This window comes from Streptomyces sp. NBC_00670 (assembly GCF_036226765.1).
Lineage (GTDB): Bacteria > Actinomycetota > Actinomycetes > Streptomycetales > Streptomycetaceae > Streptomyces.
This window is the reverse complement of the sequence record NZ_CP109017.1, coordinates 5,456,459-5,514,129: the sequence shown is the minus strand read 5'-3', so window position 1 is coordinate 5,514,129 and position 57,671 is coordinate 5,456,459. Positions and strand designations below refer to the sequence as shown.

At 71.0% G+C, this 57,671-nt stretch carries 43 protein-coding genes and 1 pseudogene (2 of these 44 running past the window's edge); 18 read left to right on the top strand and 26 right to left on the bottom strand.

Annotation, left to right across the window (positions count from 1 at the left end):
• The 4 genes from OIE12_RS24555 to eccD form a co-directional block, all read right to left on the bottom strand.
• On the bottom strand, positions 1 to 338 hold the start of the coding sequence (locus OIE12_RS24555; RefSeq protein ID WP_329138793.1) for a M16 family metallopeptidase. Its footprint begins 1,042 nt before the window's first position; 338 of the gene's 1,380 nt are visible here — the first part of the coding sequence; its start codon is at positions 336 to 338; its stop codon lies off the left edge, out of view.
• Positions 335 to 2,551, bottom strand: a complete 2,217-nt coding sequence (locus OIE12_RS24550; RefSeq protein ID WP_030381289.1) for a polyribonucleotide nucleotidyltransferase — start codon at positions 2,549 to 2,551, stop codon at positions 335 to 337. Before OIE12_RS24550 ends, OIE12_RS24555 begins: the two co-directional genes overlap by 4 nt.
• Before the next feature lie 393 nt (positions 2,552 to 2,944).
• The gene (rpsO, locus tag OIE12_RS24545) at positions 2,945 to 3,232 is read right to left on the bottom strand and encodes a 30S ribosomal protein S15 (protein WP_030381290.1); all 288 of its coding nucleotides are present in this window, start codon (positions 3,230 to 3,232) and stop codon (positions 2,945 to 2,947) included.
• A 219-nt stretch (positions 3,233 to 3,451) separates the two neighbouring features.
• Positions 3,452 to 4,921 (bottom strand): type VII secretion integral membrane protein EccD, encoded by a 1,470-nt coding sequence (gene eccD / locus OIE12_RS24540; protein ID WP_329138789.1) that lies wholly within the window; start codon positions 4,919 to 4,921, stop codon positions 3,452 to 3,454.
• A 162-nt stretch (positions 4,922 to 5,083) separates the two neighbouring features.
• On the opposite strand from eccD, the gene eccCa reads away from it, so the two are divergent.
• The 9 genes from eccCa to OIE12_RS24495 all read left to right on the top strand — a co-directional run bounded on the left by eccCa (position 5,084) and on the right by OIE12_RS24495 (position 18,036).
• Positions 5,084 to 9,040: a type VII secretion protein EccCa gene (gene eccCa, locus OIE12_RS24535; RefSeq protein ID WP_329138787.1), complete on the top strand. Its 3,957-nt coding sequence runs from the start codon at positions 5,084 to 5,086 to the stop codon at positions 9,038 to 9,040.
• Positions 9,041 to 9,109: 69 nt separating this feature from the next.
• Complete coding sequence (locus tag OIE12_RS24530; RefSeq protein ID WP_329138786.1) at positions 9,110 to 9,613, top strand: hypothetical protein; 504 nt, start codon at positions 9,110 to 9,112, stop codon at positions 9,611 to 9,613.
• Positions 9,613 to 11,157 (top strand): WXG100 family type VII secretion target, encoded by a 1,545-nt coding sequence (locus OIE12_RS24525; RefSeq protein WP_329138784.1) that lies wholly within the window; start codon positions 9,613 to 9,615, stop codon positions 11,155 to 11,157. The genes OIE12_RS24530 and OIE12_RS24525 overlap by 1 nt, the downstream gene beginning before the upstream one ends.
• A 32-nt stretch (positions 11,158 to 11,189) precedes the next feature.
• Positions 11,190 to 12,611: a type VII secretion-associated serine protease mycosin gene (gene mycP / locus OIE12_RS24520; protein ID WP_329138782.1), complete on the top strand. Its 1,422-nt coding sequence runs from the start codon at positions 11,190 to 11,192 to the stop codon at positions 12,609 to 12,611.
• Between the two features lie 51 nt (positions 12,612 to 12,662).
• Positions 12,663 to 13,097, top strand: a complete 435-nt coding sequence (locus OIE12_RS24515; protein ID WP_329138780.1) for a hypothetical protein — start codon at positions 12,663 to 12,665, stop codon at positions 13,095 to 13,097.
• Between the two features lie 10 nt (positions 13,098 to 13,107).
• On the top strand, positions 13,108 to 15,432 hold the full coding sequence (locus OIE12_RS24510; RefSeq protein ID WP_329138778.1) for a hypothetical protein: 2,325 nt from the start codon (positions 13,108 to 13,110) through the stop codon (positions 15,430 to 15,432).
• Positions 15,432 to 16,085, top strand: coding sequence for a hypothetical protein (locus OIE12_RS24505; RefSeq protein WP_329138776.1), 654 nt, complete (start codon positions 15,432 to 15,434; stop codon positions 16,083 to 16,085). The genes OIE12_RS24510 and OIE12_RS24505 overlap by 1 nt, the downstream gene beginning before the upstream one ends.
• 36 nt (positions 16,086 to 16,121) lie before the next feature.
• On the top strand, positions 16,122 to 16,748 hold the full coding sequence (locus tag OIE12_RS24500; protein ID WP_329138774.1) for a hypothetical protein: 627 nt from the start codon (positions 16,122 to 16,124) through the stop codon (positions 16,746 to 16,748).
• Between the two features lie 241 nt (positions 16,749 to 16,989).
• The gene (locus OIE12_RS24495; RefSeq protein ID WP_329138772.1) at positions 16,990 to 18,036 is read left to right on the top strand and encodes a hypothetical protein; all 1,047 of its coding nucleotides are present in this window, start codon (positions 16,990 to 16,992) and stop codon (positions 18,034 to 18,036) included.
• Positions 18,037 to 18,107: 71 nt separating this feature from the next.
• Here the strand turns inward: OIE12_RS24495 and OIE12_RS24490 are convergent, their stop codons facing one another.
• Together OIE12_RS24490 and OIE12_RS24485 are read right to left on the bottom strand one after the other, a co-directional pair.
• Positions 18,108 to 18,419 carry a WXG100 family type VII secretion target gene (locus tag OIE12_RS24490; protein WP_329138770.1) on the bottom strand — a complete coding sequence of 104 codons (312 nt, stop codon included), beginning with the start codon at positions 18,417 to 18,419 and terminating at the stop codon, positions 18,108 to 18,110.
• A 31-nt stretch (positions 18,420 to 18,450) separates the two neighbouring features.
• Entirely contained in the window at positions 18,451 to 18,789 is a 339-nt protein-coding gene (locus OIE12_RS24485) for a WXG100 family type VII secretion target (protein WP_030381299.1), read from the bottom strand.
• Between the two features lie 294 nt (positions 18,790 to 19,083).
• Here OIE12_RS24485 and OIE12_RS24480 point away from each other — a divergent pair, with 294 nt between their 5' ends.
• Positions 19,084 to 19,401: a DUF397 domain-containing protein gene (locus tag OIE12_RS24480; protein WP_329138768.1), complete on the top strand. Its 318-nt coding sequence runs from the start codon at positions 19,084 to 19,086 to the stop codon at positions 19,399 to 19,401.
• 93 nt (positions 19,402 to 19,494) lie between these two features.
• Here OIE12_RS24480 and mycP (OIE12_RS24475) read toward each other — a convergent pair whose 3' ends face one another.
• Both mycP (OIE12_RS24475) and eccB read right to left on the bottom strand, forming a co-directional pair.
• Positions 19,495 to 20,781, bottom strand: a complete 1,287-nt coding sequence (gene mycP, locus OIE12_RS24475; protein WP_329138766.1) for a type VII secretion-associated serine protease mycosin — start codon at positions 20,779 to 20,781, stop codon at positions 19,495 to 19,497.
• An 80-nt stretch (positions 20,782 to 20,861) separates the two neighbouring features.
• Complete coding sequence (gene eccB, locus OIE12_RS24470; protein ID WP_329138764.1) at positions 20,862 to 22,409, bottom strand: type VII secretion protein EccB; 1,548 nt, start codon at positions 22,407 to 22,409, stop codon at positions 20,862 to 20,864.
• A gap of 333 nt (positions 22,410 to 22,742) precedes the next feature.
• Here eccB and eccE point away from each other — a divergent pair, with 333 nt between their 5' ends.
• The 4 genes from eccE (at position 22,743) to OIE12_RS24450 (ending at position 30,087) form a co-directional block, all read left to right on the top strand.
• The gene (gene eccE / locus OIE12_RS24465; RefSeq protein ID WP_443054072.1) at positions 22,743 to 23,939 is read left to right on the top strand and encodes a type VII secretion protein EccE; all 1,197 of its coding nucleotides are present in this window, start codon (positions 22,743 to 22,745) and stop codon (positions 23,937 to 23,939) included.
• Between the two features lie 200 nt (positions 23,940 to 24,139).
• On the top strand, positions 24,140 to 24,850 hold the full coding sequence (locus OIE12_RS24460; RefSeq protein ID WP_329138761.1) for a hypothetical protein: 711 nt from the start codon (positions 24,140 to 24,142) through the stop codon (positions 24,848 to 24,850).
• Between the two features lie 248 nt (positions 24,851 to 25,098).
• Entirely contained in the window at positions 25,099 to 26,622 is a 1,524-nt protein-coding gene (locus tag OIE12_RS24455) for an outer membrane protein assembly factor BamB family protein (RefSeq protein WP_329138759.1), read from the top strand.
• A 315-nt stretch (positions 26,623 to 26,937) separates the two neighbouring features.
• Positions 26,938 to 30,087 carry an SCO5717 family growth-regulating ATPase gene (locus tag OIE12_RS24450; protein WP_329138757.1) on the top strand — a complete coding sequence of 1,050 codons (3,150 nt, stop codon included), beginning with the start codon at positions 26,938 to 26,940 and terminating at the stop codon, positions 30,085 to 30,087.
• 432 nt (positions 30,088 to 30,519) lie between these two features.
• Here OIE12_RS24450 and OIE12_RS24445 read toward each other — a convergent pair whose 3' ends face one another.
• The 9 genes and pseudogenes from OIE12_RS24445 to rimP form a co-directional block, all read right to left on the bottom strand.
• Positions 30,520 to 31,473: a bifunctional riboflavin kinase/FAD synthetase gene (locus tag OIE12_RS24445; protein WP_329138755.1), complete on the bottom strand. Its 954-nt coding sequence runs from the start codon at positions 31,471 to 31,473 to the stop codon at positions 30,520 to 30,522.
• Positions 31,474 to 31,640: 167 nt separating this feature from the next.
• A pseudogene (locus OIE12_RS24440) lies at positions 31,641 to 34,466 on the bottom strand (trypsin-like peptidase domain-containing protein); the annotation flags it as partial.
• A 369-nt stretch (positions 34,467 to 34,835) separates the two neighbouring features.
• The gene (gene truB, locus OIE12_RS24435; protein WP_329138751.1) at positions 34,836 to 35,741 is read right to left on the bottom strand and encodes a tRNA pseudouridine(55) synthase TruB; all 906 of its coding nucleotides are present in this window, start codon (positions 35,739 to 35,741) and stop codon (positions 34,836 to 34,838) included.
• Positions 35,738 to 36,196, bottom strand: coding sequence for a 30S ribosome-binding factor RbfA (gene rbfA / locus OIE12_RS24430; protein ID WP_329138749.1), 459 nt, complete (start codon positions 36,194 to 36,196; stop codon positions 35,738 to 35,740). The genes truB and rbfA overlap by 4 nt, the downstream gene beginning before the upstream one ends.
• 149 nt (positions 36,197 to 36,345) lie before the next feature.
• A complete protein-coding gene (locus tag OIE12_RS24425) occupies positions 36,346 to 36,642 on the bottom strand; it encodes a DUF503 domain-containing protein (protein ID WP_329138747.1) in 297 nt (98 codons plus the stop codon).
• A 345-nt stretch (positions 36,643 to 36,987) separates the two neighbouring features.
• Positions 36,988 to 40,038, bottom strand: coding sequence for a translation initiation factor IF-2 (gene infB / locus OIE12_RS24420; RefSeq protein WP_329138745.1), 3,051 nt, complete (start codon positions 40,036 to 40,038; stop codon positions 36,988 to 36,990).
• A 170-nt stretch (positions 40,039 to 40,208) separates the two neighbouring features.
• A complete protein-coding gene (locus OIE12_RS24415; protein ID WP_078618399.1) occupies positions 40,209 to 40,490 on the bottom strand; it encodes a YlxR family protein in 282 nt (93 codons plus the stop codon).
• A gap of 196 nt (positions 40,491 to 40,686) precedes the next feature.
• Positions 40,687 to 41,682, bottom strand: coding sequence for a transcription termination factor NusA (nusA, locus tag OIE12_RS24410; RefSeq protein ID WP_329138742.1), 996 nt, complete (start codon positions 41,680 to 41,682; stop codon positions 40,687 to 40,689).
• A 2-nt stretch (positions 41,683 to 41,684) separates the two neighbouring features.
• Positions 41,685 to 42,215 (bottom strand): ribosome maturation factor RimP, encoded by a 531-nt coding sequence (gene rimP / locus OIE12_RS24405; RefSeq protein WP_329138740.1) that lies wholly within the window; start codon positions 42,213 to 42,215, stop codon positions 41,685 to 41,687.
• 300 nt (positions 42,216 to 42,515) lie between these two features.
• Between rimP and OIE12_RS24400 the strand changes: the two genes are divergently transcribed.
• The 3 genes from OIE12_RS24400 to OIE12_RS24390 are packed head-to-tail and all read left to right on the top strand — an operon-like array spanning position 42,516 to position 44,628.
• A complete protein-coding gene (locus tag OIE12_RS24400; RefSeq protein WP_329138738.1) occupies positions 42,516 to 43,163 on the top strand; it encodes a hypothetical protein in 648 nt (215 codons plus the stop codon).
• Positions 43,160 to 43,672 (top strand): ferritin-like domain-containing protein, encoded by a 513-nt coding sequence (locus OIE12_RS24395; RefSeq protein WP_329138736.1) that lies wholly within the window; start codon positions 43,160 to 43,162, stop codon positions 43,670 to 43,672. The genes OIE12_RS24400 and OIE12_RS24395 overlap by 4 nt, the downstream gene beginning before the upstream one ends.
• Before the next feature lie 26 nt (positions 43,673 to 43,698).
• Positions 43,699 to 44,628: an aminoglycoside phosphotransferase family protein gene (locus tag OIE12_RS24390; protein ID WP_329138735.1), complete on the top strand. Its 930-nt coding sequence runs from the start codon at positions 43,699 to 43,701 to the stop codon at positions 44,626 to 44,628.
• Positions 44,629 to 44,858: 230 nt separating this feature from the next.
• Here the strand turns inward: OIE12_RS24390 and OIE12_RS24385 are convergent, their stop codons facing one another.
• The 7 genes from OIE12_RS24385 to OIE12_RS24355 form a co-directional block, all read right to left on the bottom strand.
• Positions 44,859 to 46,553, bottom strand: coding sequence for a proline--tRNA ligase (locus OIE12_RS24385; protein ID WP_329138732.1), 1,695 nt, complete (start codon positions 46,551 to 46,553; stop codon positions 44,859 to 44,861).
• Between the two features lie 105 nt (positions 46,554 to 46,658).
• On the bottom strand, positions 46,659 to 47,225 hold the full coding sequence (locus OIE12_RS24380; RefSeq protein WP_030381319.1) for a GNAT family N-acetyltransferase: 567 nt from the start codon (positions 47,223 to 47,225) through the stop codon (positions 46,659 to 46,661).
• 58 nt (positions 47,226 to 47,283) lie between these two features.
• Complete coding sequence (locus OIE12_RS24375; RefSeq protein WP_329138727.1) at positions 47,284 to 48,132, bottom strand: GNAT family N-acetyltransferase; 849 nt, start codon at positions 48,130 to 48,132, stop codon at positions 47,284 to 47,286.
• A 117-nt stretch (positions 48,133 to 48,249) separates the two neighbouring features.
• The gene (ispG, locus tag OIE12_RS24370; RefSeq protein WP_329138725.1) at positions 48,250 to 49,407 is read right to left on the bottom strand and encodes a flavodoxin-dependent (E)-4-hydroxy-3-methylbut-2-enyl-diphosphate synthase; all 1,158 of its coding nucleotides are present in this window, start codon (positions 49,405 to 49,407) and stop codon (positions 48,250 to 48,252) included.
• Positions 49,408 to 49,646: 239 nt separating this feature from the next.
• Positions 49,647 to 50,951, bottom strand: a complete 1,305-nt coding sequence (locus OIE12_RS24365) for a M50 family metallopeptidase (RefSeq protein WP_329138723.1) — start codon at positions 50,949 to 50,951, stop codon at positions 49,647 to 49,649.
• Entirely contained in the window at positions 50,948 to 52,204 is a 1,257-nt protein-coding gene (gene dxr / locus OIE12_RS24360; protein ID WP_329138721.1) for a 1-deoxy-D-xylulose-5-phosphate reductoisomerase, read from the bottom strand. The genes OIE12_RS24365 and dxr overlap by 4 nt, the downstream gene beginning before the upstream one ends.
• A 117-nt stretch (positions 52,205 to 52,321) precedes the next feature.
• Complete coding sequence (locus OIE12_RS24355) at positions 52,322 to 54,283, bottom strand: acyl-CoA dehydrogenase family protein (RefSeq protein ID WP_329138719.1); 1,962 nt, start codon at positions 54,281 to 54,283, stop codon at positions 52,322 to 52,324.
• A 313-nt stretch (positions 54,284 to 54,596) separates the two neighbouring features.
• Between OIE12_RS24355 and OIE12_RS24350 the strand changes: the two genes are divergently transcribed.
• Complete coding sequence (locus OIE12_RS24350; RefSeq protein ID WP_329142179.1) at positions 54,597 to 55,610, top strand: LacI family DNA-binding transcriptional regulator; 1,014 nt, start codon at positions 54,597 to 54,599, stop codon at positions 55,608 to 55,610.
• A 53-nt stretch (positions 55,611 to 55,663) separates the two neighbouring features.
• Here the strand turns inward: OIE12_RS24350 and OIE12_RS24345 are convergent, their stop codons facing one another.
• Complete coding sequence (locus OIE12_RS24345) at positions 55,664 to 56,380, bottom strand: glycoside hydrolase family 12 protein (protein WP_329138718.1); 717 nt, start codon at positions 56,378 to 56,380, stop codon at positions 55,664 to 55,666.
• A gap of 53 nt (positions 56,381 to 56,433) precedes the next feature.
• Positions 56,434 to 57,671: the 3' portion of a glycosyl hydrolase family 95 catalytic domain-containing protein gene (locus OIE12_RS24340; RefSeq protein ID WP_329138715.1), read on the bottom strand. 1,009 nt of this gene lie beyond the right edge of the window; 1,238 of the gene's 2,247 nt are visible here — the last part of the coding sequence; its start codon lies off the right edge, out of view — the gene reads right to left on this strand; its stop codon occupies positions 56,434 to 56,436.

Sequence of the window (57,671 nt, the reverse complement as noted above, 5' to 3'; positions counted from 1 at the left end):
GCCGTGAACGCGTTCATCTCGCCGCCGACCGCGTCGATCGCGGCGGAGATGTCCAGGGCGCTGCGCCGGGCGGTGCCCTTGAAGAGCAGGTGCTCGAGGTAGTGGGTGGCGCCGTTCAGCGCGGGCGTCTCGTCGCGGGAGCCGACGTGGGCCCAGATGCCGAAGGTGGCGGAGCGTACGGAGGGCAGCGTCTCGGTGACGATGCGCAGGCCGCCCGGGAGGGTGGTCCTGCGGACGGTGCCGATGCCGTTGCTGCCCTTGATGAGGGTTTGGGTACGGGCGACGGCCCGCGCCTCCGAGGAGGTGCGGGCCGTCGCCTTGGAGCCACGGGACGTCACTTGTCGCCGTCGTCCTTCTTCTCGTCGTCGCCTTCGCCCTCGATCACGGGGATGAGGGAGAGCTTGCCGCGGGAGTCGATCTCGGCGATCTCGACCTGGACCTTGTGGCCCACACCGAGCACGTCCTCGACGTTCTCCACGCGCTTGCCGCCGGCCAGCTTGCGGATCTGCGAGATGTGCAGCAGACCGTCCTTGCCGGGCAGCAGGGAGACGAACGCACCGAAGGTCGTCGTCTTCACGACCGTGCCCAGGTAACGCTCGCCGACCTCGGGCATCGTCGGATTGGCGATGCCGTTGATCGTGGTGCGGGCGGCCTCGGCGGAGGGGCCGTCGGCGGCACCGATGTAGATGGTGCCGTCGTCCTCGATCGTGATCTCGGCGCCGGTGTCCTCCTGGATCTGGTTGATCATCTTGCCCTTGGGGCCGATGACCTCACCGATCTTGTCGACCGGGATCTTGACGGTGATGATCCGCGGGGCGTTCGGGGACATCTCGTCGGGCCGGTCGATGGCCTCCATCATCACGTCGAGGATGTGGAGGCGGGCGTCGCGGGCCTGCTTGAGGGCCGCGGCCAGCACGGAGGCCGGGATGCCGTCCAGCTTGGTGTCGAGCTGGAGGGCGGTGACGAACTCCTTGGTGCCGGCGACCTTGAAGTCCATGTCGCCGAAGGCGTCCTCGGCGCCGAGGATGTCGGTCAGCGTCACGTAGTGCGTCTCGCCCTCGACCTCCTGGGAGATGAGGCCCATGGCGATGCCGGCGACCGGGGCCTTCAGGGGCACACCGGCGTTGAGCAGCGACATGGTGGAGGCGCAGACCGAGCCCATGGACGTCGAGCCGTTGGAGCCGAGGGCCTCGGAGACCTGACGGATCGCGTAGGGGAACTCCTCGCGGGCCGGGAGCACCGGCACCAGGGCGCGCTCGGCGAGGGCGCCGTGGCCGATCTCGCGGCGCTTGGGGGAACCGACGCGACCGGTCTCACCGGTGGAGTACGGCGGGAAGTTGTAGTTGTGCATGTAGCGCTTGCGCGTCACCGGGGAGAGGGTGTCGAGCTGCTGCTCCATGCGGAGCATGTTGAGGGTGGTGACGCCCAGGATCTGGGTCTCGCCACGCTCGAACAGCGCCGAGCCGTGCACGCGCGGGATGGCCTCGACCTCGGCGGCCAGGGTGCGGATGTCAGTGACACCGCGGCCGTCGATGCGCTTCTTCTCCTTGATGACGCGCTCGCGGACCAGGGACTTGGTCAGCGCGCGGTACGCGGCGGAGATCTCCTTCTCGCGGCCCTCGAACTCGGGCAGCAGCTTCTCGGCGGCCAGACCCTTGACGCGGTCCAGCTCGGCCTCGCGCTCCTGCTTGCCGGCGATGGTGAGCGCCTGGGCGAGCTCGGGGCGGACGGCGCCGGTGAGCGCCTGGAGCACGTCGTCCTGGTAGTCCAGGAAGATCGGGAACTCGCCGGTCGGCTTGGCGGCCTTGGCGGCGAGGTCCGACTGGGCCTTGCAGAGCACCTTGATGAAAGGCTTCGCGGCCTCCAGGCCGGCGGCGACGACCTCCTCGGTCGGCGCCTCGGCGCCGCCCTTGACGAGCTGGATCGTCTTCTCGGTGGCCTCGGCCTCGACCATCATGATCGCGACGTCGCCGTCCTCCAGGACGCGGCCGGCGACCACCATGTCGAAGACGGCGTCCTCGAGCTCGGTGTGGGTCGGGAAGGCCACCCACTGGTTGTTGATCAGCGCGACACGGGTGCCGCCGATCGGGCCCGAGAAGGGCAGCCCGGCGAGCTGCGTTGACGCGGACGCGGCGTTGATCGCGACGACGTCGTACAGGTGGTCGGGGTTGAGCGCCATGATCGTCTCGACGACCTGGATCTCGTTGCGCAGGCCCTTCTTGAAGGACGGGCGCAGCGGGCGGTCGATGAGGCGGCAGGTGAGGATCGCGTCCTCGGAGGGCCGGCCCTCGCGGCGGAAGAAGCTGCCGGGGATCTTGCCGGCGGCGTACATCCGCTCCTCGACGTCCACCGTGAGGGGGAAGAAGTCGAGCTGGTCCTTGGGGTTCTTCGAGGCGGTGGTGGCCGACAGCACCATGGTGTCGTCGTCCAGGTAGGCCACGGCGGAGCCGGCGGCCTGCTTGGCGAGGCGGCCGGTCTCGAAGCGGATGGTGCGGGTGCCGAAGGAGCCGTTGTCGATGACGGCCTCGGCGTAGTGGGTCTCGTTCTCCACCAGCGTTTTCTCCTACGTTTCGTCTTTCGTCCCGGCCCGCCCGTGTGGCGGGGGGACAGGGGCGGAGAAGCGCTTCCTGCGGTGCGGGCCGGTCTTCGATCGAAGCACCCGGGGCGTGCGCCCGGGGGCCACTACCGAGGACCGGCGGCGGCTCGGCCGCGCTTCTCCTCGTTCGGCCGTACGCAGTGCCGTGCGGTACGCACCGCCGTGCTCTGCGTGTGTCCGTGTCGTGCTGGGTCGTGCTGGGTGGTGCTTTTTCGTGCTGTTTTCGTGTCGTGCGTATTGCGTTGTGCCACCACACTACAAAGCGGCACTGACAGCGCGCACGTTTCCGCACGTACGGCAAAGGGAGCGGCCCCCGATCGGTTCGGGAACCGCTCCCTCCACGGCGTCCTACCGGGCGCCCGCCGCACCGCGGCGGATGCCGAGGCGGTCGACCAGCGTACGGAAGCGCTGGATGTCCTTCTTGGCCAGGTACTGCAGCAGCCGGCGGCGCTGACCGACCAGGATCAGCAGACCACGACGGGAGTGGTGGTCGTGCTTGTGGGTCTTGAGGTGCTCGGTCAGGTCCGAGATGCGGCGGGACAGCAGCGCGACCTGGACCTCGGGGGAGCCGGTGTCGCCCTCCTTGGTACCGAACTCGGTGATGATCTGCTTCTTCACGGCGGCGTCGAGCGACACGTGTACTCCTCGTAGTCTCCGAAATGCCTCCGAGCGCCCCCGGTCTGCATCTCGGGGGAGCTTCCGTTACTCGGGAGGCGGGCCGACGAGCGCGACCACCGGAGCCCTGGGGGGCTGGGGGGTGTGGGCGCACGTGGCCGTCAGCCAGAGTACCAGTGCGAGGGGGCCGCTCCGCCGGGCGGCGTCCGGACCCGGTCCGCGTTCGGATCGCGGGGCTGCCTAGCCCAGCATCGAGCGTACGTCCGAGAGCACGCCCAGGACCGCCAGGCAGAGCGGGACCAGGACGAGCAGCACGGCGCCCTCGGTGAGGTCCAGGAAGCGGCCCCAGAAGGGGGACAGCCCCTTGCGGGGGACGATCAGGCCGATCGCCGTGATCAGCGCGGCGCCGGCGGCGACGGCCGCGGTGAGCCAGGCGGTGCGCAGGTCGAGGGCACCGCGGTCGTCGTGCAGCACGAACTCGGTGAGGGCGCCGGTGGGCGGGTTCAGGGCGAGGCCGAGGAGCAGCAGCGCGATCGCGCCGAGCCCGGCGGCCAGGACGCAGGTCACCTGGGAGGTGTAGCGGAACAGGCGCGCGCGGATCAGCATGGCGAGCCCGGCGGCGAGGGCGAGGAGCTGCGCCCAGACGTTGTCGGAGAAACCGAGGACGGCCGCGGCGGCGACCACCACGGCCGAGGTGCCGCCGACGAGGCCGAGGAGCATCTCGTGGCCGCGGCGGGCCTGGGCGGCGATGCGTTCGGCGTCCAGCGGTTCGGCGTCCGCGGCCGGCGGGGCGTCGGGGTCGAAGGCGTCCTGGCTCGCGGAGCGCGGAGGGGCGTAGCCGATGGGCAGCCGGGCGAAGCGGGCGGAGAGGCCGGGCAGGAAGGTGACCAGGCCGAGGGCGACCGGAGCGCACACCGAGGCGGCCTCGGTGGCGGAGGCGTCGGCGAGCAGGGCGACGAAGGCGGCCAGGGTGCCGGCCGCGGCCAGGAGGCCGGCGGCCACGAAGGGCGCGTCCCCGCCGGGGGTGAGGACGACCAGGACGAGCGAGGCGACCAGCAGGACCGCGCAGCCGAGCAGGAATTGCAGCTTGCCGGGGCCCTGGCCGTCGGCCGGCGCGACGATTCCGGAGCCCGCGATCACCAGCAGGGGCAGTGCGCCGAGGCCCACGGCGACGGCGGCGGCCCGGTCGGCGTACACCCGCGCCCGGACGCCCGCGAAGGCGGTCAGCAGCACGCCGAGGCCGCCGGCGAGGACGCCGGGCAGGCCGTGCATGTCGTGCCGGACCGGGTCGGCGTACCACAGGACGAAGCCGCACAGCAGCAACAGCAGTGCGCCGCCGGTCAGGCCGGCGATCCGCAGCAGGTCCTCGCTCCACAGGTGCCGGTCGCGGACGACGGCGGAGGCCACGGCGTCGGAGACGTCGTCGTGGACGGCGGGCGGGAGCGACTCGGCGAAGGGGCGCAGGCCGAGCACCTCTCCGTCGAGCACCCGTTCGTCGGCGAGGGTGCGGGCGCCGTCGAGGACCCGGCCGTCGCGCCGCACCAGGTGGTAGCCGGTGGGTGTGCCGACGGGCTGGGTCTGGCCGGTCAGGCGGAGGATCTCCGGGTAGATGTCGGCGACGGCGATGTCCACCGGCAGCGCGACGTCGATCCGGCTGTCGGGCGCCACGACGGTGACTCTGCAGAAGCCCGTGGCCGTCGTCGTACTCACCTTCACTGCCCCCCTGTTCGCGGATGCGCACGCTGCGGCCGTCACCCTACCGGCACGTTGTGTCAGTGCCGACAAGTAGGATCGCCCGCAGCGGAGGACGACCGTCGCCACGGGGGTGCCGGGGGAACCACGGTTCGTCCGTAAAGGGGGATTGATGCTCCGGTGAGCCAGATCGTCGTCAAGCGCCCGCCGCGTACCCTGCCGCCCGAAGTGCCCGCGGAGGACCTGCAATTGGAGGCTCCTCCGGAGCTGCCGCGGGGGCAGCACGAGGGCATGCTGATGCAGGTCCTGCCGACGCTCGGCATGGGTTCGTCGGTGGTGTTCTACTTCGCCTCGCCCAACGCGCATCCGTTCATGCGGATCATGGGTGTGCTGATGCTGGTGTCGACGGCCGCGATGGTGGTCTCGCAGATCGTCCGTCACCGCCGCGGTACGCAGGGGCAAATGGCCGACGTACGCCGGGACTACCTCCGCTATCTGGCCCAGACCCGGCGCACGGTCCGCAGAACGGCAGTGCGACAGCGGGACGCGCAGTTGTATCTGCACCCCGCGCCGGAGCAGTTGTGGGCGGTGGTGGCCGAGGGCAGCCGCGTGTGGGAACGGCGCGTACGGGACGACGACTTCGGCCAGGTGCGCATCGGTCTGGGCCCGCAGCAGCTGGCCACTCCCCTGGTGGCCCCGCAGACCGCGCCGGTGGACGAGCTGGAGCCGCTGTGCGCCGGTGCCATGCAGCGGTTCCTCGCGGTGCACGGCCAGTTGGACGGGCTGCCGGTGGCGCTGTCGCTGCGGGCGTTCTACCACGTGACGGTCTCCGGGGAGCCGGAGTGCGCCCGGTCGGCGGCACGCGCGCTGGTGGCGCAGGCCGTCACCCTGCACTCCCCCGACGACCTGGTCGTGGCCGTCGTCACCTCGCCGGGGGCCGCCGCCCGCTGGGACTGGTCGAAGTGGCTTCCGCACTGCCAGTTGACGGGCCGGTTCGACGGGGCCGGCACGCGCCGCCTGTTCGGTGACGACCTGGGCGAACTGGAGCAGCTGCTCGCCGACCGCCTGACCGACCGGCCCCGGTTCGCGCGCGACGGCGGGCCGCTGCTGGACCAGCCGCACATCCTCGTCGTCCTCGACGGCGGCATGGTGCCTCCCACCTCGGTGTTCGCCGGTGCCGAAGGACTGCATGGCGTGACGATCATGGAGGTCGTCTCCGGCGAGCTCGACCAGCCGCGCGGCGACCTCTCGGTCGTCGTACGCCCCGACCGGCTGTGGCTGGACTCCGGTGGCGGCATCGCCTTCGAGGGCGTGCCCGACGGCCTGTCGCTGCCCGCCGCCGAGGCGCTGGCGCGGCAGCTCGCGCCGCTGCGTATGGGCGGCGGGAACGACGACGAACCGCTGCTGGCCAACCTGGACTTCACCGACCTGCTGGGGCTGGGCGACGCCGCCTCGGTGGACGTCACGCGCACCTGGCGGCCGCGTTCGCTGCCGGAGCGGCTGCGGGTGCCGATCGGTGTCGGCGAGAACGGCCGGCCGGTGATGCTGGACCTGAAGGAGGCCGCGCAGGACGGCATGGGCCCGCACGGCCTGTGCGTGGGCGCGACCGGTTCCGGCAAGTCCGAACTGCTGCGCACACTGGTACTGGGCCTGGCGGTCACGCACTCCTCGGAGACGCTGAACTTCGTCCTCGCCGACTTCAAGGGCGGTGCCACGTTCGCCGGCATGTCGCAGATGCCGCACGTCGCCGCCGTCATCACCAACCTCGCCGACGACCTCACACAGGTCGACCGCATGGGTGACGCCATCCGGGGTGAGCTGCAGCGGCGCCAGGAGCTGCTGCGCGCGGCCGGCAACTACGCCAACATCCACGACTACGAGAAGGCGCGCGCCGCCGGCGCTCCCCTGGAGCCGCTGGCCTCGCTCGTCCTGGTGATCGACGAGTTCAGCGAACTCCTCACCGCCAAGCCGGACTTCATCGACATGTTCATCCAGATCGGCCGCATCGGCCGTTCCCTGGGTGTGCATCTGCTGCTCGCCTCGCAGCGTCTGGAGGAGGGCCGGCTGCGCGGTCTGGACACCTATCTGTCGTACCGGATCGGCCTGCGGACGTTCTCCGCGGCGGAGTCCCGCGCGGCCCTCGGCGTGCCCGACGCCTACCACCTGCCGTCCGTGCCCGGCTCGGGGTACCTCAAGTTCGGCACGGACGAGATGGTGCGCTTCAAGGCGGCGTACGTGTCGGGGACATACCGGTCGGGCGGACCCGAAGCCTCCCGGGGCAGCGCGCCCGCCGAGCGCCGGCCGGTGCTCTTCACTGCGTCCGCCGTGCCCGTCGCCCACCCGGCGCCGGAACCCGCACGGACGCCGGCCGCGCGCGCGGAGGACGACGCGCTGGCCGACACGGTGCTGGACGTGGTCGTACGGCGGCTGGAGGGCCAGGGCGTGCCCGCGCACCAGGTGTGGCTGCCCCCGCTGGACCGGGCGCCCACGCTGGACCAGTTGCTGCCGGCACTGGCGGTCTCCCCGGAGCGCGGTCTGCAGGCGCCGGAGTACTCGCGGCCGGGCGGACTGGCCGTGCCGCTGGGTCTGATCGACAAACCGTTCGAGCAGAAGCGTGAGGTGCTGTACCGGGACTTCTCGGGGGCGGCCGGCCACATGATGGTGGTGGGCGGTCCGCAGTCCGGCAAGTCCACCCTGCTGCGCACGCTGGTCACGTCCTTCGCGCTCACGCACACGCCGCACGAAGTGCAGTTCTACTGCCTGGACTTCGGCGGTGGCGGTCTGGCGGCGCTGGCGGACCTCCCGCACGTGGGCGGGGTGGCCTCCCGGCTGGATCCCGAGCGGGTGCGCCGCGCGGTCGCGGAGGTGGCGGGTGTCCTCAACCGTCGCGAGCAGTTCTTCCGCAGCCACGGCATCGACTCCGTCACGACCTACCGCAGACGTCGCGCCGCGGGCGACCTGCCCGGCGAGGCCTGGGGCGACGTCTTCCTGGTCATCGACGGCTGGGGCAACTTCAAGACCGAGTACGAGGGCCTCGAGGGCGTCGTCAACGACATCGCGGGGCGGGGCCTCGGCTACGGGGTCCACGTCGTCGTCTCGGCCTCGCGCTACATGGAGGTCCGGGCGGCCCTGAAGGACCAGATGCTGGGCCGGCTGGAACTGCGCCTGGGCGACGCGATGGACTCCGAGTTCGACCGCAAGGTCGCCATGAACGTGCCGGCGGGCGTGCCCGGACGCGGTCAGGTGCCGGAGAAGCTGCACTTCATGTCGGCACTGCCGCGCATCGACTCGACGCCTTCCGCGGAGGATCTGTCCGAGGCGACGGCACGGCTCGTCGAAGCGGTGCGGGGCGGCTGGCAGGGCCCCGCGGCTCCGACGGTCCGGCTGCTGCCGCGCCGGCTCCCGGCCGACCAGCTGCCCAAGGGCTTCGAGTTCCCGCAGCACGGCATCGCGATCGGCATCGACGAGGCGAGCCTTGAGCCGGTCTTCGTCGATCTCGACACCGATCCGTTCTTCCTCGTCTTCGGTGAGAGCGAGTCGGGCAAGACGAATCTGCTGCGCCTGATCGCGAAGCAGATCGCCGAGCGCTACACGCCGGCCGAGGCGCGCATCGTCGTCGGCGACTACCGGCGCACCATGCTGGAGGCGGTGTCGGAGGAGCACCTGCTGGAGTACGCGCCGATGGCATCGGCGATGCAGGTTCACATGGACGCGATCAACCAGTTCATGGAGATGCGGACGCCGAAGCCGGACATCACGCCGCAGCAGCTGCGCGACCGCAGCTGGTGGAGCGGGCCGCAGCTGTTCGTCCTCGTCGACGACTACGAACTGGTGGCCACGGGCTCGGGCAATCCGCTGGCCCAGCTGGTCGAGCATCTGCCCTTCGCCCGTGACGTGGGCGTGAAGTTCATCATCGCCCGCAGTGCCGCCGGCGCCTCACGGGCGATGTACGAGCCCTTCATGCAGCGGGTGAAGGAGCTGGGCGCGCAGGGGGTGGTCCTTTCGGGCGACCCGAGTGAGGGCGACATCCTGAGCACGGTCCGGGCGCGCCCGATGCCGCCGGGACGTGGCGTGTTCGTGTCGCGCAAGCGCGGTACGTCGCTGATCCAGGTGGGGTTGCTCCAGCAACGCCACTAGAGTGACTGATCGAGTCGTCGCTCTGTGCGAGTGGACGGGGCGGACGGGGTGAACGGGGAGGCAGCAGAGGTGACTTCGCACGGGGGCGGCGGCGCGGGGGACGTTCCGGACACGGGCCGGTCCTTCGACACCCTGGCCGGGGTGAATCCGCAGCTGGCGCTGGACATCCAGCACAGCGCGATGAAGGACTTCAAGAAGCGGGTCGACGCACTGCTCGTCGAGCTGGACACGTCGGAGGCGGCCCCCGGCAAGGTCGGCGACGACCGCCTGCCACGTGCGCAGCTCGGCTCCGCCGAGTTCAAGGAAGCACAGTTCCTCTACGACTCGTACACCCTCGTCCACGACGAGTTGGAGAACCTTTCCAAGGCCCTCAGCGCCCAGATCGAGGGCATGGGCCTCGCGGTCCACGCGTCACGGGTGGGCTACGCGAACCTGGACGAGGACATCAAGGCACGGATGAAGGCGGTCAACGCGGAGGCGGAGAGGTATTACGTGGCGGGGAGGGATCCGTACGTGCAGCAGCCCGACAAGTCGGCGGCGTCCGGCTCCGAGGGAACGAAGGAGCAGTGGTAATGGGCGAACAGTCCAAGAACCATGAACCCCGGCTCGCCCGCACGGACTTCGAGTCCATGACGCACGAGCAACTCGCAGCCCTGCTCGATTCCGCGAACACAGCCGGTGCCTCACACCTGTCCAGCAAGCTCTCCAAGGCGGCTTCGACGATCACGAAGATCGGCGACGACCTCATGACGTACGTCAAGGGCCTGGAGTGGCAGGGCGAGGGCGGCGACGCGTTCCGTGACTGGGGCGGCCAGACGGCGAGCTCCACGCTGCGGCTGGGTCAGTACGCCGAGGTGGCGTCCCGCTGGATGGGCACGGTGTCGCAGGCCATCGCCGAGGCGAAGGCGGCCATGCCGGACGTCTCCGAGACCACCCGGGCCAAGACGGACCTCGCGGACGCACACAAGACGATCAACGTGGCGAATCAGCCGGGCGCGCACCACGACCCCGACGCCCAGAAACTGGCCGCCACGGCCAAGACGGACGCCGCAGCCGCCCAGCACCGCATCGAGGCGGCGCGGGGCGAGGCGATCCAGCAGATGCAGAAGCTGGCGCAGACGTACGAGTTCTCGGCGCAGCAGGTGAACAGCGTGGCGCCGCCTACGTTTTCGCCGCCGGCGGATCACCTGGAGCCGAACCAATGGATTGACAACAGCGCACGGCACGTCTCTGTGGGCTCGGACGGTTCGACGACGGCATCCGGCCTGTCTCTCGGTCAAAGTGGGCAAGGCAGTGTCGGCACGCAACATGGCACCACTCACACTGTCCCTCAGTCCGTCGCTGCGGGAGGCGCGCCAGAAGTCGGACAAGCGCGCTTTCATCGACCGGCGGCGACCGAGATCGACAGCGTCGGGACACTGCCACGGACTTCTGAACCCACCACCACGACTCCGGCTTCCCCCGAGGCGGGGGCGCCTCACCGTGGCGTCTTCCTGCCCAACCAACCAACCGTCCTGCCACCGGCTTTCGGCAGGAACGGCCAGGTCGCGAATGCGCCTTCGCCTGGACGAGTTCCATCGTCCTCGGGTGTCCCCAAGGCACCCACCCCAGGGATGTCCGGCGGAGGCACCACCCGGCTGCCGCAGGAGGCCGGCATCACCGGAGGTCGCCCGGTGAGCTCCAACCCCGGTCGGGCCGCGAGTGGCATTCCGCGGGGGACGGTCATCGGCAAGGAGGGCACGCAGAACCGTGCTCCCCTGGGGCGAGGCATGTCTCCGGGCTCCTCCGTCGGTCAAGGATCCCGTCCGGGCAATGGCTTGGTCGGCGGCCGCCGTTTGGCATCGGAGACGGGCGGTGCCGTCGGTAACCGGTCCGGTAGGCCCGGCCGGGGCGGCGGGCGCCCTTTCACGGCTGGGGGTTCGGGACTCGTCCGCCCATCGTCGAGTCCTACTGATTCATCGCGAAGTCCGGTGTCCGGGCGCGTGCCCGCGGCGGGCCGGCCCGCCCGTACGCGCGCGGAACAGCAGCAGGAAGGCGCACGTCCCGATTACCTCGTCGAAGAGGAAGAGACCTGGCGTCCGGACAGCCGCCGTGCTCTTCCTCCAGTTGTCGACTGAGTCCGCGACCCACTTCACTCCGAGGAAGACACATGCGTATCGATGGCAAGCGGTCGCTCCGGCTTCTGCCAACAGTGTCCGCTGTTCTCGGTCTGCTGTTCGTAGGTGCCTCCGCCATTCCTGCCTACGCCGACTCAATTCGCGAACGGCAGTGGCACCTCGATGCCATGCACGCGGATGACATGTGGAAGTCCACCACCGGTCGTGGTGTCACGGTCGCTGTCATCGACTCTGGCGTCGATGACTCTCTGGCTGATCTGAAGGGCCAGGTTCTCGATGGCACGGACTTCTCCAGCCAACGCGGGGACGAGCACACCGACATCGACGGTCATGGCACGGGCATCGCTGCTCTGATCGCCGCGACTGGGGCTCGAGGATCGCTGAACGGTTCGTACGGCCTCGCTCCCGGAACCAAGATTCTGCCTATCCGGATGCGCTACTCGACAGAGGACTTCGGTCAGGTCGACGCACGTGCAGCGTTCTCGCGGACCCTCTCAGAGGCCATTCGGTACGCTGCGGACTCAAAGGCTCAGATCATCAATCTGTCTCTGGCCGCCAGCAACTCGCCTGGGCGGAAGAACGTGAGCACTCCCCAGCTCGAGAACGCGGTCAAGTACGCGTTGAGCAAGGGCAAGCTGCTCTTCGCCGGAGTCGGCAACGACGGGGACAAGTCCAATCTGCCGGAGTACCCGGCGGCAACACCAGGTGTAGTCGGCATCGGAGCCGCCGACGAGAACGGAAAAATAGCCCCATTCTCGCAGCGAGGCGCGCAGGTCGATCTGGTCGCACCAGGTGTGGACATGATTCATGCCTGCCCCGACGGAAGTGAAATCTGTGAGACCGAAGGGACCAGTGACGCCACTGCCATCGCCTCGGCTTCGGCCGCCCTCATTTGGTCCGAGCACCCAAGTTGGACCAACAACCAGGTTCTCCGCGTCATGCTCAACACAGCCAGCAAGCCCTCGGGCGGCGAAAAGCGCAGTGACTACGTCGGTTACGGCGGGGTCCGCCCCCGGATCGCCCTGGAGAGCCCCGGTGACCCGGGTCCTGCCGACAAATACCCCCTCCCTGAGCTCGCTGCCGCAGCGTCTGCATCCCCGTCCTCTCAGCCCTCGGAGTCGTCAGGATCCGCTTCCGCCCGCGGCGAAGCCGAGGGCAAGCAAGAGACCACCACAGCCTCAAAGACGGACGACAGCCAAAACGCACCCTTGTGGATCGGCCTGGGCATCGCGGCAGCCGCGGCGTTGATCGGCGCCGCCGTCGCCGTGCCGGCTCTCCGCGTGCGCCGCAACCGTGCAGCGGCTCCCACCACGCCGACCGCCCCGCCAGTGCCCCCGGCGTATCAGCCATACGTGCAGCCCCAGCAGCAGTACCCGCCCTATGGGCCGCCCACGGGCCATGCGCCTGGCACACCCACGGACGGAACGCCTCGCCTACCGGGACAGCACCCGTGAACCTGCGCGCAAGCGACCGAACAGTGTCCAGTGCCAGTCGGAAGGACTGCCATGTCGTTCGATGAGATGTGGGGCCAGGCTCGGAACAGTGCCGCGGCCCGCCAGCACAGCAGCATGCAGTTGAACCAACTCGCCTCCAGGGGAGGGGGAGGGGGCGGGGGCGACTCGGATTACACGGTGACCTCGCCGGATCTGAAGTCCGTGGGCAATGAGGCTCAAGAATTGTTCCACGATCTCGAACGCGATGCATTTCACGCAGGCGCGCAAACCGGTAAGGCGTATGACGACCTGATCGACGACGGTTTCAAAACTGGCTTGGCATTGTCCTCGGCATGGAATACCTGGCGGTCTCAGGCCGAGGCACTGCTCAGTGCCTGCGCGCACATTCACAATCACCTCGAGGACACGGTCATCACCCACAAGAAGCACGAGGAAGTCCTCGTGACCAACCTCTCCGTCGAACAGATCGACAAGCATTTCAAGTGAGGCTTTCATCATGGTGAGTTTCGAGCAACTCCTCAACGCCCGCCTAGGAAGCCTCGAAGGGGCCGTGGATGATTGGTCGGATACGATAAGTAAGCTTACCGTTCTCCAAGAGAAAGCCGAGACAGGGCTTCAGAAAAAAGCGGAAAATGCCGACTGGAAGGGCGAGAACGCCGGTATCACCTTGCCATTCGTCAAGAAGACCGCCGGGGAGTTCGAGGACGCGAAGAAAGAGGCCGAAGGCATCCGTAACATTCTGCGCGATGCCCATACAGATTTCAAGTCGGCGAAGGAACAGCTCAACACGATTGTCAAAAACGCTCCTGCTCAAGGACTGTACATCTATTCGGACGGTACCGTCACCTATGCGGTGCGCCCAGATAGCCGGTCGAAGGATTACGACGGGCCAGACCCGAAGGAAGCAGACTTTGAACACGTCCGCGCGGAGATCAAGAAGGCCGTGGAGAAGGCCACAGAAGCCGACGAAGTAGCCGCACGCGCTCTGCGGAAACTCGTGGGCAAGGACGACAAGAACTTCTCCGGCACCGAATATGACTCGCTCAAACAGGCAGCGAAGGCGCAGGACGCCGAGGACGCCAAAGCCGCAGCAAAAATCGTGGCAAAGGGCGACGACGCATCGCCTGAAGAGATTGCACGACTCAACAAGTACTTCAAGGAAAACAAGGGAGATCAGTATTTCGCAGAGCGCTTCGCTCTCGAAGTGGGCGCCAAGGAAGGCCTTGAGTATTGGGCCGACATGGGCGATTTCAGTGATGCGTCACGCCTCGCTATGGATCACCCCAATGAAATCAAGGAGCTGCAGAAGAACTGGAGTTTGACCCTGGCCGCAGCCACTCACTCGCACAGCCCTGCGATGGAGCAGTGGAAGACCGATATCATCAAGTCCGGAGATGATGTGGTCCGGACTCGCGGCACTTCTGCCTACGGCTTCCAAGTGATGAGCAACCTCATGCGCTACGGGTCGTACGACACGAAATTTCTCAACGACTACGGAAATGCAGTAACGGTCACAGAGAATAAGATGACCCGCAATGGTTCGCTGGGGGCCAACCAAGTATGGAATGCCGGCTTGAGCAGCCCACCGCGGCTCAACTGGGACGGCAAGGACCTAGGGCGCGATCCCATGGCGGGGTTCATGGAGGCGTTGGGTCACAACGCCGACGCCTCCACAAAGTTCTTCAATAGTGACATCGACCTTACGCCGGACAACCATTCGGACAACAAGAAGTTCGATGCGTTCAAATATTTCACCAAAGAACGTGATTGGCCTAAGGACGCGTACAAGGACGGCTACAGTAATAAATACGGGTATGACAGCCTTGGTCACGCGCTTGAGTCCGCCACCACTGGACGCTCCTACGACGCTTCGGCACAGGACTTCAAGGACGTACGCTCGCCAGACAACGCCAAGGTCATGCAGAAAGTTGTCGAATTCTACGGCAGCGATCCGAAATACGCGCACGAGCAAGGAATTTCGGACAGCCTGGCCAACATCGGAACCGCTTACATCGACGAATTTAACCGGTCACTTGAGCAGGACGACAACGACTCGATGAGGGAGGTGAGCAACTCCCCGTTCGGCGCTAACCTGACCGATGGACATTCACGATTCGGCTCTGATTACGACGACAATCTGCTCTTCAATCGCGGCGATTCCGTCAATTTCCTGAGCATTGTCTCACAGAGCGAAGAAGGTCACTCGCAACTCTCTGCGGCCCAGTCCGTCTACACTGCAAATACCTTGGGCATAGTTGGTCCGGAGCCAGGATCACAGGAGATCAAACCCACCGACCTCACAGATGCTCACACTGTAATGCGAGTCGGTTCCGAAACGCACGGCATCCTGGATAATTCACGAATTGGGCAAATCGAGCAAGATTACGAAGAAGGATCCAAAGAGCGCCAGAAGAACATCGCGAGGACAACGGAATGGATCAAATTCGGGACGGAAGCCGTGGTGGGCGGCGGCATCGCGATTGCGACCGACGGCGTGGCCAGCCCTGTGGTCCCGGTGATAGCAGATACCGTAGGGAGTGCCGTCGTCGGCGGCCTGGGGATGTTGTCTGATGACATTTCCGAGGATTACACCGAAAAAGATGACGACGAATATAAAAAGCCGTACGACGATCTCAAGGAGGAATCCTTGAACAAGGGGAAAGCCAACGCGTTGCAGCCCGCCACTGCGTACGCACAGGCTCCGGGCTGGAGCGAGAAGAACAGCAACTTCATCCAGGAAGATCTGACGAACTACGTAAAGAATGCACGACTCCAGGCGCGCGAGGACAATCTCCCCGACCCATACAAGGCAGATGACTGATGCACACGTTGAAGAGGGCTGTTGTAGTCGCGACGGTCATCGCTGCTGCGGTGGCAGGGTGCGGCTCAGAGAAGGACGAACATTCTGCAGCAGCGAACAGCAAGGAGGTATGTGGCCACTTCGCCAAAGACTCTGATACAGCGACCGCGCTCTCCCGGATCAGCGGCACGGACCGCTTCTCGGAAGGCGGTTCCAAGCGTAAACAGACACTTGCCTCCCTTCGCGCCGCTGACGGAAAGACGGACAGTGCGCAGGAACTACAGGGGTCGCCGCTGTGTGTCCTCAAGTCAGCTGACGGCGAGACTAGCATCCTCTCAATATATTTTCGAGAAGCATCAACCGTCAGTAAGGCCTCTTCGGAGAATGAGAAGACCTTCACCTTCTATGGCACCGGCGCGTCGGCCATGGCTTCGAATCGGCTCGCATCCATTTACTTCCACTGCCGCATGCAAAACCCAAGCAAGAGTTTGATTATCAATGGGAGTCTTGAACGGGAGAACAAGCTTGATATAGACGGGAAGGAAGCAGCCGACCAGCAAATGGTCGTCATGAACGCTGCGGCACGCCAGGTTGCCAAAGACTTGGGCTGCGACGGTGCCGGGCTTTCGAAGCAACCGCCCCAGGCCGTCTCGGGCGTCTACGCAGGGAAGTGAAAAGTCACATCGACACCGCCAACACGGAGGACGCCGGTGGACCGGCATCGCGGCACCCTGGCAGCAGCGGCTCTTCTTACCCTGGTGTGCGCTGCATGCGGTAGCGATCCGGATAACGGGGCCGATGCACTCAAGAAGGCATGCGGTGGGGTTTTGGACTCCGCCACGATCAAGGAGGCGAGTGAAAACGAACGTTTCAGTCGCCTGCACGACGTCTCCAAATCGGAGCCGTATGCCTTGGCCGCAAAAACCATCCTCGAAGAAGATCATGCAGCCTACGTCTGCGAAGTCGCCATCCGTGACGCTCCCGTCGGCGGTGGGAAGGGACTGTCGATAGAGTTCAGCCCCGGCCAGAGAAGTCTCTTCCCTGAGCATGAGGAGCGGAGCTTCAGCGGCTGCAGGGCCTATAAGTTGGGTAGCGACATGCAGGCCACGACCGAGTCGGGGAGTGCGAGCGTCTACTTTCACTGCAAGGTGAAGGGCAGGGAAGACTCGCTCACCGTGACCGGGGAAATGAACAACGAGCTGGACCTCTCTGTGGACACAAGATTTCGCGTCCTGTTCCGTTCCTCCGAGAAGATGGTGAAGCTTCTCAAGTGCGCCAATGCCATCGATTTTCCGGCGCCTGAGACCATGAAGCCTTTTCCTATGGACAAGGATTGACCGCAGTGGTCGGCGGATGGCGGCTCCACTGCCGCTTCTCAGCCTGGGTGTATCCGGATCTCGTAGCGCATGAGCCGTCGGATGCCGCCATCGCCCGGCATGGGTTGTTGTTCGCCGAGGGTGGACTGTTGGTCCTCCCGAGGGTGCTGGCACCGCGCCACGAGGATGAAAGTGCGTTGTGGTCAGCCGGGGTCCACCTCCCCGCCCATGTGCTGATAACGGATGTGGGTAAGGGGGCGTGTTGAAGGCGCGGATCAGGTTCCGTGGGGTTCATGGGATCGTGCTGGTCGTTGTGCTCACTCTGCTGGGTGGCGGTTACGCCTGGTACGAGCATTTCGCGCCGGCCGCCCGGCTCGGCAGGGCATGCGGTGGGCTGTTGCCCGTCGATGACATGCTCGCCGCCACCGGGGTCACCTCTCGCTTCGGTGGGCGGGATCTGGAGCTGAGCAGCCATCCGTTCGACGGTTCGGCCTCGGTGAGGGAGCCCGAGGGGCTGCCGGTGACCTGTCGGGCCAACGGCATCGTCGTCGCCGTCGAAACCTCCGCGGACAACGACAAGCCGTTCCTCAGTGACAACGCCTCCGCCGAGGACGAGAACGGCAGCGCCCTGCCTGTTCCGCTCGGGCAGGGGTGGTCGGGTTACCTCACTGAAGAGGACGGCCGGGTAACTGTCTCCGTCCTGTTGGACTGCGAGAACTGGGGGCCCGAACGGGGCAGCGGGGTCCTGGTGAGTCTCGATGCGTCTGTCGACGGCATCGACGGCGCGGAGCGGGCGCGGTTCGCGCGGATCGCCACCCGGACCGCCGCGAAGGCGGCCGGGAAGGCCGAGTGCGATGCCGCCCCCGGCAGTCGCATCGAGCGTGCCGAGGGTACTTCGGTCGTCTCCCGAGTCCGCGTCAGCCAGGCGCGGGGCACGTGCGCCGGCACGGGGTCCCAGGCCACCGTGACCGAGACGCCTGCGCGTACGTCGCCCGTCGAGGCCTGCCTGCTCGGGAACGCTCTGCGGCTCACCGCCGCCTACGGACCGTTCGGCAACGTCGATCATGTCAACGGGCGTGGCCCCTATGCCGGTTTCGATGAGCCGGCCGGGGGCGAAGGGCTCGTCGTCTGGGCGACAGCCACTTGTGCGGGCGCGCAGGGCACCGCGCTGTACACCGCCACGCCCGCCCGGGGATCAAACCGCAGTTTCGTGTCCCGGCCGCTGACGGGGCGGGAGCACGCGGACCTCAAGCGGTTCGCCACGCGGTCCGCCGCGCGGCAGCACTGCGGGACGCCCGTACTGCCTTGAGGTGTCTGTGGAACGACCGGTGGAGGGAGGCCGCCGGCGGCGGCCTCCCCTGTCGTACGGCTGCGGTCCGTTCAGCCCATCAGCATGCGGAAGCGGGCCGCGTTGCCCTTGTCCGTGTCCTGGTAGCCGATGACCGACTCGTCGAGCAGCTGGGCGATGCGGGCCAGCTTCTGGGACATCTGGTCCATCTGCTCGCCGCTGTCCCGCTGGATCTCGATGTAGGCCGTCTTCGCCTCGCCCTCCCAGGTCTCGGCCACTGCCTTGACCCGGCGCATGAGGGATTCGAGCTGCTCGGACAGGTTCTTGGCCGTGTTGCGGACGTCGACGGCGGCCTGGGTGACCGTGTCGTAGTTGACCGCTGTGCGGTCGGCGTCGAAGCTCATGGTGCGTCTCTCCTCGTGAAGGGCGGGCGGGTCAGGCGAGGTCCGTGATGCGGCTGGTGACCTGGTAGGAGTTGTCCACCTTCCGGATGTGGGAGATGCGCTCCTGCTCCTGGTCGGTGAAGCCGCCGACGCTCGCCCGCATCGCCTCCTCCAGGTCGACCAGGTCGTCCTGGAGCTTCTTGAGGTTCCTGTTCACACCCTGCTGGACGGTGTCGAACTCCTTGCCCGCCGCTCCCTTCCAGCCGGCCTGGATCATGTCCACCACGCGGTTGAGCGAGGTGACCCGCTCGCTGACCTGGTGGTGGAAGTCACGGATGTCATTGGCCAGTCCCGTGAGCGCGTGTGCGCTGAGATCAACGCCCGAAGCCATACGTTCTTGCCCTCCCTCTTGCAGCGGCGGCGACCTTCACCACCGCGACGGGTTCGCCGGAACTCGTGAGCCCGGCTCTCCTGGCGGGCAAGACATGCCACGTCCCGCGCGACGCGCGGTCGCAGCGTCGCACCGCCCCCGTGCGATACCACACGTGTGATATCCGCAGCCACTCTAGTCACTGGACATGGTCCTTCCAACTGCAAAGACGGGACAGGGGAGTTCCTTCGGCCAGTACCGTGACCAGTACTGTGACCGGCACGGTGTTCACCACGCGGAAGGGGTCGCTGCGGCATGACTGAGACAGCTGAGGAGATCAAGGCGCGCAAGGAGCGCGAGCGGGACGAGCTGTACGCCCTCGACATCTCCGGCGTCGAGTGGCACTGCGCACCCGGTGCCGAGGAGCACGAGGAGCGCGTCGAGATCGCCTATCTGCCCGACGGTGCCGTGGCCATGCGGTCCTCGCTCGACCCCGAGACCGTGCTGCGGTACACGGAGGCCGAATGGCGGGCCTTCGTCCTCGGCGCGCGGGACGGCGAGTTCGACCTGGAGCCCGCGGCGCACAACGGCGGGCTCGCGGCGGCGCAGGGGGACGAGCCGGCGGCGCGGTGACGCGTCGGCGGGGCCACCTCACCCAAGGTGTTCCTCCCGTCTCAGCGTGCCGGCCTCACCCGAAGGTGTTCCTCCAGCGTCGGCATGCCCGCCTCACCCTGATGGGTGCCTCCGGCGTCGCCGTACGTCCCGCGCGACGACCGCCGACCCGGTGATGAGCGTCGCCATGACGACGGTCGCGCCGACGGCGTAGACGGCGTACCGCCGGTCGCGCTCCTCGGGGGTCTCCGCGAGGGAGAACGGTGCCACGTCGGGGGCGGGCCGGCCGGTGGGGCCGGAATCGGGGGACGGGGTGGACGGCGGATCGGTCAGGTCCGACTCCTGGACGGCGCGGACGGGGTCGACGACGCCCCAGCCGACGAAGTTGTCGTGACCGTTGACGACACGCTCGGCCGTCTGTTCGATCTGGGTGATGATCTGGGCCGGGGCCCAGTCGGGGTGCTTCTCCTTCAGGAGTGCGGCGACGCCCGCGACGAACGGGGCGGAGAAGCTGGTGCCGTTGTCGGCGCACTGGCCGCCGCCGGGGACGGTGGAGACGATGTCCACGCCGGGCGCGGCCACGCCGACGAACGAACCCGCCTGCGAGAAGGACGCGCGTTCGTTGTTCCGGTCGGAGGAGGCCACGGCCAGGACGCCCTCGAAGGCGGCCGGATAGGTGGCCTTCGTCTTGCCGTCCAGGCCGTCGTTGCCCGCCGACGCGACCACGACGACGCCCTTGCCGATCGCCTCGCGCACCGCCCGCGCCAGGTCGGAGGTGGCCGAGAGCGGCTTGGTGGTGTCCTGCGAGATGTTGATGACGTCGGCGCCTTGGGAGACGGCGTAGCTGATCGCCTGCGCCATGGTGTCCGAATCGCCGCTGCTGTCGGCGTCGTTCTGCCGGATGGGGATGATGGTGGCGTTGGGCGCGAGACCGACGAAGCCCGTGCCCTCGCGGGGGCGGGCCGCGATGATGCCGGCGACCTTCGTGCCGTGGCCCACCTCGTCGTCGGTCGGGTCGCCGCCCTTCTTCCCGCCCAGGTAGTCGCGGCCGGCCGCCTCGTCGACGACCGGTGCGAGCTGCGGGTTCTTGTCGTCCACACCGGTGTCGATGACGGCCACGCGGACGCCCTTGCCCTTTTCGGTGCCCTGCCACAGCTGGTCGAGCAGCACGCGCTGGAGGAACCAGGGGGTTCCCTTGATCTGCTTTGCGGGGAACGTACATGCGCCGTTCCCGTCCAGCCGGACGGGAACCGTCCGCGGGACGGACGCCGCCTGCGGATCAAGGGCCGCCTGCGGGACGGTGCCGGTGCCCAGGCCGGTCAGCAGCACGGCGGCGGTCAGCAGGGCCGCCCTCGTCGGCAGTACGGCGGCGGTCACCGGAGCCGCCCTCGTCGGCAGCACTCCCACGGCGCTCCTTCTTCCTCGTGCTTCCGGTGCTTCCTCGTGTCCGTTCCTCGTGGCCGTCCCCCGGACGGGACGGCTCACGAGCCCTGCGGCTGCCGCGCGCTGTTGGTGTCCAGCCGGGGCCCCTTCGCCAGCAGCTCCGACCAGGCGGCGGGCACCTTGGCGGGCCGGACGTTCTCGTAGCCGAGCTTGACCTGGGCCTCGCTGGGCTCGGGGGTGCCGTCGGAGCTCTTCTTGCCGTCCGCGCCGATCCTCGACGTACGGCTGTCGCTGTCGCCGTTGGCCTGGACGGCGTACCGCAGGCCCGTGTCGGTGATCAGGAAGAGGGCGCCGGCGCCGGTCTCGGTGCCCTGGAACTGGGTGTAGAGCAGACCGGTGCCGGGGGTGACGTAAGTGCTGGTGCCGTCGGCGGTGTTCTCCAGCGGGTAGCCGGGGCCGGCCCAGGTGCTCAGCGTGGTGGTGTTGTCCTCGCCGACGTCGCGCAGCACGCTGCACACCGTGTCGCGGCCCGCGCGACTCGAACCGGAGTCCGTGGACGCCGCGGAGACGGAGTTGACCTGCCGGGCCCGCTCGCGGGGCCAGTTCGCGGGCTGCCCGGCGAACGGTTCGGGGGCGGCGGTGAAGTCCTGCAGTCCCACCGTGCGCGCCTGGCCGTTCATGTTCAGCACGGTCGTCTGGGGCGAGGAGATGAGCAGCCAGGCGGTGAACTCGCTGACCGGGCGCACCTCGCCGGGCAGCACGACGTAGTACTTGGTGCCCTCGCCGGTCTCGGCCCTGAGGACCATGCCGACCCTGTTCTCCGCGTCCGACAGCCCGCCCGGCACGCGCGCGGGCGTGCCGACGCCGGCCGGCAGCTGCGGGAACCGGATGTCGTCGCCCTCGTGGAGGGTGGCGAGCCATTCCTTGCTGACGAGTTGCGGCGCGCGGGTGCCGACGAGCGCGGTCGTCAACGCGGCGGACTCCTTCCCCGTGACGGCGTAGGACGTCCCGTGCGCGTCGACGAGGTAACGGTCGCCGGCGCGGGTGCGGACGTAGAGGACGTCGCCGCCGGAGAGACGGTGTGCGTCGTCCATCGTGTCCGCGTCCCGCTGCGCCAGGACGAACGTCGCCTGCTGGACGGTCTCGCCCTTGCCGCCGGGCTGTTCGCAGACCGCCCAGCGCTTGTCCCGGCCCGCCTCGTCGGCCGACGGCAGCCGGTCCGGAGCGTAGGGGATGCCGAGGATGGGGCCGCGCGGCAGCTTGCCCGAGTCGAGGATCTTGTCGCCGACCTGGATGACCTCGTAGTCGGCGCCGTTCATCAGCAGGCGTGCGGAGGCGAGGTTGAGGACCGGGTGCAGCCGGGTGGTCTTCCCGGTCTTGAGGACGACGTAACGGGTCGTGGACTGCTTGCCGACGATGACGCGGGTGCCGGGCTTGTCCCAGTCGGAGGGCGCGGTGGGCTGGAACATCCCCCAGGCGCCGAAGACGGCCAGCGTCAGCGCGCCTGCGACCAGGCTCGGCACCACCGCGCGCAGCGGCCTGGGCGCCCCTTCCTCCGAGCCGGACGGCGAGGGTTGGAGGAAGGCGGCGAGGGTACGCCTCTTCGCGAACGTGTAGGCGTTGAGTTCGTCCCGCCGTGATGCCATGAGTGCCTGTTTCTCCCCCGTTGTCGCACCCGCGGGAACCCGCCCCCGCCCTGCGATGTCAGACCCGCCCCCTACTATGCATGGTGTCCGTGGGGACTGGTGGAGCGGGTAGGGTACCTGGGCCTTTCCGGGGTCCAAGTGCGGTGTCCGTACCGCCCGGTGGTGAGCAGGGCAGGGGCAGGACGGGGGAATACGGTGAGGGCTTCCGGTACGCGGTCACGACCGCGCGGGCGCGCGGGTTCGCAGGGGTCCCGGCCGCCGGTGCAGGATCCCTCCCGGCAGTGGCCGGCGGGTTCCGACGGCGTGCGGGCCGGAGAGGCGCCGCAGTTCAGGATGCGGCTCGCCCAGGCCGGATCGTTCCGGGTGCAACGGCTCGTGCTGCTCGAACTGGCGGTCGCCGTGCTGGTCGTCGGCTGGGTGGTGAGCCCGCTCGCCCTGATGCCGGCCGCGGTCGTCGCGGTGGGGTTCGTGCTGCTGGCCGTGGTGCGCCGCAGAGGCCGTTCCCTGCCCGAATGGCTGGTGACCGCGCGCGGGTTGAGGGCGCGGCAGCGGCGGGCGGCGGCCACCGCGATACCGCCCGGCACGGAGCCGGCTCTGGTGCCCGCGTTGGAGTGTGAGCCGGACCTGCGGACGTACTCCTCTGGGGTGCGTGATCGGCGGTCGGTCGGGCTGGTCGGGGACGGGTCGTTCGTCAGCGCCGTGTTGCAGGTGGAGGCCGGGGCGACGGCGTTGCGGGCCGAGTTGAGCCGGCAGCCGTTGCCGCTCGGGCTGGTGCGGGACGCGCTCGAGGTGGACGGGATACGGCTGGAGTCGGCGCAGATCGTGCTCCACACGCAGCCGGCGCCGGCGCTGCATCTGCCGCAGCAGTCGGTGGCCGTCGCCAACTACCTGCCGCTCCAGCAGCAGACGGGGACCCCGGCCGTGCGGATCACCTGGATCGCGCTGAAGTTCGATCCGGAGCTGTGTCCGGAGGCCGTGGCCGCGCGCGGGGGCGGTCTGGCCGGGGCGCAGAAGTGCGTGGTGCGCGTCGCCGACCATCTGGCGAGCCGGCTGACCGGTGCGGGTTTCCGGGTCACGGTGCTCGACGAGGAGGGGCTGATCGCCGCGCTCGCCACCTCCGCCTGCGCCAATCCGCTGGTGACCGCCGAGGCGGGGCGCGGTACGGCGCGCGAGCGGCGGACGCAGGAGTCGGGGCGGAACTGGCGGTGCGACAACCGTCGGCACACGACGTACTGGATGGGGCGGTGGCCGCGGCTGGGCGGGGCCGAGTCGCTGCCGCGGTTCCTCGCCCGGGTCACCGCGATACCCGCGCTGGCCACGACGTTCAGCCTCACCCTCGCGCGGGGCGAGCGGCAGGAGGTGTCGCTGTGCGGGCACCTGCGGGTGACCGGGCGCAGTGACGAGGAACTGGTCGCCGCCCGGCGGGCGTTGCAGGACACGGCGCGGCAGGCCGGTGCCGGACTGGTCAGGCTGGACCGCGAGCAGGTGCCCGGCATGCTGGCCACGCTTCCCCTGGGAGGCGCACGGTGACGACTGTTCCGACGCCTCCGGCGGGTGTTCCGATGCCCGCACCGGGGGTTTCGATGCCGGGATCGGGTGTTCCGGTGCCGCCGCCGGGCGTGCCGGGGCCGGGGTCGGGGCCGGTGGCGCCGGTGGCGCCATCCGTCGTTCCGGGCACCGGCACGGCGCCTGGTGCGGACCCGGCTCGGCGGTCCGGGATCGGCGGGTGGTTGCGGCACGGGCTCGGGCGCGGGCGCGGGCTGGTCGGGCCCCGGCACGGGCGCCACTCGCTGCCCGCCCAGGACCTGGACGCGCTCTGTCTGCCCCTCGGGGACGACGGTGTCGTGGCCGGTGTGGACGCCGGGGGCAGACCGGCCGTGCTGGGCATCAACAGGCCCACCCCGTACGACGTCGTACTGATCGGCGGGCTGTGGACGGCACAGGTGCTGGCGCTGCGCACGGCGGCGACGGGCGCGCGGGTGGCCGTGGAGACCGGACGGCCGCAGGCCTGGGTGCAGATGGTGCACGCCATGGGCGGCGGGCAGAACGGGCTCGCCGTGTACGACGTGGGGCGGGTGCCGCCGCAGGGCGCCTCGGCCGGCACTCCGGTGCTGGTGGTGCGGGACTGCGGCATGCGGCCGCCGCGCGGGCGGGTGGTGTCCGGGCCGTGGCAGGCGGTGCTGACGCTGTTGCCGTACCTCAGCCCGGTCGCTCCGCGGCTCATACGGCAGGCGCGGCTGGTGGGGGTGCAGCGGGTCTCGCCCGACGAGGCGGCCGAGCTGGGCCGCACCATGGTGCTCCCCCGCTCCGAGACCGACGCGCTGCCCACGCTGCACGACGGCATGACGCTCTGGTGCACCGAGCGCGACCGGCAGTACGTGATGACACAGCCCACGGACGCCGAGGTCGGGCTACTGGGGACGCCACGCCGGATGGACTGACGGCCGCTCATCGTCCGGCGGGGGCGGACCGGTGCGCCCGCGCCGCCCCGCGGCAGACGGGCGCGGGTACGTCCACGGCTCCTCCCCCGTCGTCGCCGTCCGGTCCGTCGCGTCCGGACACGTCCGGGCGTGCGCTCCGCTCCGTCGGTCTCCGTGCGCTCCACCGGTCCCGTGCGCCCTCGCACTTCAAGCAATGGAAGCAGTGAACGGAAGGATTTTGCTGCGTGAGTTTCGGCCCGCCTCCCTCGATGTACACACAGTCCGCCGTGACGGCGGACGATCAGCGCAAGAAGCGAAGAAGGACGTTCGGCGTGGTCGCGGCCGTTCTGGCCGTCGTGCTCGTCCTGGGGTCCGTGGTGGTCTGGGCCGTGAACGGCTCGTCCTCCGGGGAGGAGCCGGAGAAGGCGGCCGGCGCCCCGAGCCGGCTAGATGTCAGGGAGACGGTCGAGAAGCGGCCGGCCAGCGCCACGGGAGCGCTCGCCTTCCGGTTCTCCGCCGACGACATGTCCGCCGGCGAGATGTACGACATGCCGGGCATGTGGGCGACCGACAGGATCCTCGCCAAGGGGATCAACCGGACCCTGCTCGGGTTCGAGATAGGCACCGACTCGGTCGCGGGCGACGAGACCTGGAGCATCCGGTTCGACGGGCCGATCTGTGGGACGACGCGGCGGGTCAGCGTCGAGAACCGCACCGCGATCCTCTTCCGGGAGAACGCCGACAAGCACGCCCTGTGCGACCGGGTCGCGTTCGTGGACCTCGACGACGGCAAGACCGTGTGGACGAAGAAGATTCCCCCGGCGAGGGTGAGCGGCAAGCCCGGCGCGCCCGACACCTCCGCCCTCCAGGCGACGCCCAGCGTGACCCTCGCACATGCCACGGTGGCCGTCACCTGGGGCAACGGCACGGACGCGTACAACATGGACGACGGGAAACTGCTGTGGCGGAACAAGAGCACAAACGCGTGCATGCACATGGGCGCCGGCGGTGGCAAGGCCCTGCTGATACGGCTCGAGTGCCGGGACGACTCCAAGCCCGCGGGCCAGTCGGCGTACAGGATACGAAAGGTCGACGCCCGTACGGGGCACACCGTGTGGACGTACGCGGTGGCGAAGAACGTCACGGACGTCCGGCTGGTGTCCAGCGATCCGGCGGTGCTCGCGGTGGCGGCCGGTGACGTCGAGATCACCGATGTCCTCTCGCTCGACGAGCACGGCAGGTACCTGGCCACCATCCGCGTGCAGAAGGGCAAGTACGTCTCCGAGTGCGTCGACGACGTGGACTATCTCAATGTGGAGAATTGCCCGACGATCGTCGTCGGCGACGGACAGGTCTTCCTGATGAGCGAGGAGCAGGGTGACCTCATCAACAACGCCAACTGGATCGTGGGCTTCGACCTGAGGACCGGGAAGACGGTCAAGAAGTTCGACTCCGGGCGCGACGCGCTGCTGTATCCGCTGCGGATGAGCGGAGACCGGCTGCTGGCGCTGCGCGAGAGCAGCGACCACATCTCCCCCATGGCGCTGATGAGCCTGGATCCGGAGAGCGGCAAGGTGACTCCGTATCTGTACTTCGATCTGCCGTCGGAGGGCTGGACGTTGACGTCGCAGACGTTGAGCGACATCCGGGTCGAGGACGGGCGCGTCTTCTTCGGCTCCAAGACGGCGTCCGGTCCGGAGAAGAAGACGTGGCAGTGGCTGGTGGTCGGCCTGGAGAGTGTCACCCGGCGTGCGGAGTCCCTGCCGATGCCGAAGACGAATCAGGACCGGTGAGCGGGTTTTCCGCCGGTTCATCCGATTCGTTCGGTGTCGGTGGGGCCAGACGGGGGCGGATCGGGTGTGTGACGACGGAGTGTGGAGGAGTGGAGGGGTGGGCGGCCCTGCCCTGGGGACGCTTGTGGTGATTAGGCTGGGACAGGGCGCGACACCGGAACCGTGGCGGGCCGTCGGCCCGCCAGGGGGAGAACCGGGCGGATTCGGACGACGTCGGACAGGGTCGGGCGGAGTCGGACGACATCACACAACTCACACGGCGAGAGTGGTTGCCCCAGCACGGCACGAGGACGCTCGACCACACCAGGAGGAATTGTGAACAGCGATCGGAACGGGTTCGGCGGGGGCTGGGCCACACCCGACGACGACCAGTCCGACGCCGAGTCCGCCATCGAGATGACGGGCGAGTTCACCATCGACTATGCGGCGCCCGCCTGGTACACGCAGAACGCGGCGGGCGGGTCGGACGACACCAGCGGTGACGACGTCGCCTCCGCTCCCGAGGATTCCTCGGGAGCGGGTACGGAAGCGGGTGCGGAGGAAGGCGGTGTGTCGCCTGCGGCCGCGGGCGGCCCGGCGCCGGTTCCGGCGCCTGCGCCTGCCGCTGCGTCCTCACCCGCGCCCGCACCTGCGGCGTTTCCGGTGCCGCCGGTTCCCGCTGCCGCGCCCGCGACCGCGCCCGCCGAGCAGGGCGGGCCTTCGGCGGCGGACGGGGGCGCCGTCGACGCGTCGAACGTCTCGTCGGGGGACGGGTTCCCCGTGTGGACGCCGCCGGCCGCGCCGGAACCGGCACAGGCCCGGGGCGCGGACGCCGAGGGGGACGGGGACCTTGGCAGCGGCGCGACCATGATGTTCTCCCCCGCGGCGCTCAAGCGCGAGTTCGGGGAGCGTACGACCGCCGAGGACGCCGCCGGCTCGCGAGAGCCCGGTGACGGCACGTCGGCCCCGGCTGCGACCTCGGCGGGGGAGCAGTCGGAGGGCGAGCAGGGCGGCAAGGGGCAGTCGGGCGGCGCCGGTTCGGCGTCCGACGGTTCCGCCCGTGCCGGTGACTTCGAGTTGGGTGCGCCGGACTCCGGTGCCTCGGGCGATGTGGCCGATGTGGCCGACGTGGCTACCGCGGCTGCCGACGAAGTCAGCGGTGAGGCCGAGGGCGTGGGCTCCGCCGGTACGGACTCCCCCGGTACGGACGCCGCCGGTCCGGGTTCCTCCGGTACGGCTTCCTCCGGTACGGACTCCGAAGCGGGGGCCGGCGGGCAGGTGGCCGCCTCCGGCGACGCCGTGGCGGGTTCCCCCGCCGGGGCTGCTACGGCCGGGCAGGCCGCTCCTCCCGAGGCCGCTGCCGCCGGGCAGGCCGCTTCCGGTGACGCGGCGCCGGGGTGGATGCCGCCGCCGGTGCCGGAGACCGCGCTGCCTCCGTTGCCGCCCGCGTACCAGCCCGCGGCGCCCGCGCCCGCGCCGACGGCTCCCTGGCCGGGTGCGCCGCGGTCCTCCGACGCGTCCGTGCCGCCCGCCGCGGCTCCGGCGTCGCCCGGGACCGGGCCGGAGCAGTCCCGACCCGGTTTGGAGCAGCCGGCCGTACCGCCGCAGCAGCCGTCGCAGCAACCGCCGTTGCCGCCGCAGGCGCCGCAAGTGCCGCCCGCCGCGCAGCAGCCGTCCGCCGGCTGGAACCAGGGGGCCCCGCCCGCCACGCCCGGCCCGCAGCCGGGGTACGGGTTCCCGCAGGCTCCGGCGGCCCAGCCCGGTCCGCAGCCGGGCCCCCAGGCACCCGACCCGGCCACCGCACAGCCCGGCTACGGGTTCCCCCAACCCCCCGCCCAGCCGACGCCGCAAACCGGACCCCAGGCACCCGAACCGGCCGCCCCGCAGCCCGGCTACGGGTTCCCCCAACCCCCCGCCCAGCCGACGCCCCAAGCCGGACCCCAGGCACCCGACCCCGCCACCGCACAGCCCGGCTACGGGTTCCCGCAGCAAGGTGGGGCGCCCGTGCCGACGCCGCCCGCCCCGTTCGGGCAGCCCCAGGGACAGGCGCCCGCCGCTCCCGCGCCCGGCTTCCCGCCGGCGGGGCCGCAGCCGCAGCCCAGTGGGTACGGGTTCCCGCCGCCCCCTGCCCAGCCCCAGCCCGGCCCGCAGGGGCAGGCTCCGCAGGCCCCGCAGGCCCCGCAGCCGCCGCAGCCCGCGCAGCCGCCCGTCGACCCCCGTGCCGGTGCCGCCTGGCCGCAGCCCGTGCAGCACGACCAGCGGCAGCCCACCAACCCCGGTGCGGCGCCCCTCGGTTACACGGCCGCCGTCGAACTGTCCTCCGACCGGCTGCTCAACAACAAGAAGCAGAAGGCGAAGAGCAGCCGTCCGGCCGGGGGCGGTGGCCGCTTCAAGCTGGGCGGCAAGAAGGAAGAGGCCGAGCGGCAGCGGAAGTTGGAGCTCATCCGCACGCCCGTCCTGTCCTGCTACCGGATCGCGGTGATCAGCCTCAAGGGCGGCGTCGGCAAGACGACGACCACCACCGCGCTAGGGTCCACCCTCGCCACCGAGCGGCAGGACAAGATCCTCGCGATCGACGCCAACCCGGACGCCGGTACGCTCGGGCGCCGGGTCCGCCGGGAGACCGGGGCGACCATCCGGGACCTCGTCCAGGCGATCCCGTACCTCAACTCGTACATGGACATCCGGCGGTTCACCTCCCAGTCGCCGTCCGGGCTGGAGATCATCGCCAACGACGTCGACCCGGCCGTCTCCACGACGTTCAACGACGAGGACTACCGGCGCGCGATCGACGTGCTCGGCAAGCAGTACCCGATCATCCTGACCGACTCGGGCACGGGGCTGCTGTACAGCGCCATGCGCGGGGTGCTGGACCTCGCCGACCAGCTCATCATCATCTCGACGCCGTCCGTGGACGGGGCGAGCAGTGCGAGCACGACGCTGGACTGGCTGTCCGCGCACGGGTACGCGGATCTCGTGTCGCGGTCCATCACCGTCATCTCCGGGGTGCGGGAGACCGGGAAGATGATCAAGGTGGAGGACATCGTGTCGCACTTCGAGACGCGGTGCCGGGGCGTTGTCGTCGTGCCGTTCGACGAGCACCTCGCGGCGGGGGCCGAGCTCGATCTCGACATGATGCGGCCGAAGGTGCGGGAGGCGTACTTCACGCTGGCCGCGATGGTGGCGGAGGACATCGCGCGGCATCAGCAGTCGCACGGGTTGTGGACGTCGGACGGGAATCCGCCGCCGGTGGCTGCGCCGCCGATGCCGGGGCAGCCGTTGCCCGCGGGGCCCGGGGCGCCGGGGGCGCCGGGGTATTACGGGGGGTATGCGGGGGCGGTGCCGCCGCAGGTGCCGTATGGGCAGCCCGGGGGGCAGCCGGCGGGGCAGCCCCAGCCGGGTGGGCAGCCGGGGGCCGCGCCGCCGCAGCCGGGTGCTGTGCCGCCGGCGGGTGGGCAGCAGCCGCCGTATCCGCCGGCTCAATAGGAGGAGGGGGTGGGTGGGGGTGTGGGTGGAGGGGTTTCGCCCCCGCCGCCCCTACCCTTCCCGTCCTCCAGGGGCTCCGCCCCTTCGACCCCGAGGGGGGGCGGGGGTGGGGTGGGGTGTGTGCGGGGCTCCGCCCCAGTGCCCCGGCGGGGGCTCCGCCCCCTGCACCCCCGACAGACGCGAGGAGCTCCGCCCCCAGGACGGCTGCGCGGCGAAGACCCCTAAGGGCTCCGCCCCTGGGCCCCACCAGTACACGCGAAGGGCTCCGCCCCCAGGGCGGCTGCGCGGCGGGGGCCCCTAAGGGCTCCGCCCCTGGACACCGGTACACGCGAAGGGCTCCGCCCCTAAGGCGGCTGCGCGGTGGCGGTCCCCAGGGGGCTCTGTCCCCGGGAGCCCCGGGAAGTCTGCGCCCCCCGGCTTTTCCTTGGGTGTTCAGGATTCGGTCTGGTTGTCCAGCAGTGTGCGGCACTCGGCGACGTCCGCCGTCATCTGGTCCATCAGGGCTTCCAGGGAGTCGAACGTGGCCTGGCCGCGGACGTACGTCTGGAAGTCGACGGCCACGTGGAGGCCGTAGAGGTCCAGGCCGACGCGGTCGATCGCGTAGGCCTCCACCGTGCGTTCCGTGCCGTCGAACTGGGGGTTCGTGCCGACGGAGATCGCGGCCGGCATGGCCTCGTCGCCGACGTGCAGCCAGCCGGCGTAGACGCCGTCCGCCGGGATCGCGGTGTGCGGGAGGGTTTCGACGTTGGCCGTGGGGAAGCCGAGTTCCCGGCCCCGCTGGGCGCCGCGTACGACGACGCCCTCGACGCGGTGCGGACGGCCCAGGATCTCGCGGGCGCCCGCCATGTCGCCCTCGGCGACCAGCCGCCGGGTCAGGGTGGAGGAGAACGGCTCGCCGCCGCCCGCCTCGCCGCGCACGTACAGGTCGACGACCTCGACCTCGAAGTCGTACGTCTTGCCCTGCTCGGTCAGGAAGGCCACGTTCCCCGCGGCCTTGTGGCCGAAGCGGAAGTTGGGGCCCTCGACGACCGCCTTGGCGTGCAGCTTGTCGACGAGCACCTTGACGACGAAATCGGCCGGCGAGAGCTTCGAGAACTCCTTGGTGAACGGGAGCACCAGCACCGCGTCCACGCCCAGGCCGGCCATCAGTTCGGCGCGCCGGTGGTGCGGGGCGAGCAGCGGCGGGTGGCTGCCGGGGCGCACCACCTCGCTGGGGTGCGGGTCGAAGGTGACGACGACCGACGGCACGCCCAGCTCGCGGGCGCGCTCCACGGCGTGCCGGATGATCAGCTGATGCCCGCGGTGGACTCCGTCGTAGGAGCCGATGGTGACGACGCTGCGCCCCCAGTCCTGGGGGATGTCCTCCAAGCCACGCCAGCGCTGCACTGTTTAACGCTCCTTGTCGAACCTGTGTTCGTCCGTCTGGCTCCGCCTCGCACGGAGGTCTCTTCCGCGGAGGTCTCTCACGCAGGTCCAAGGGTGCCATGCCGGGAGCGGCGGCACGGTCACCGGGTGGCCGCCCCGGCCGGGAGGGCCGGGGACGTGCGGTGCGGCAGGGCGAGGCCGGCCTGCCCCGTACCGGCGCCCGCCTCCCGCGTACGGGCGCGCGGCGCGTAGCGCACCGCCGCCGCCCGGCGCGCCGGGCGTTCGTCGCGCGCCCACCGGTCGACGGCGCGGCGCATCGCGGACGGTTCCTCCTCGGCGAGTACGGCGAGGAGCTCGTCGCCGCGCGGGTGGGCGCTGTCGGCCAGGGCCTCGGTGAGGTGGTCGAGGGCGCCGTGGCGGTGGGTGTGCAGGAGGGCCTGCGCGGCCGTGGCGACGGTCGCGTGCGGGGTGGCGGGCAGCGGGCGGTCGTCCTCGAACCAGCGGGTGAGCTGCGGCTGTACGGCGACGGGGTCGGCGGTCAGCAGCCGGGCTGCGGCGTCCAGGAAGCGGGGCGGCGCGGGGCTCCCGTCGGCTCCGGGTGTCCGGTCCGTGACGATCAGACGGCGCAGCAGTTCGAACCGTTCGGCGGGCCGCAGCCGGACGGTCTCCCACAGCGCGGGGCCGAACTCCGGTGGGACGGTCCGGCCTTGGGCGTGTCGGGCGAGGAGCCGCCGGGCCAGCCGGTCGAGCACGCCCGTGTACGGGGTGGCGTCCGGCACCCGGAGCAGGGTGGCGGTGAGCAGACGGACGGCCCACCAGAGCGGGGTGCCCGGCGGGGCGGCAACGCCGTCCGCGGGCAGCAGCACCTCCAGTGCGTCGACCAACCGGCCGAGCTGGTAGGTGAGTTCGGCGGTGCCGCGGTCGCGGGCGAGGAGCAGCAGCGCTTCCACGACCGGGCCGATGCGGTGGGGCGGCACGGAGGGCGCGGGAGGGGCGGCGGGTGCGGGCGGCATGGGCGGCGCGGGGGGTGCCGCCGTCGGCCCGCACGGCGGGTCCGTCGCGCCGTACAGCTCCGCCCGGGAGACCGCCGAGTACGACGCCCCGCGAAGCACGAGGGCGTCCAGCGCGGCCTCGACGTCCAGGTGCTGGCCCTGGAGCCAGTCGCCGAGCTCCTCGTGGGCGAAGCGGTGGCCCTCGCCCCTGGGGACGAACAGGCCCTCGGCCAGTACGGCGGAGGCCCAGTCGCCCGTGTCGCCGGCCCGGCGCGGCGCGACGGCCGGGCCGGAGGGGAACAGCAGCTCGAAGGACGGCCGGTCCAGCGCGCCCTGGCCGGGGCCGAGGCAGCGCCGGGCCGCCGCGTGCACCTGGCCGGCCACCCGGGCGGCGAGCCGGCGTACGGCCGCGCCGTGCGGGCGGGAGGCGGGGGTGGTGAGGCGGGCGGCTACACGGAGACAGACGAGGTCCACGTGGGCGGAGAAGATCTCGTGCCGGTCGGGACGGCCGGCCGCCTCCGGGAGTTCCGCGCGCACCTCGGAGAGAAGGCGCAGCGTGAGCGGATGGCGGGCGTCGGCGGGGGCGAGGGCGGTCTCGGGAATGCCGTACCGGGAGCGGGCGAGGCGGGCCTCGTCCGGGGTGAGATCACCGAGGGGCACGCAGGGCGGGGCGGGGTGACCGGGGGCGGGCGGGGTCGACGGCGTACCGCCGGGCTCCGCGCCCGGCTCGTACAGCAGCGCCCGGGGGAACTGGGCCCCGAGCCGCTCCCAGTATTCGGGGCGGCACGCCAGGACCAACCGGGCACCGGTGTCGCGCAGCCACGCGGCCGTCGCCGCCGTCCACTGCGGCAACCGTTCGGCCAGGGCGTCCGGCATCTCCTCCGGCCCGTCGAGCAGCAGCAACAACGGCCGCCCGGCATCCCGCGCGACACGGACCACACGGTCCAGTCGCGCAGGGCTGAGCGCACCGGGCCACGGAGCCTCCGCCGAACCCGCCCCGGGTACGGCCGGCCCGGGCACCCCCGCCCCGGACGTGCCGCCCCCCGGTGTCGGGGTGTGTGCCGCGCGGGTCAGCGCGCGGGCTGCCGCGTCGGAGACGGAGGTGTCGGAGGCGTGCAGGTCGGTGCCGTGGAGCCAGAGGGTGGGGGCCGGTTCGGTGCTGCGGCGGGCGGCCAGGGCGGCCAGTTCCGTCGTGCGGCCGCTGCCCGGGGGGCCGGCCAGGGCCAGGACGGCGGCGGCGCCGGGTGCCGTTCCGCACGTCTCGAACGCCTCGAGGTGCCGGGCGACGCCCGCGCGCGGTACCCGCCCGGGGTGCACCAGGGGCGGATCCTCCGCCGCTCCCGTCAGCCGTGTCGCTCCGGCGAGGTTCAGGTCCGCCCCGTACGCCGGCACCGTCGCCGCGTTGCGGGCGAGGAGTGCGGTGAGCGGGCCGCCGGCGCCGGGCAGCGGCACCGCGAACCCGGTCGCCCGGTGCGCGGTGTGCAGGGCGGTGCCGAGGACGCCGAGCACGGCACCGGTCGCGGCGTCGAGCACGGGGCCGCCGGCCGCTCCCCCGCCGGGGCGCAGCGCGTCGGTGCCGGCCGTGCCGATGGCCAGTTCGAGGACGCCATCGAGGAGATGGCGGCCGTCCGACGCGGTGTACGTGGCGGTGGTCGTGCCGAGGACGCGTGCCTCGCGCCAGCCGCCGGCGGCGATCCGGACGTACGCGCCCCGGCCGATCCCTCTGCGGGCGGCGACCGGCAGCGGGCGCGGGCCCGGCCCCACCGTGCGCACGAGGGCGAGGCCGAGCCGCGGCAACCGGATGATCGCCTCGCCGGTGACCTCCCGCTCGGCCCCGGCGGTCCGGAGGAAGAGGGCGGTGAGGCCGTCGACCGCCTCGTGGCTGGTGACGAGCGTGCCCTCCTGGTCCACGGCGAAGCCGGTACCGCGCGGCCGTCCGGCCGGGTCGAAGATCTGTACGAGGATGTCCGCGGAGGGCGCCGGGTCCTCGACCCCCTCGAGGGCGCCGTCCCGTCCCGCCATGTTCGTCGTACCTCCCGCCGTGCGTTCGTCCTCGACGGTAGGCGGGCGGCGATCGGCGGAACAGGGTTCAGGGCGAACGCGCCCCCTTCCACTCCCCCGGTTCACTCCGAGCGCCCGCCCAAAGGGGTGACGGATCGCGCACGGACGGATACACCTTGGTGAGGGGGGAACAGAGGGGGACCGTGGAGCGGCGATCAGGACGTACGACCGCGTGATCGCCGCTCCACGGGCGAGCCGCACGAGGGGCGAACCGCGGAACCGGCGAACCGCGCGACCGGCGAAGCGAGCGCCGCGCCCGCCCCACCGCCACCCGCCGCCGCACCCGCACCCGCACCCGCACCCGCACCCGCACCCGCACCCGCACCCGCCTCAGCCGAACACCGCCAGGCTCTTCGCCTTCCCCTTCTGCTCCTCCACCAGCGCCACGAAGCGGCCCGCCTGGTCGAAGACCGCCACGGGGCCGCGGCCCGCGTACGCGTCGGGCATCTCCAGGCGGACGCCGTTGAGCACCAGCCGGGTGCGGCGCTCGTCCAGGTCCCAGCGGGGGAAGGCGGCCGCGGCCGCGTCGGCCACCGGCATCACGGTCAGCTCCTGCTGGAGCCGGTCCAGCGTGTGGGCCGCGTCGATCCGGTACGGCCCCACGCGGGTCCGGCGCAGCGCGGTGAGGTGGCCGCCGACGCCGAGACCGGCGCCGAGGTCGCGGGCGAGCGCCCGGATGTAGGTACCGGAGGAGCAGACGACGGACACCACCAGGTCGAGCACCGGCGTGCCGTTCTCGGCGACCGCGTCCCGTACGTCGTGCACGGCGAAGGAGGAGACCGTCACCGGGCGGGCCGGGATGTCGAACTCCTCGCCCTCGCGGGCCCGCTTGTAGGACCGCACGCCGTTGATCTTGATAGCGCTGACCTTGGACGGGACCTGCATGATGTCACCGGTCAGCTCGGCGACGCCGCGGTCGATGGCGTCGCGGGCGATACCGGAGGCGTCCGCGGACGACGTGATTTCGCCCTCGGCGTCGTCGGTGAGGGTGCTCTGGCCGAGCCGGATCGTGCCGAGGTACTCCTTCTCGGTCAGCGCGAGGTGACCGAGGAGCTTGGTGGCCCGCTCGACGCCGAGCACGAGCACGCCCGTCGCCATGGGGTCGAGGGTGCCGGCGTGGCCGACGCGGCGGGTCCTGGCGATGCCGCGCATCTTGGCGACCACGTCGTGCGAAGTGAAGCCCGACGGCTTGTCGACGATGACGAGGCCGTCGGGCGTGGTGTGCTGCTGGGTCATTCGGTGCTGTCGTCCGTCTCGTCGGTGTCCTCGGAGCCGGGCTTGCGGTAGGGGTCGGCCTCGCCGGCGTACTGGGCGCCGGTGGCCGACTCGCGCACCTTCTCGTCGGAGGCGCGTGCCTTGTCGAGGAGGTCCTCGATGGTCCGGGCGGTGTCGGGGAGGGCGTCCGCGACGAACGCCAGGGTCGGCGTGAACTTCACGCCGGCCGCCTTGCCGACCTCGGAGCGCAGGATGCCCTTGGCGCTCTCCAGGCCCGCCGCGGCGGCCTTGCGCTCCTCGTCGTCGCCGTACACCGTGTAGAAGACGGTCGCCTCCCGCAGGTCCCCGGTGACCCGGGTGTCCGTGATGGTGACGTGCGAACCGAGCCGCGGGTCCTTGATCCCGCGCTGCAGCTTCTGGGCCACCACCTCTCGGATGAGGTCCGCCAGCCTTTTCGCCCGCGCGTTGTCGGCCACTGGTCCGTCTCCCGTTCTTCGTGTTTCTTCGTTGTTCTTGTGCGAGTGAACCGTGTTGTTGTGCGAGTGAACGCGGATGACCGGTTCAGTCGTGATCCGGTTCGGTCGCGATCCGGTTCATTCGCGATCCGGTTCGGTCGTCGTCCGGTTCAGTCGTCTTCCTCGCCGTGGTAGCGCCGGCGCACGGAGAGCAGTTCCACTTCGGGACGGCCGGCGACCAGGCGTTCGCACCGGTCGAGCACGTCGGTGAGGTGGGCGGCGTCCCCGGAGACGACCGCGAGGCCGATGCCGGCTCTGCGGTGCAGGTCGAGGTGGTCGACCTCGGCGGCGCTGACGGCGTATTTGCGCTGGAGTTCGGCCACGATGGGGCGGACGACGGAGCGCTTCTCCTTGAGCGAGTGGACGTCGCCGAGGAGGAGGTCGAAGGACAGGGTCCCCACGTACATGTGTGCTGCCGGATGACCCGCCGGTGCGGGATCGGGGGGTCGGCCTGTGGTCGGCCGGACCCCAGCACGGTACCTGTCCTGGCCGGGGACGGCCTGCGTTTTTTCGCCCCCGCCGCCCCTGCCCTTCCCGTCCCCCAGGGGCTGTGCCCCTTCGACCCCCTTGAGCGCCTGAGAGCTCGGGGGGTGGGTTCGCGGGCGGGTGCGGGCGCGTCGTGGCTTGTCGCGCAGTTCCTCGCGCCCCTCACGGGGCACGGTGGTCTGCCGCGCTCTGCGGCGGAGCCGCTGGGCGGCACAGCCCCGCGCCCCTGGGAAAGGGGCGCGGGGACTGGGGATGCCGCCGGGCGCTTACGCGCGCGGCTTCTCGCGCATCTCGTACGTCGCGATGACGTCGTCGACCTTGATGTCGTTGTAGTTTCCGAGGTTGATACCGCCCTCGAACCCTTCGCGAATCTCGGTGACGTCGTCCTTGAAGCGGCGCAGACCGGAGATGTTGAGGTTCTCCGCGATGACCTTGCCGTCGCGGAGGAGGCGCGCCTTGGTGTTGCGCTTGACCTCTCCGGAGCGGACCAGGACACCGGCGATGTTGCCCAGCTTGGACGACTTGAAGACCTCGCGGATCTCCGCCGTGCCGAGCTCGACCTCCTCGTACTCCGGCTTCAGCATGCCCTTCAGGGCCGCCTCGACCTCTTCGATCGCCTGGTAGATGACCGAGTAGTACCGGACGTCCACGCCCTCGCGCTCCGCCATCTGGGCGGCACGGCCGGCCGCCCGGACGTTGAAGCCGATGACGATGGCGTCGGAGCCGGTCGCCAGGTCGATGTCCGACTCGGTGACCGCACCCACACCGCGGTGCAGGACGCGGATGTCGACCTCTTCGCCGACGTCGAGCTGGAGCAGCGAGGACTCGAGAGCCTCCACCGAACCGGACGCGTCGCCCTTGATGATGAGGTTGAGTTCCTGCACCAGGCCGGCCTTGAGGGCCTCGTCCAGGTTCTCCAGGGAGAACCGGACGCCACGGCGGGCGAAGTTGGCGTTGCGCTCGCGCGCCGCGCGCTTCTCGGCGATCTGCCGGGCCGTGCGGTCCTCGTCGACGACGAGGAAGTTGTCGCCGGCGCCCGGGACGTTGGTGAGACCGAGGACGAGGACCGGGGTCGAGGGACCCGCCTCCTCCACGTTCTCGCCCTTGTCGTCGAGCATCGCCCGGACACGGCCGTACGCGTCGCCGACCACCATGGTGTCGCCGACCCGCAGGGTGCCGCGCTGGACCAGGACGGTCGCGACGGCGCCGCGGCCACGGTCCAGGTGGGACTCGATCGCGATGCCCTGTGCGTCCTGCTCCGGGTTGGCCCGCAGGTCGAGCGAGGCGTCCGCGGTGAGGACCACGGCCTCCAGCAGGCTCTCGATGTTGAGGCCCTGCTTGGCGGAGATGTCGACGAACATGGTGTCGCCGCCGTACTCCTCGGCCACCAGCCCGTACTCGGTGAGCTGACCGCGCACCTTGGTCGGGTCGGCACCCTCGACGTCGATCTTGTTGACCGCGACGACGATCGGGACGTCGGCCGCCTTCGCGTGGTTGAGCGCCTCGACCGTCTGCGGCATGACGCCGTCGTTGGCCGCGACGACCAGGATCGCGATGTCGGTCGACTTCGCACCACGGGCACGCATGGCGGTGAACGCCTCGTGACCCGGGGTGTCGATGAAGGTGATCCGGCGCTCTTCGTCGTTGACCTCGGTGGTGACCTGGTACGCACCGATGTGCTGCGTGATACCGCCGGCCTCGCCCGCGACGACGTTCGTCTTGCGGATGGTGTCCAGCAGTCGGGTCTTACCGTGGTCGACGTGACCCATGACGGTCACGACCGGCGGACGCGCGACGAGCGCTTCCTCGCCGCCCTCGTCCTCGCCGAACTCGATGTCGAAGGACTCGAGCAGCTCGCGGTCCTCCTCCTCCGGGCTGACGATCTCGACGACGTAGTTCATCTCGCCGGCGAGCAGCTGGAGGGTCTCGTCGGAGACGGACTGCGTGGCGGTGACCATCTCGCCGAGGTTCATCATCACGGCGACGAGCGACGCCGGGTTGGCGTTGATCTTCTCCGCGAAGTCGGTGAGCGACGCACCGCGCGACAGGCGGACGGTCTGTCCGTTGCCGCGAGGCAGCATCACGCCGCCGACCGACGGGGCCTGCATGGCCTCGTACTCCTGGCGCCTCTGCCGCTTCGACTTGCGACCACGACGCGCGGGACCGCCGGGACGGCCGAAGGCGCCCTGCGTGCCACCACGACCGCCGGGACCACCCGGACGACCGCCGAAGCCGGGACGGCCGCCGCCACCACCGGGACGACCGGCGAAGCCACCGCCGCCACCGCCGGGACCACCCGGACGACCGGCGAAACCGCCGCCGCCACCGGGACGGCCGGCGAAGCCGCCGCCACCCGGACGACCGCCGCCGCCACCGGGGCGACCGCCGCCGCCGGGACCGCGGCCACCGCCGCCGGGACGCGGGCCGGCAGCCGGACGCTGCGGCATCATGCCCGGGTTGGGACGGGGACCGCCGGGGCCACCACCGGGACGGGGACCGCCGCCCTGCGGACGGGGCATGTTGCCCGGGCTCGGACGGGAGCCGCCCGGAGCCTGCGGACGGGGACCGCCCTGGCCGCCGGGGGCCTGCGGACGCGGACCAGCACCGGGCGCACCCGGACCGCCGGGACGGGGACCGCCCTGCGGACGGGGCGCCGGGCGCCCCATGCCGGTGGAACCGCCGGAGGTGAACGGGTTGTTGCCGGGGCGCGGACCGGCCGCGCGACCGCCCGGACGCGGCGCGGCGCCGCCGGGGCGCTGGCCCTGGCCGGCCGGACGGCCCTGGCCCTGACCGGGCGCGGCCGGGCGGGAGCCGGGCTTGGGCGCGGGACGGGAGCCGGGGCGGGGCCCGGCGGGGGCCGACGGCGGAGCCTGGAACTCCGGGGTCGTGGGGGCTGCCGGGGCCGGACGCGGCGCGGGCGCCGGGGCCGGCTTCGGGCCGGGCGTCGGACGCGGGCCGGGGGCCGGCGTCGGCGCCGAGGGGGCCGCGGGGCGCTCGGCCGCGGGCGGCCTGGGCGCCGCCGGCTTCGGGGCAGCCGGACGGTCCCCCACCGGCCTGGGGCCGGGGGAGGTGCCCCCCGCCTGCGCCGGGGACGGCGCGGCGGGCCTGGGGGCGGCCTTCCGGGGAGCGGGGCGGGCGCCGGACTTGCCGTTGCCACCGCCCTGCTGGAAGGCGTCTGTCAGTTTGCGTACTACGGGCGCCTCGATCGTCGAGGACGCCGATCGGACGAATTCACCGAGTTCCTGGAGCTTGGCCATGACGACCTTGCTCTCCACGCCGAACTCCTTGGCGAGTTCGTAGACCCGGACCTTAGCCACTTCGCTCCTTTGAGGTCCGGGTTGCGTCCGGACCGTCGCTAGTTCATGGGCGTACTCATCGCGTACTCATCGAGTGCTCATCGCAATCTCGACCTGCTTTCGACTCGCGAGGTACCTGGCCGTACGGGGTTCCGTACGGCGCGTCTTACCGTGTTGCCTGCGTTGCCTGCTCAGCAACTGTCCGTCTGCTCGACGTATCGGCGCAACGCCTTTGTGTCGAGCGGCCCCGGGACGCGCAACGCCCGCGGGAGGGCCCGGCGGCGGACCGCCAGATCGAGACAGGCCGGTGCGGGGTGCACGTATGCGCCCCGGCCGGGCAGCGTACCGCGCGGATCGGGGACGCAGGCGTCCTCGACCGCCACGGTGCGCAGCAGTTCGATCTTGGCCGCTCGCTCCCGGCACCCCACACAGGTGCGCTCAGGGCATGCGCGGACGTGCGTCCGGCCAGACACTACGAAGTCTACCTCCCCGCGGCGACCTCACCCCTTTGGGGCAAGAATCGAACACTTGCCGCGTTGCAACGTGACGTGATCTAAGCGGCGGGGGGCCGGGATCTATTCCCGGCCCGCTGTCGCACGGTCGCCCACCAGGGCTGGGTCCCATACCCCCGGGTTCACCCGCGCCGGCGGCCGTGAGGAGTTTGGGGGCTCAGTCCCGGGGGTCGGAAGCCGGTTCCGTGTCGGGGCGGATGTCGATCCGCCACCCCGTGAGCCGCGCCGCCAGCCTCGCGTTCTGCCCCTCCTTGCCGATGGCCAGCGACAGTTGGTAGTCCGGCACGGTCACCCGCGCGGAGCGCGCCGCGAGGTCGACCACGTCGACCTTGGACACCCGCGCCGGCGACAACGCGTTGGCCACCATCTCCGCCGGGTCGTCCGACCAGTCGACGATGTCGATCTTCTCGCCGTTCAGCTCGCCCATCACGTTCCGCACCCGGCCGCCCATCGGCCCGATGCACGCGCCCTTGGCGTTGAGACCCGAACGGGTGGACCGCACCGCGATCTTCGTACGGTGACCGGCCTCACGGGCGATCGCCGCGATCTCGACCGAGCCGTCGGCGATCTCCGGCACCTCGAGGGCGAACAGCTTCTTCACCAGGTTGGGGTGCGTACGGGACAGCGTCACCGACGGCCCCCGCACCCCCTTGGCCACCCGGACGACGTACGAGCGCAGCCGCATGCCGTGCTGGTAGCTCTCCCCCGGCACCTGCTCCTGCACCGGCAGGATGGCCTCCAGCCGGCCGATGTCGACGAGCACGTTCTTCGGGTCGCGGCCCTGCTGCACCACGCCCGTCACGATGTCGCCCTCGCGCCCGGCGTACTCCCCGAGCGTGGCGTCGTCCTCGGCGTCGCGCAGCCGCTGGAGGATCACCTGCTTGGCGGTGGTCGCGGCGATACGGCCGAACCCGGACGGGGTGTCGTCGAACTCGCGGGCCTCCTGGCCCTCCTCGAGGTCCTCGGGGTCCTCCTTCGCCCACACGGTCACATGACCGCTGTCCCGGTTGAGCTCCACGCGCGCGTGGCGGCGGCTCCCGTCGGTGCGGTGGTAGGCGATGAGGAGGGCCGACTCGATCGCCTCGACCAGCAGGTCGAAGGAGATCTCCTTCTCCCGCACCAGGCCCCGCAGGGCACTCATGTCGATGTCCATGGCTACGCCTCCTCCTCGTTCTCAGCGTTCACAGCGTTCTCGGCGTCGTCGTTCTTGTTCTTGCGGTTGAACTCCACCTGGACCCGCGCCCTGGCCACGTCCGGGAAGGCGAGTCTGCGGGTGGTGGCCTTGCGCCCCTTCACCCCGGGGACCTCGAGGTCCAGGCCCTCCTCGTCGACCCGGAGGATGCGGGCCACCAGCTCGCCGCCCTCCGTCAGCTGGAAGCGGACAAGGCGGCCCGCGGCACGCACGTAGTGCCGGTGCTCGGTGAGGGCGCGCTCCGCGCCCGGGGTGCCGACCTCGAGGGTGTACTCCCCCGCCCCCATCGCGTCGGTCTCGTCCAGCTTCGCCGAGAGCGCGCGGCTCACGTCGGCGACCCGGTCCAGGTCCGCGCCGGTGTCGGAATCCACCACGACGCGCAGCACACGCCTGCGGCCCACGGTCTCCACGTCGATCTCCTCGAGATCGAGGCCCTGGGAGGTCACGAGCGGTTCCAGAAGTTCTCGCAGCCTCTCGCTCTGGGTGGTGCTCATCCGGGTGACTCCTCGGCCGCGTGTGCTGTTGTGGAAGGGCGTGTGTCAGGGCAAAGCGTATCCGGTTCCGGAGGGTGTTGCCGTCCACCTGCGCCGCCCGCCCGGCAGACACCCCGCGCCGTCCCGGGACGGTGCGACGGGCCCCGGCGCACGGGCGGCGCAACCGGTGGCGCGGGGCCTCATACCACCGGGTACGGTGATCGCGGGCAGGGCCCGCCCGTTCGGCGGGCGGACGCCTGTTCGCTCCCCCGCTCGTACCGTGCCGTACGAGTTCGTACGAGGCCACCGAGGACGTCTGCCGTGCCGTTCCCCCTGCCGTCGCGCGCCGCCCCGGGGCCGCGCCGAAGGACTCTGCTCGCCTCGGCCGCGGGTGCCGTGCTGCTCGTGGGGTGTTCCGGCGACCCCGACGGCTCCGGCTCCGCGGGGAGCGGGGCGTCGGCCGCGGACCGGGCACGCGCGCGTGCCGCCCGCGACAGCGAACGGCTCGCGGAGCGGTACGACGCGGTGGGCGCGGCGCATCCGGCGCTGGCGGAGCGGCTGCGTCCGCTGCGGGCCGAGGTGGCCCGGCACGCCAAGGCGTTCGGGGGCGGGGTGGCGGCGTCCGCGTCCTCCTCGGCCTCCGCCCGCGCGTCTGATCCGGCTTCCGCCCGCGCCTCTGCTACGGCTTCCGCCCCGCGGTCCGCGTTCGATTCGCCGTCCTCGTCGGCCGCCGCCGGGGACGGCGTGCCCGCCGACCCCGCCGCCGCGCTGGCCGGGCTCGCCGCCGCCGAGCGGAAGCTGGCCGACCGGCGGCTCGCGGCCCTCGCCGGGCTCCCCGGCGAGACGGCCCGGCTGCTGGCGTCCGTGGCGGCGGCCGGCGCGGCCCACGCGTATCTGCTGACGAAGGCGAAGTCGAAGACGGAGACGGAGACGAAGACGACGGATCCGGGAACGAGGGGGAACGGATGAGCGTGCGCAGCGGGAGGACGCCGACGCCGTCGGCCGGGCACGGGCACGCGGCGGAAACCGGGGAGCTCGAGGCGCTGCAGGCGGCCCTCGGCGCCGAGCACGCCGCGGTCTACGGGTACGGGGTGGTCGGCGGCCGCATCGGGCACGACCGGCGCACCGAGGCACAGGAGGCGTACGACGCGCACCGGGCGCGCCGGGACCGGCTCGTGCGCGCCGTGCGCGACCTCGGCGCCACCCCGCGCGCCGCGGCCGCCGCGTACACGCTCCCCTTCGCCGTACCGGACTCCGCCGCCGCCGTCCGGCTCGCCGCCGAACTGGAGCGACGGATCGCGGGGGTCTACTCCGACCTCGTACGGGCCGCGACGGGCGAGCGGCGCGGGGACGCCGCCGAGGCGCTGCGCGAGGCCGCGGTACGGGCGGTGCGCTGGAGCGGGGAGAGCGTAGCCTTCCCTGGTCTCGCCGAACGTGCGGCGGCCGGTCCGGCCGCCTCGGCGACACCGCAGCATTAGGCGATCCGGAAGGGAACTACGCGCGCATGGCTTTCGAACCGCCGCCGCGGCTGGTGCGGGCGCTCGCCGAGACCCGTCGGGACGGGACCGACGCCTGGCTCCGCGCGCTTCCCGAACTGCTTCGGCAGGCCGTCGCTCTACGCGGGTTGACCGTGGAGCGGGTGCACCGGCCCAGTGGCCGCAGCGGTCTGATCGTGCTGGTGCGGCGGGCCGACGGCAGCCCCGCGGTGCTCAAGCTCGCGCCGGCCGCCGCGCGGCCCGGCGGTGAGCGGGCCGCGCTGACGCGGTGGGACGGGTTCGGGGCGGTGCGGCTGCTCGACGCGGACGACGCGCCGGACGACGCCGGCGACTCGGACGACGGTGGCGTCCTGTTGTTGGAGCGGCTGCATCCCGAGATGTCCGTGCGGTCCTTGCCGGAGGCGAAGGCGCTGCTGGAGGCCGCCGGGACGCTGCGACGGCTGTGGGTCGAGCCGCCGGCCGGGCACGCGTTCGAGACGGTGGCCGGGCGGACGGGGCGGCAGGCGGAGGCGATGCGGGCGGGGGCCGAGGCGGACGAGGAGGTGCGGCCGCTGGTGGACGCCGCGCTCGCCGTGCGCGAGGAACTGCTCGCGTCGGCGCCCGAGGGGCGGTTGCTGCACGGGACGTTCCGGCAGAGCAAGGTGCTGGCCGGGGAGCGGATGCCGTGGCTGGCGGTAGGGCCGGATCCGGTGGTGGGTGAGTGTGCGTTCGATCTGGCGCGGTTGGTGCGGGATCGGGTGGAGGATCTGGTGGCGGCGCCGTCGGGGGCGGCGACGACGCGGCGGCGGGTGAAGCGGTTGGCGGAGTCGTTGGATCTTGATCGCGAGCGGGTGCGGGGGTGGACGTTGTTCCGGGCGGTGGAGTCCGGTGTGCGGGCGCGTCGCGTGGGGCGCCCGCGCGACGCGGAGGTGTTGCTGGAGTTCGCGGGGTGGTTGTGACGGGTGGTGCGGCCGGATTTTTTTCGCCCCCGCCGCCCCTACCCTTCCCGTCCCCGGGGGCAAGCCCCCGGACCCCCAAAAGATGCGCAGTTCCCCGCGCCCCTAAAAGGGGCGCGGGGAACTGCGCGAGAAGACCCCACCCACCCGCACGTCCGGGGTCCAAGGGGCGGAGCCCCTTGAAGGGACGGGACGGGTAGGGGCGGCGGGGGCGGAGAAAAGCCTGCGAATCCTCACGCGGACAGGCGGGCGATTGCCTCTTCCACCGTCAGTTCCTCGCGTTCGCCCGTGCGGCGGTCCTTGAGTTCGACCACGCCCTCCGCCGCGCGCCGCCCGGCGACCAGGATCTGGGGGACGCCGATCAGCTCCGCGTCCGTGAACTTGACGCCCGGCGAGACCCCGGCCCGCTCGTCCACCAGCACGCGCACCCCCGCGGCCCCCAGTTTCTCGGCCACGTCGAGCGCCAGCTCCGTCTGCAGCGCCTTGCCCGCCGCCACCACGTGCACGTCCGCCGGGGCGATCTCCGCCGGCCAGTACAGCCCCTGCTCGTCCGCGTGCTGCTCGGCCAGCGCCGCGACCGCGCGCGAGACGCCGATGCCGTAGGACCCCATCGTCACCCGCACCGGCTTGCCGTTCTGGCCCAGCACGTCGAGCTGGAACGTGTCCGCGTACTTGCGGCCCAGCTGGAAGATGTGGCCGATCTCGATGGCGCGGTCGAGCTTCAGCCCGGCACCGCACTTCGGGCAGGGGTCGCCCTCCTGGACGACGACCACGTCGAGGTACTGGTCGACCTCGAAGTCCCGCCCGCAGACGACGTTCTTCGCGTGCGTGTCCTGCTTGTTGGCGCCGGTGATCCACGACGTGCCCGGCGCGACGCGCGGGTCGGCGAGGTAGCGCACCTTCTCCAGGCCCTGCGGGCCGACGTATCCGCGCACGAGGTCGGGGCGGCCCTCGAAGTCCTCGGCGGTGACCAGCTCCACGACGGCCGGCGCCAGGTGTTCGCCGAGCTTGCCGAGGTCCACCTCGCGGTCGCCGGGCACGCCGACGGCGACGATCTCGCCGTCCACCTTCACCAGCAGGTTCTTCAGCGTGGCGGCGGCCGGGACGCCCAGCAGCTCGGCGAGGCTCTCGATGGTCGGCGTGTCGGGGGTGTCCAGCTCCTCGACGGCCGGGTGCTCCGCGCCCTCGACCGGCGTCAGCGCGAACGTGACGGCCTCGGTGTTGGCGGCGTAGTCGCAGTTCGGGCAGTCCACGAAGGTGTCCTCGCCGGCCGCGGCCGGAGCCAGGAACTCCTCGGACGCGGAACCGCCCATCGCGCCGGAGACGGCGGAGACGATCCGGTAGTCCAGACCGAGCCGCGCGAAGATCTTCTGGTACGCCTCGCGGTGCAGCCGGTAGGACTCGGCGAGCCCCTCGTCGGTGGTGTCGAAGGAGTACGAGTCCTTCATCTGGAACTCGCGGCCGCGCAGCACGCCGGACCGGGGACGCGCCTCGTCCCGGTACTTCGTCTGGATCTGGTAGAGCATCACCGGCAGGTCCTTGTACGACGAGACCTGGTCCTTGACCACGAGGGTGAAGATCTCCTCGTGCGTCGGGCCGAGCAGGTACTCGCCGCCCTTGCGGTCCTTGAGGCGGAACAGCAGGTCGCCGTACTCCTCCCAGCGCGCGGAGGCCTCGTACGGCTCCTTGGGCAGCAGGGCCGGGAGCAGCACCTCCTGCGCGCCGATGGCGTCCATCTCCTCGCGCACCACGCGGGAGACGTTGTCGAGGACCTTCTTGCCGAGCGGCAGCCAGGTCCAGATGCCGGCCGAGTTGCGGCGGACGTAGCCGGCGCGGACGAGGAGCTTATGGCTGAGCGTCTCCGCGTCCGCCGGGTCGTCACGCAGTGTCTTGACCAACAAACGTGACATGCGCTGGACCTGGGCCATGGTTCTCGACTCCTGCTACGTAAGGGTGATGGCCACGAGGTTAGCCGGGAGGCCTGTGCGGGCGGTAATCGATAAGCGGGCGGGGCGTCGGGAAACCGGTGCGCGCTACCGGCGGCGCAGCGGCAGGGGGGCGCCCATCACGGCGTACGGCTTCGGGGCGCTGGGGAACAGGACGCGGCGGGCCAGGTCCTCGTATCCCAGCGAGCGGTACAGACCGCGGGCGGGGCTGTCCACGTCGATCGCCGAGAGGATCGAACGGGGCTGCTCCGCACTGTCGGTGATCGTGGTGATGAGCCGGCGTCCGATCCCCCGGTTCTGGTGGTCGGGGTGCACGTGCAGCTCGGTGATGACGAAGGAGTCGTCGAGCCAGCCGGTGTTGCCCTCGCGGTGCAGATACGGCTCGACGACCGTGGACCACCAGTGGGCGCGGTCGTTGGGCATGCCGTAGACGAAGCCGACGAGCCGGCCGCGGACGGTGGCGCCGAGGGCGCGGGCTCCGGGGCCGGTCATGTGCCGCAGCACGATCTGCCGGCGTACGGCGATCTCGTCGGGGTCCAGCCCGAACGCGACGGCCTGGACGGCGAGGGCCTCGTCCACGCGGGCGGCGAGGTCCAGCGGGCCGATGACGACGTCGTCGGGGCGGCGGTGGCCCTGACCGGGAAAGCGGAGCATGCCCCGGAGCGTACCGGGCGGCTCCCTTCGGGGGCCGGGGGGACTGGGGGTGCTGCCCTCAGAACAGCACGCTCATGAACTCGCCGACCTCTTCGAACCCCACCCTCCGGTACGTCGCCCTCGCCGCCGTGTTGAAGTCGTTGACGTAGAGGCTGGCTATGGGGGCGACGTCGGCGAGGGCGTAGCGGAGGACCGCGGCCATGCCGGGGGCGGCGAGGCCCCGGCCGCGGTATTCGGGGGCGACCCAGACGCCCTGGATCTGGCAGGCCTGGGGGGTCGCGGCGCCGATCTCGGCCTTGAAGACGACCTTGCCGTCCTGGTCGAGGCGGGCGAAGGAGCGGCCGGAGCCGACGAGTTCGGCGACCCGGGCCTGGTAGAGCAGTCCGCCGTCGCCGGCCAGCGGGGAGACGCCGACCTCCTCGGTGAACATCGCCACGCACGCCGGGAGAATCGTTTCCATCTCGTCCTTGCGGATGCGGCGGACGTACGGGTCGGGCGTGACGTCGGCGGGGAGCCGGTCGGTGACCATGAGGGGCTGGTGGGCGCGGACCTCGCGGGCGGGGCCCCAGCTGGGCTCCAGCAGCCGCCAGAGCTGGGCGGTGGCCTCGGCGGGGCCGACGACGGAGGAGCAGCGGCGGCCGGTGCGGCGGGCCCGGTCGGCGAAGGCACGGACGGCCCGGGGGGTGGCGCACAGGGGCACCAGGTTGGCGCCGGCGTAGCAGAGGGACGTGAGCATGCCGTCCTCGTACCAGCCCCACATCTCGCCGCCGAGCCGCCAGGGGTCGAGCCCGGCGACGTGCACGCGGGACGTGACGAAGGCGTTCGCGACCGGCTCGCGGTCGAGGACGGCGAGCGCGGCGTCCAGGTCGTTCGGTTCGAGGACGCGGGTGGTCGTCTGCGTCAACACGTGCGGATGCCTCACCCTTGGATCTACTGATTTTCGCACTGTACCTGGCGGGCATGTGCGACGCCGCCCGGTGGTGGCTGCCCCCGGGCGGCGTGCGGTGAACCTCGGTGGTGCCGGTCAGCCGGCGACGGTGACGGACGGCTCGCCGGAGGCGGTGCCGGCGGACTCCATCTGCTCGGCCAGCTTCATGGCCTCGTCGATGAGGGTCTCGACGATCTTGGACTCGGGGACGGTCTTGATGACCTCGCCCTTGACGAAGATCTGCCCCTTGCCGTTGCCGGAGGCCACCCCCAGGTCGGCCTCGCGGGCCTCGCCGGGCCCGTTGACGACGCAGCCCATGACCGCGACGCGCAGCGGGACCTCCATGCCCTCCAGGCCCGCCGTGACCTCCTCGGCCAGCTTGTAGACGTCCACCTGCGCCCGCCCGCAGGAGGGGCAGGAGACGATCTCCAGGCCGCGCTCCTTCAGGCCGAGGGACTCCAGGATCTGCAGTCCGACCTTGACCTCCTCGGCGGGCGGGGCCGAGAGGGAGACGCGGATGGTGTCGCCGATGCCCTGGGAGAGCAGCGCGCCGAAGGCGACGGCCGACTTGATGGTGCCCTGGAAGGCGGGGCCGGCCTCGGTGACGCCGAGGTGGAGCGGGTACTCGCAGGCCTCGGCGAGCTGCCGGTAGGCCTCGATCATCACGACCGGGTCGTTGTGCTTGACCGAGATCTTGATGTCCCGGAAGTCGTGCTCCTCGAAGAGGGACGCCTCCCACAGCGCCGACTCCACGAGAGCCTCCGGGGTCGCCTTGCCGTACTTCTGGAGCAGCCGGCGGTCCAGGGAGCCCGCGTTGACGCCGATGCGGATCGGCGTGCCGTGGTCCTTGGCCGCCTTGGCGATCTCCTTGACCTTGTCGTCGAACTGCTTGATGTTGCCCGGGTTGACGCGGACGGCCGCGCAGCCGGCCTCGATGGCGGCGAAGACGTACTTGGGCTGGAAGTGGATGTCCGCGATGACCGGGATCTGCGACTTGCGCGCGATGGTCGCCAGCGCGTCGGCGTCGTCCTGCGTGGGACAGGCGACGCGGACGATCTGGCAGCCGGAGGCGGTCAGCTCCGCGATCTGCTGGAGCGTGGCGCCGATGTCGGAGGTCCGGGTCGTCGTCATCGACTGCACGGAGACGGGTGCGTCCCCGCCGACCGGCACGGTTCCGACCTGGATCTGCCGGCTCTTGCGGCGTTCGGCGAGTTTGGTCGGAACGGACGGCATGCCGAGAGAAATCGCAGTCATCTGCTGTGCAACCCCAAGTCGTGGATCACCAAGGTGCGGATCCGCGTCGGGGCGGGGCCGGTCCTGTGCCGGGCCGGTCACATCCGATCCGGTCCGGTCCGGTCCGGTCCCGGAGCGACGGGATCCAGACCCCGAGATTACGGCACCGCCGGGCGCGTCAGCACATCACGGTCCGTAAACCAACCCTTCGGATGGTGGCCGGGCACCCACGGCGCCCGGCCACCGCCAACGGGAGGTGTCTAGGAGATTTTCACCGGGTTGACGACGTCCGCGACGAGCACCAGCGCGGTGAAGCAGAGGAAGATCCCCGCCACCACGTACGCCACCGGCATCAGCTTGGCCACGTCGAACGGGCCCGGGTCGGGGCGGCGCAGCACCCGCGCCAGATTGCGGCGCAGCGACTCCCACAGGGCGCCCGCGATGTGCCCGCCGTCGAGCGGGAGCAGCGGGAGCATGTTGAACAGGAACAGCGAGAGGTTGAACCCGGCCACGAGCAGCAGCATCATCGCGATCTGCTGGGAGGGCGGGATGTCCAGGGTGAACACCTCGCCGCCGACCCGGGCGGCGCCGACGACGCCCATCGGGGAGTCCGCCTCGCGCGGTCCGTCGCCGAAGGCGGCGTCCCACAGGGCCGGGATCTTGCCGGGCAGCGCGACCAGCGACTCGACGCCGTTCTCCATCATGTCGCCCATGCGCGCGAAGGACTGGCCGAACGACTGCTTGACGATGCCGGTGGCGGGGGTGAAGCCGAGGAAGCCGGCGTACACGTACTCGCCCTGGACGTAGCCGCCGTCCCCGTCGGTCTTGCTGACCTGGTTCCTTATCAGGTGCGCGTGCAGATCGATCTGCTGTCCCTCGCGCTCGACGGTGATCGTGACGTCCTTGGCGGGGTTGTCCCGGATGTCGTTCTGGAGGACCGACCAGTCCTTGATCTCGGTGCCGTTGAACCCAACGATCTTGTCGCCGGGCCGGAGTCCGGCCGCCTTGGCGGGGGCGTCGGGGTCGTCCTTGGCGCACTTGGTGCGGTTCTCGCTCTGCTGGATGACGCAGTCGGAGACCTTGCTGACGGTGGTGGTCTGGTCCTGGACGCCGAAGGTCATCATCACGCCGAGGAACACCGCGACCGCGAGGATCAGGTTCATGAAGGGGCCCGCGAACATCACGATGACGCGCTTCCACGGGGCCCGGGTGTAGAACAGCCGCTTCTCGTCGCCGGGCTGCAGTTCCTCGAAGGACTGTTCGCGGGCGTCCTCGATCATGCCCCGCCACGGGGAGGTGGAGCGGGCCTCGACCCGGCCGTCGGGTCCGGGCGGGAACATGCCGATCATGCGGATGTAGCCGCCGAGCGGGACGGCCTTGACGCCGTACTCGGTGTCGCCCTTCTTCCGCGACCAGATGGTCGGGCCGAAGCCGACCATGTACTGCGGGACGCGGATGCCGAACATCTTGGCCGTCGACAGGTGGCCCAGTTCGTGCCAGGCGATGGAGATCAGCAGCCCGACCGCGAAGACGACTATGCCGAGGATCATCATCAGTGTCGTCATGCACGGGCCTCCGCGGTCGCCGTCTGTGCTGTCAGTTCCCTGGCCCGGGCGCGTGCCCAGGTCTCCGCCTCGAGGACGTCCGCGACGGTCAGGGAAGTTCCCGTCCGCGGTGTGCCGTGCTCCTCGACCACCCTGATGACCGTCTCCATGATGCCGTTGAACGGCAGGGTGCCGGCGAGGAACGCGTCGACGCACTCCTCGTTCGCGGCATTGAACACCGCCGGAGCCGTGCCCGCGAGTTCACCGACGTGCCGGGCGAGCCCGACGGAGGGGAAGGCCTCGGTGTCCAGCGGGAAGAACTCCCAGGTCGAGGCCGTGCTCCAGTCGAAGGCGGGCGCGGCGTCCGGCACCCGTTCGGGCCAGCCGAGACCGACGGCGATCGGTCCCCGCATGTCGGGGGGAGTCGCCTGCGCGAGCGTGGAGCCGTCCGTGAACTCGACCATCGAGTGAACATACGACTGGGGGTGCACGACCACCTCAATCCGAGCGAAGGGAATGTCGTAGAGGAGGTGCGCCTCGATCACCTCCAGCCCCTTGTTGACGAGCGTCGCCGAGTTGACGGTGATGACCGGGCCCATCGCCCAGGTGGGGTGCGCCAGCGCCTCGGCCGGGGTGACGTCCGCCAGCTCCGCCTTCGTACGGCCGCGGAAGGGGCCCCCGGAGGCGGTGACGACGAGCTTGCGCACCTGGGCGCGCGTGCCGGCGGCGAGCGCCTGGAAGAGCGCCGCGTGCTCCGAGTCGACCGGGATGATCTGCCCCGGCTTCGCGAGCGCCTTCACCAGCGGGCCGCCCACGATGAGCGACTCCTTGTTGGCGAGCGCGAGCGTGCGGCCCGCCTCCAGGGCGGCGAGGGTGGGGGCGAGCCCGATGGAACCGGTGATGCCGTTGAGCACGGTGTGGCACTCGGAGCGGGCCAGCTCGGTGGCCGCGTCCGCCCCGGTGAGCAGCTCGGGCAGCGGTTCCCCGGCCCCGTACTCGGCCGCCAGCGCCTCGCGCAGCGCGGGGACGACGTCCTCGCGGGCGACGGCGACGGTGCGCACCCGCAGGCGGCGGGCCTGCTCGGCGAGCAGTGCGACCCGCCCGCCGGCGGCGGACAGCGCGGTCACCCGGAAGCGGTCGGGGTGGCGCAGCACGAGGTCGATGGCCTGGGTCCCGATCGAGCCGGTGGAACCGAGGATCACCACATCCCGTACTCCGTCGACGGGGTCGAAGACGAGATGCGGATCGGCGAGGGGGGCTGGACTGTCGCTCATCCCCCCATTGTGGCCGCAAGGGGCCGGGCGGGGGGACCGCGCCCCCGAAGGGGGGACCGGTCCGTGACGACGGCGGCTGTGCCGCGGGGCGCGCACGGCCCCGCGGCGGGGAGCCGGTCAGCAAAACGGCCTGCGGACGTTCTCCCGCTGAGACGGTCCCGGCGTGGCGTCGGCGATCCAGGCGCCCTCGGTCGAGGGGTCGACCACGCCCTCCTCCAGCCACTCGTACGCCCCGGACAGCACCTGTTTCACCACGCGCCGGTCGAGGTCGTCGGTGTTGGCCCACAGCCGGCCGAACAGCTCCTCGACGCGCAGCCGGGCCTGCCGGCAGAACGCGTCGGCGAGCTGGTAGGCCTCCCGGCCGTGGTCGCCCTCAGCCCGCAGCCACTCCGCGCGGACGCACGCCGCGCTCATCGCGAACAGTTCCGCGCCGATGTCCACGATGCGGCCGAGGAAGCCCTGCTTGGTCTCCATGCGGCCCTGCCAGCGGGACATCGCGTAGAACGTGGAGCGGGCCAGCTTGCGCGCGCAGCGCTCGACGTACCGCAGGTGAGCCGACAGGTCCAGGTGCCCCGGCGGGTGGAACTCGGTGTACGAGCGCGGCAGTTGGCCGGGGCCCGCGACGAGCCTGGGCAGCCACTTGGCGTAGAAGACCCCGGCGTTGGCGCCTGCCCTCGCCTTGTCGGACAGGGACTTGTCGGGGTCGATGAGGTCACCGGCGACCGACAGGTGCGCGTCGACGGCCTCGCGCGCGATCAGCAGGTGCATGATCTCGGTCGAGCCCTCGAAGATGCGGTTGATGCGCAGGTCGCGCAGCATCTGCTCGGCGGGCACCCCGCGTTCGCCGCGGGCGCGCAGCGAGTCGGCGGTCTCGAAGCCGCGGCCGCCGCGGATCTGGACCAGCTCGTCGGCCATCAGACAGGCCATCTCGGAGCCGTACAGCTTGGCGAGGGCGGCCTCGATGCGGATGTCGTTGCGGTCCTCGTCGGCCATCTGACTGGCGAGGTCCACGACGGCCTCCAGGGCGAAGCTCGTCGCCGCGATGAAGGAGATCTTCGCGCCGACCGCCTCGTGGTACGCCACCGGGCGGCCCCACTGCTCGCGGACGGCCGACCACTCGCGGGCGATCTTCAGGCACCACTTGCCGGCGCCCGCGCACATGGCGGGCAGCGAGAGCCGCCCGGTGTTGAGGGTGGTCAGCGCGATCCTGAGGCCGGCGCCCTCGGGGCCGATGCGGTTGGCGGCGGGCACCCGGACCTGGTGGAAGCGGGTGACGCCGTTCTCCAGGCCGCGCAGGCCCATGAAGGCGTTGCGGTTCTCGACGGTGACGCCCTCGGAGTCGGCCTCCACGACGAACGCGGTGATGCCGCCCTTGTGGCCCTCGGAGGCGGGCACGCGGGCCATGACGACGAGCAGGTCGGCGACGACGCCGTTGGTGGTCCACAGCTTCACGCCGTCCAGCACGTAGTCGTCGCCGTCCGGGACCGCGCGGGTGGCCAGGCGGGCCGGGTCGGAGCCGACGTCGGGTTCGGTCAGCAGGAAGGCGGAGATGTCGGTACGGGCGCAGCGCGGGAGGAAGCGTTCCTTCTGCTCGTCGGTGCCGAACAGTTTGAGCGGCTGGGGTACGCCGATCGACTGGTGCGCGGAGAGCAGTGCGCCGATCGCCGGGCTCGCCGAACCGGCGAGGGCGAGCGCCTTGTTGTAGTACACCTGGGTGAGGCCGAGGCCGCCGTACTTGGTGTCGATCTTCATGCCGAGGGCGCCGAGTTCCTTGAGGCCGCGTACGGTCTCGTCGGGGATGCGGGCCTCGCGTTCGATGCGGGCGGAGTCGACGTCGCTCTCGCAGAACGTGCGGAGGCGGGCGAGGAAGTCCTCGCCGCGGGTGGTGGCCTCGGGGGTGGGGGTGGGGTGCGGGTGGATGAGGTCGAGGCGGAAGCGGCCGAGGAAGAGTTCCTTGGCGAAGCTGGGTTTGTGCCAGTTCTGTTCTCGGGCGGCTTCCGCTACGCGGCGGGCTTCGGCTTCGGTGACGGTGGGTTGTCGGGGGGTGGGGGTCTGGGGGGTGGGGGGTGCTGCGGACATGGCGGTCACCTCGCCGCGGAGTGGGTGTGGGGTTGATGTGTCGGCTGTCCGTGGTGTGCGGGGTTACTCGATCGTATGTACCCGGTTTGTCCGGGGGGCACCAGTGGGGGTGGGCCGATGGGTGGGTCTTCGGCTTTTCTCGCCCCCCGTTGGACAACACGGTCCCGCGCCCCTTACCGGGCGCGTCCACGGAAGTCGAAGCGCTTCGACTGGTGTGGACAGTGGGGGCGCCGACAGTTAGGGTCTGGGCAGACTGCCTGCCCTTGTTCATTCTTCTCGCGCTGTCGAAGCGCTTCGCCTCATGGAGGACCGGATGGTCACCCTCGCCGAGGTCGCCCAGCATGCCGGAGTGTCGGCGAGTACCGTGAGCTACGTCCTCAGCGGCAAGCGGTCGATCTCCTCGGGGACCCGGCAGCGGGTCGAGGAGTCCATCCGGGAGCTGGGCTACCACCCCAACGCCGGTGCGCGGGCCCTGGCGAGCAGCCGGTCGAACATCATCGCGCTGATGGTCCCGCTGCGCACCGACATGTACGTGCCGGTGATGATGGAGATCGCCATCGCGGTCGCCACCACCGCCCGCGCCCACGGCTACGACGTCCTGCTGCTGACCGGCGAGGAGGGCCCGGACGCCGTCCGGCGCGTCACCGGCAGCGGGCTCGCGGACGCCATGATCCTGATGGACGTCGAACTCGACGACGAGCGGCTGCCGTTGCTGCGCGAGTCCGGGCAGCCCTCCGTGCTCATCGGGCTGCCCGCCGACGCCACCGGGCTCACCTGCGTCGACCTCGACTTCACGGCCACCGGCGCCCTGTGCGTGGAGCACCTCGCGATGCTCGGGCACCGTGACATCGCTGTCATCGGTGAGGCGGCGGCCGTCTACGAGCGGCACACCGGGTTCGCGGAGCGCACGCTCGACGGGCTGCGCACCCGCGCGGGCGAGCTGGGGCTGCGGATGCTGCACCGGCCGTGCGAGGGCGGGTACGACGCGATGGCCGTGACCCTGGCCCGGATCTTCGACGAGCGGCCGGGCACCTCGGGGTTCGTGGTGCAGAACGAGTCCGCGGTGGAGCCGCTCCTTGCCCTGTTGCGGCAGCAGGGGCGGGCCGTGCCGGAGGACGTCTCGGTGATCGCCGTCTGTCCGGACCAGGTCGCCGTGCAGGCCTCGGTGCGGCTGACGGCCGTCGCCATCCCGGCGCAGGAGATGGGGCGCCGGGCGGTGGACCGGCTCGTCGCCAAGCTGGAGGGCCGGGACGAGGACGAGGTCGTCCTCCTGGCACCGGAGTTGACCGTGCGGGCGAGCACCGGTCCGGCGCCGTCCGTGTCCTGACGCGGGGCCGGCCCGCCGCACGGACCGGCCCCGCCCTTCCCCTGCGGAGTCGCTCAGCCGCCGCTGACCGTCAGGTTGTTGGTGACGAAGTCCAGTCCGCCGGGAGAGGACGTGATCTCGTAGCCGAACTGCACGTCCCCGATGGTCTCGTTGCCGAACCAGCCCTTGGTGTCCTTGATCCACTTCAGGAGGGGCAGGATGTCGACCGTCCCCGAGGTGGAGTTCGAGGTGCGGACGAAGGAGAACACCTCGTTGGCGCCGTTGTTGCCCTTGTAGACGGTCCAGGTGTGTCCGCCGAGCGTCAGGTTGCCCTGCGAGGTGCCGAGCGGGCCGACGGCTCCGGTCCTGTTGACCCAGAGCATGATCTCGTAGTCGTAGTCGGTGTCCCAGATGTCGTACGACGTGTTGTACGCGCCGGACGACGGCACGCTCACGTGGTAGCTGCTGCTGAGCGAACCCAGCGAGGTGATCGACTTGTTGATCACCTTCTTGCTGTTGGGGTACGACTTGATGCCACCGGTGCCCGGGTGGTCCGCCCACACGCCCCAGTTCGTGCCGGAGTTGGCCCAGACGCACTGGCTGCCGGCGCCGGAGCCCCAGATGTTGTTGTACAGCGTGTAGCCGTTCAGCGTGGTGTTGCCCCACTGGTCGCAGGAGTTCCAGACGGCGGCCTGGGCGGGGGCGGAGGCGAGGCCGATGCTCGCGCCGAGGGCGAGTGCGAAAGCCGGTATCACCGTGGTGAGCCGCTTCAGTGTGCGGGTGGGTGCCATGGTCGTCCTTCCATGGGTGGGGGGAGATCTCGGACTTCACTTGTGCGGTGCGGTCACCGCCTCCTCCTCAGGGTGAGGACGCGGTCCTCCCCGGCGACGAGGTCCAGGTCCTCGGCGCCGGAGGGGGTCCTGAGTGCGACACGGCCGGTGCGCGTGGGGCGTACGACGGCGGTGGCGGCCTCGGGGGTCCAGGTCACGTCGACCGCGGCGCCGAACCGGGTGCGGACGCCCCGCAATTCACCGCGCGGGAACGACGCCGGGAGCGCGGGCAGCAGCACCAGCCGGCCGGGGGTGGAGTGCACGAGCATCTCGATCAGCACGGCGGGCAGCGCGTGGGCGGCGTCGGCGTTGTAGACGTCACGGTGGGGGTAGTGCGCGCTCATCAGGGAGGCGTGGAAGTAGTCGCCCCCAAGGACGCGGGCGAGGGCGTCGGCCGTCCGGCCGGCGTCGGCGAGGCGGGCGGAGATCAACGCGTGGTGCAGATGGCCGTGGGCGGAGTCGTTCTCCGTGCCGCGCAGTTCCAGGGCGCGGTGGGCCGCCGCGGCGAGCGCGGGGGTGTCGTACGGGGTGATCTCGTCCAGGGGCCAGACGCCGTAGAGGTGGCTGAGGTGACGGTGGTCGTAGGTGTCGCCGAGGCCGGGGTACGCCCATTCGGCCAGCGCCCCCTCGGCGTTGACCCTGTGGGGCGGGAGGCGGTCGGCGAGCGCCGTCCAGCGGGCCGCGTGCGCCGTGCCGGGGTGGCGGGCGGCGGCCGTGCGCAGCGCGTGGCGGGCCGCGGAGAGGTCCATGGCGGCGTTGAGCGCGCCCCAGCTCCCGCCCGCCGGACGGTTCTCGGGCGAGTAGGACGGGACGACGACCAGGTGCCCGTCGTCGTCCGTGCGGGTGAGGAAGTCCTCGTAGAACCGGGCGACTTCGGCGAGCGCGGCGGTGGTGCGCGGGTCCCGTTCGCCGCGTGTCTCGTCGTGCTCGACGAGGGGGACGAGCAGCCAGTCGGCGCCGGCCGTCCACAGGTGCAGGGGGTACTCGCGGCTGAAGTGGTACGTCAGCCCACAGGCGCCGTCGGTGTGCGAGGGGGCGACCGCTCCCCGGGCGCCGAAGATCACGCGGGCGTTCTCCCGCCAGTCGTCGAACTGCCCGTGGACGAGGCGGGCGTGCGCCTCGGTGACCTCGGGGAGGGCGGCGGCCGCGGCGGAGGCGGTCTGGAGGTTGAGGTTGGCGTTGGTGGTGAACGCGCCGGACCAGGCGGTGTCCCAGTCGCCGGTCCACAGCCCGGTCAGCCGGGGCGGGAGCA

Coding starts and splice junctions, on each gene's coding strand:
- OIE12_RS24350 (WP_329142179.1), top strand. CDS start 54,597: ATGGTCACCCTCGCCGAGGTCGCCCAGCATGCCGGAGTGTCGGCGAGT.
- truB (WP_329138751.1), bottom strand. CDS start 35,741: ATGACCCAGCAGCACACCACGCCCGACGGCCTCGTCATCGTCGACAAG.
- OIE12_RS24390 (WP_329138735.1), top strand. CDS start 43,699: ATGGCTTTCGAACCGCCGCCGCGGCTGGTGCGGGCGCTCGCCGAGACC.
- OIE12_RS24355 (WP_329138719.1), bottom strand. CDS start 54,283: ATGTCCGCAGCACCCCCCACCCCCCAGACCCCCACCCCCCGACAACCC.
- dxr (WP_329138721.1), bottom strand. CDS start 52,204: ATGAGCGACAGTCCAGCCCCCCTCGCCGATCCGCATCTCGTCTTCGAC.
- OIE12_RS24455 (WP_329138759.1), top strand. CDS start 25,099: ATGTACACACAGTCCGCCGTGACGGCGGACGATCAGCGCAAGAAGCGA.
- OIE12_RS24525 (WP_329138784.1), top strand. CDS start 9,613: ATGGGCGAACAGTCCAAGAACCATGAACCCCGGCTCGCCCGCACGGAC.
- eccE (WP_443054072.1), top strand. CDS start 22,743: ATGCGGCTCGCCCAGGCCGGATCGTTCCGGGTGCAACGGCTCGTGCTG.
- OIE12_RS24365 (WP_329138723.1), bottom strand. CDS start 50,951: ATGACGACACTGATGATGATCCTCGGCATAGTCGTCTTCGCGGTCGGG.
- nusA (WP_329138742.1), bottom strand. CDS start 41,682: ATGGACATCGACATGAGTGCCCTGCGGGGCCTGGTGCGGGAGAAGGAG.
- OIE12_RS24490 (WP_329138770.1), bottom strand. CDS start 18,419: ATGAGCTTCGACGCCGACCGCACAGCGGTCAACTACGACACGGTCACC.
- OIE12_RS24380 (WP_030381319.1), bottom strand. CDS start 47,225: ATGCTCCGCTTTCCCGGTCAGGGCCACCGCCGCCCCGACGACGTCGTC.
- OIE12_RS24480 (WP_329138768.1), top strand. CDS start 19,084: ATGACTGAGACAGCTGAGGAGATCAAGGCGCGCAAGGAGCGCGAGCGG.
- OIE12_RS24345 (WP_329138718.1), bottom strand. CDS start 56,380: ATGGCACCCACCCGCACACTGAAGCGGCTCACCACGGTGATACCGGCT.
- OIE12_RS24485 (WP_030381299.1), bottom strand. CDS start 18,789: ATGGCTTCGGGCGTTGATCTCAGCGCACACGCGCTCACGGGACTGGCC.
- eccB (WP_329138764.1), bottom strand. CDS start 22,409: ATGGCATCACGGCGGGACGAACTCAACGCCTACACGTTCGCGAAGAGG.
- ispG (WP_329138725.1), bottom strand. CDS start 49,407: ATGACTGCGATTTCTCTCGGCATGCCGTCCGTTCCGACCAAACTCGCC.
- OIE12_RS24385 (WP_329138732.1), bottom strand. CDS start 46,553: ATGGCCCAGGTCCAGCGCATGTCACGTTTGTTGGTCAAGACACTGCGT.
- OIE12_RS24515 (WP_329138780.1), top strand. CDS start 12,663: ATGTCGTTCGATGAGATGTGGGGCCAGGCTCGGAACAGTGCCGCGGCC.
- mycP (WP_329138782.1), top strand. CDS start 11,190: ATGCGTATCGATGGCAAGCGGTCGCTCCGGCTTCTGCCAACAGTGTCC.
- OIE12_RS24510 (WP_329138778.1), top strand. CDS start 13,108: ATGGTGAGTTTCGAGCAACTCCTCAACGCCCGCCTAGGAAGCCTCGAA.
- rimP (WP_329138740.1), bottom strand. CDS start 42,215: ATGAGCACCACCCAGAGCGAGAGGCTGCGAGAACTTCTGGAACCGCTC.
- OIE12_RS24505 (WP_329138776.1), top strand. CDS start 15,432: ATGCACACGTTGAAGAGGGCTGTTGTAGTCGCGACGGTCATCGCTGCT.
- OIE12_RS24425 (WP_329138747.1), bottom strand. CDS start 36,642: ATGTACGTGGGGACCCTGTCCTTCGACCTCCTCCTCGGCGACGTCCAC.
- OIE12_RS24395 (WP_329138736.1), top strand. CDS start 43,160: ATGAGCGTGCGCAGCGGGAGGACGCCGACGCCGTCGGCCGGGCACGGG.